This is a genomic window from Mesorhizobium qingshengii (assembly GCF_027563465.1).
Taxonomy (GTDB): Bacteria; Pseudomonadota; Alphaproteobacteria; order Rhizobiales; family Rhizobiaceae; genus Mesorhizobium; species Mesorhizobium qingshengii_A.
In genome coordinates, this window is record NZ_JAPFQA010000005.1 from 163357 (window position 1) to 217345 (window position 53989).

Annotated in this window: 61 protein-coding genes and 1 tRNA gene (2 of these 62 running past the window's edge); 30 read left to right on the forward strand and 32 right to left on the reverse strand. The window is 62.5% G+C overall.

Going from position 1 to position 53989, the window contains the following annotated elements; translation table 11 throughout:
* A protein-coding gene (locus OOJ09_RS14145) for an SH3 domain-containing protein (RefSeq protein ID WP_269905802.1) crosses the window boundary here: on the reverse strand, positions 1–11 show its beginning. The gene continues 307 nt to the left of window position 1, outside the view; 11 of the gene's 318 nt are visible here — the first part of the coding sequence; the start codon lies at positions 9–11; the stop codon falls past the left edge of the window.
* 130 nt (positions 12–141) lie between these two features.
* A complete protein-coding gene (locus OOJ09_RS14150) occupies positions 142–1245 on the reverse strand; it encodes an NADH:flavin oxidoreductase/NADH oxidase (protein WP_269905803.1) in 1104 nt (367 codons plus the stop codon).
* 154 nt (positions 1246–1399) lie between these two features.
* Here OOJ09_RS14150 and OOJ09_RS14155 point away from each other — a divergent pair, with 154 nt between their 5' ends.
* From OOJ09_RS14155 to OOJ09_RS14165, 3 genes are all read left to right on the forward strand, one after another.
* Complete coding sequence (locus OOJ09_RS14155) at positions 1400–1978, forward strand: NUDIX domain-containing protein (protein WP_269905804.1); 579 nt, start codon at positions 1400–1402, stop codon at positions 1976–1978.
* A gap of 116 nt (positions 1979–2094) precedes the next feature.
* Positions 2095–2463: a hypothetical protein gene (locus tag OOJ09_RS14160; RefSeq protein ID WP_269905805.1), complete on the forward strand. Its 369-nt coding sequence runs from the start codon at positions 2095–2097 to the stop codon at positions 2461–2463.
* A gap of 437 nt (positions 2464–2900) precedes the next feature.
* Positions 2901–2985 (forward strand) — tRNA-Leu (locus OOJ09_RS14165).
* Between the two features lie 51 nt (positions 2986–3036).
* On the opposite strand, the gene OOJ09_RS14170 is transcribed toward OOJ09_RS14165, so the two are convergent.
* The 3 genes from OOJ09_RS14170 to OOJ09_RS14180 form a co-directional block, all read right to left on the reverse strand.
* A complete protein-coding gene (locus tag OOJ09_RS14170) occupies positions 3037–3378 on the reverse strand; it encodes a hypothetical protein (protein ID WP_269905806.1) in 342 nt (113 codons plus the stop codon).
* 592 nt (positions 3379–3970) lie between these two features.
* Complete coding sequence (locus OOJ09_RS14175; protein ID WP_269905807.1) at positions 3971–4234, reverse strand: hypothetical protein; 264 nt, start codon at positions 4232–4234, stop codon at positions 3971–3973.
* Between the two features lie 323 nt (positions 4235–4557).
* The gene (locus OOJ09_RS14180) at positions 4558–5223 is read right to left on the reverse strand and encodes an outer membrane protein (RefSeq protein ID WP_269905808.1); all 666 of its coding nucleotides are present in this window, start codon (positions 5221–5223) and stop codon (positions 4558–4560) included.
* A 141-nt stretch (positions 5224–5364) separates the two neighbouring features.
* Here OOJ09_RS14180 and OOJ09_RS14185 point away from each other — a divergent pair, with 141 nt between their 5' ends.
* Positions 5365–5784, forward strand: coding sequence for a SecDF P1 head subdomain-containing protein (locus OOJ09_RS14185; protein WP_269905809.1), 420 nt, complete (start codon positions 5365–5367; stop codon positions 5782–5784).
* A gap of 140 nt (positions 5785–5924) precedes the next feature.
* Positions 5925–7742 (forward strand): adenine deaminase, encoded by a 1818-nt coding sequence (ade, locus tag OOJ09_RS14190; protein ID WP_269905810.1) that lies wholly within the window; start codon positions 5925–5927, stop codon positions 7740–7742.
* A 24-nt stretch (positions 7743–7766) separates the two neighbouring features.
* Here ade and OOJ09_RS14195 read toward each other — a convergent pair whose 3' ends face one another.
* The 3 genes from OOJ09_RS14195 to OOJ09_RS14205 form a co-directional block, all read right to left on the reverse strand.
* On the reverse strand, positions 7767–8930 hold the full coding sequence (locus tag OOJ09_RS14195) for an alpha/beta hydrolase (RefSeq protein WP_269905811.1): 1164 nt from the start codon (positions 8928–8930) through the stop codon (positions 7767–7769).
* A 143-nt stretch (positions 8931–9073) separates the two neighbouring features.
* Positions 9074–10147, reverse strand: coding sequence for an alpha/beta hydrolase (locus OOJ09_RS14200; protein ID WP_269905812.1), 1074 nt, complete (start codon positions 10145–10147; stop codon positions 9074–9076).
* 59 nt (positions 10148–10206) lie between these two features.
* The gene (locus tag OOJ09_RS14205; RefSeq protein ID WP_269905813.1) at positions 10207–10407 is read right to left on the reverse strand and encodes a hypothetical protein; all 201 of its coding nucleotides are present in this window, start codon (positions 10405–10407) and stop codon (positions 10207–10209) included.
* 203 nt (positions 10408–10610) lie between these two features.
* On the opposite strand from OOJ09_RS14205, the gene ilvA reads away from it, so the two are divergent.
* Both ilvA and OOJ09_RS14215 read left to right on the forward strand, forming a co-directional pair.
* Positions 10611–11867 (forward strand): threonine ammonia-lyase IlvA, encoded by a 1257-nt coding sequence (ilvA, locus tag OOJ09_RS14210; RefSeq protein WP_269905814.1) that lies wholly within the window; start codon positions 10611–10613, stop codon positions 11865–11867.
* A complete protein-coding gene (locus tag OOJ09_RS14215; RefSeq protein WP_269905815.1) occupies positions 11864–12424 on the forward strand; it encodes a DUF1697 domain-containing protein in 561 nt (186 codons plus the stop codon). The genes ilvA and OOJ09_RS14215 overlap by 4 nt, the downstream gene beginning before the upstream one ends.
* Positions 12425–12429: 5 nt before the next feature.
* Here OOJ09_RS14215 and OOJ09_RS14220 read toward each other — a convergent pair whose 3' ends face one another.
* Both OOJ09_RS14220 and gloA read right to left on the reverse strand, forming a co-directional pair.
* Positions 12430–12723, reverse strand: coding sequence for a DUF2218 domain-containing protein (locus OOJ09_RS14220; protein ID WP_269905816.1), 294 nt, complete (start codon positions 12721–12723; stop codon positions 12430–12432).
* A 148-nt stretch (positions 12724–12871) separates the two neighbouring features.
* Positions 12872–13312: a lactoylglutathione lyase gene (gloA, locus tag OOJ09_RS14225; RefSeq protein WP_269905817.1), complete on the reverse strand. Its 441-nt coding sequence runs from the start codon at positions 13310–13312 to the stop codon at positions 12872–12874.
* A gap of 217 nt (positions 13313–13529) precedes the next feature.
* On the opposite strand from gloA, the gene OOJ09_RS14230 reads away from it, so the two are divergent.
* Genes OOJ09_RS14230 through OOJ09_RS14240 form a run of 3 tightly spaced genes read left to right on the forward strand, consistent with a single transcriptional unit; the run spans position 13530 to position 15502 of the window.
* On the forward strand, positions 13530–14126 hold the full coding sequence (locus OOJ09_RS14230) for a cold-shock protein (protein WP_269905818.1): 597 nt from the start codon (positions 13530–13532) through the stop codon (positions 14124–14126).
* Between the two features lie 24 nt (positions 14127–14150).
* Positions 14151–14714 (forward strand): DUF192 domain-containing protein, encoded by a 564-nt coding sequence (locus tag OOJ09_RS14235; protein WP_269905819.1) that lies wholly within the window; start codon positions 14151–14153, stop codon positions 14712–14714.
* 20 nt (positions 14715–14734) lie between these two features.
* Positions 14735–15502: an alpha/beta fold hydrolase gene (locus tag OOJ09_RS14240; protein WP_269905820.1), complete on the forward strand. Its 768-nt coding sequence runs from the start codon at positions 14735–14737 to the stop codon at positions 15500–15502.
* 116 nt (positions 15503–15618) lie between these two features.
* On the opposite strand, the gene speB is transcribed toward OOJ09_RS14240, so the two are convergent.
* The 7 genes from speB to OOJ09_RS14275 all read right to left on the reverse strand — a co-directional run bounded on the left by speB (position 15619) and on the right by OOJ09_RS14275 (position 21490).
* Positions 15619–16584, reverse strand: a complete 966-nt coding sequence (gene speB / locus OOJ09_RS14245) for an agmatinase (protein WP_269905821.1) — start codon at positions 16582–16584, stop codon at positions 15619–15621.
* Between the two features lie 12 nt (positions 16585–16596).
* The gene (locus tag OOJ09_RS14250) at positions 16597–17367 is read right to left on the reverse strand and encodes a creatininase (protein WP_269905822.1); all 771 of its coding nucleotides are present in this window, start codon (positions 17365–17367) and stop codon (positions 16597–16599) included.
* 12 nt (positions 17368–17379) lie between these two features.
* Positions 17380–18087 carry an SDR family NAD(P)-dependent oxidoreductase gene (locus OOJ09_RS14255; RefSeq protein ID WP_269905823.1) on the reverse strand — a complete coding sequence of 236 codons (708 nt, stop codon included), beginning with the start codon at positions 18085–18087 and terminating at the stop codon, positions 17380–17382.
* Positions 18081–18836 (reverse strand): SDR family NAD(P)-dependent oxidoreductase, encoded by a 756-nt coding sequence (locus tag OOJ09_RS14260; RefSeq protein WP_269905824.1) that lies wholly within the window; start codon positions 18834–18836, stop codon positions 18081–18083. Before OOJ09_RS14260 ends, OOJ09_RS14255 begins: the two co-directional genes overlap by 7 nt.
* Positions 18833–19603: an ABC transporter ATP-binding protein gene (locus tag OOJ09_RS14265; RefSeq protein ID WP_269905825.1), complete on the reverse strand. Its 771-nt coding sequence runs from the start codon at positions 19601–19603 to the stop codon at positions 18833–18835. The genes OOJ09_RS14260 and OOJ09_RS14265 overlap by 4 nt, the downstream gene beginning before the upstream one ends.
* A gap of 11 nt (positions 19604–19614) precedes the next feature.
* Positions 19615–20397, reverse strand: a complete 783-nt coding sequence (locus OOJ09_RS14270) for an ABC transporter permease (RefSeq protein WP_269905826.1) — start codon at positions 20395–20397, stop codon at positions 19615–19617.
* A gap of 100 nt (positions 20398–20497) precedes the next feature.
* Positions 20498–21490, reverse strand: coding sequence for an ABC transporter substrate-binding protein (locus OOJ09_RS14275; protein WP_269905827.1), 993 nt, complete (start codon positions 21488–21490; stop codon positions 20498–20500).
* A gap of 122 nt (positions 21491–21612) precedes the next feature.
* Here OOJ09_RS14275 and OOJ09_RS14280 point away from each other — a divergent pair, with 122 nt between their 5' ends.
* Positions 21613–22518, forward strand: a complete 906-nt coding sequence (locus OOJ09_RS14280) for a LysR family transcriptional regulator (protein WP_269905828.1) — start codon at positions 21613–21615, stop codon at positions 22516–22518.
* A gap of 41 nt (positions 22519–22559) precedes the next feature.
* On the opposite strand, the gene OOJ09_RS14285 is transcribed toward OOJ09_RS14280, so the two are convergent.
* Complete coding sequence (locus tag OOJ09_RS14285) at positions 22560–23165, reverse strand: hypothetical protein (RefSeq protein WP_269905829.1); 606 nt, start codon at positions 23163–23165, stop codon at positions 22560–22562.
* 126 nt (positions 23166–23291) lie between these two features.
* Here OOJ09_RS14285 and cysE point away from each other — a divergent pair, with 126 nt between their 5' ends.
* Both cysE and OOJ09_RS14295 read left to right on the forward strand, forming a co-directional pair.
* Positions 23292–24140 (forward strand): serine O-acetyltransferase, encoded by an 849-nt coding sequence (gene cysE / locus OOJ09_RS14290; RefSeq protein ID WP_269905830.1) that lies wholly within the window; start codon positions 23292–23294, stop codon positions 24138–24140.
* A gap of 152 nt (positions 24141–24292) precedes the next feature.
* On the forward strand, positions 24293–24496 hold the full coding sequence (locus tag OOJ09_RS14295) for a DUF3126 family protein (protein WP_091578397.1): 204 nt from the start codon (positions 24293–24295) through the stop codon (positions 24494–24496).
* 62 nt (positions 24497–24558) lie between these two features.
* On the opposite strand, the gene OOJ09_RS14300 is transcribed toward OOJ09_RS14295, so the two are convergent.
* Complete coding sequence (locus tag OOJ09_RS14300; RefSeq protein ID WP_269905831.1) at positions 24559–25290, reverse strand: hypothetical protein; 732 nt, start codon at positions 25288–25290, stop codon at positions 24559–24561.
* Between the two features lie 122 nt (positions 25291–25412).
* On the opposite strand from OOJ09_RS14300, the gene OOJ09_RS14305 reads away from it, so the two are divergent.
* Both OOJ09_RS14305 and OOJ09_RS14310 read left to right on the forward strand, forming a co-directional pair.
* Positions 25413–25754 (forward strand): DUF6949 family protein, encoded by a 342-nt coding sequence (locus tag OOJ09_RS14305; RefSeq protein WP_269905832.1) that lies wholly within the window; start codon positions 25413–25415, stop codon positions 25752–25754.
* 18 nt (positions 25755–25772) lie between these two features.
* The gene (locus OOJ09_RS14310; RefSeq protein WP_269905833.1) at positions 25773–26300 is read left to right on the forward strand and encodes a gamma carbonic anhydrase family protein; all 528 of its coding nucleotides are present in this window, start codon (positions 25773–25775) and stop codon (positions 26298–26300) included.
* Between the two features lie 261 nt (positions 26301–26561).
* Here OOJ09_RS14310 and OOJ09_RS14315 read toward each other — a convergent pair whose 3' ends face one another.
* From OOJ09_RS14315 to OOJ09_RS14325, 3 genes are all read right to left on the reverse strand, one after another.
* The gene (locus OOJ09_RS14315) at positions 26562–27170 is read right to left on the reverse strand and encodes a transglutaminase-like cysteine peptidase (RefSeq protein ID WP_269905834.1); all 609 of its coding nucleotides are present in this window, start codon (positions 27168–27170) and stop codon (positions 26562–26564) included.
* Between the two features lie 267 nt (positions 27171–27437).
* Positions 27438–28055, reverse strand: a complete 618-nt coding sequence (locus OOJ09_RS14320; protein WP_269905835.1) for a PilZ domain-containing protein — start codon at positions 28053–28055, stop codon at positions 27438–27440.
* Positions 28056–28173: 118 nt separating this feature from the next.
* Positions 28174–28806: a PAS domain-containing protein gene (locus OOJ09_RS14325; protein WP_269905836.1), complete on the reverse strand. Its 633-nt coding sequence runs from the start codon at positions 28804–28806 to the stop codon at positions 28174–28176.
* Positions 28807–29197: 391 nt separating this feature from the next.
* Here OOJ09_RS14325 and OOJ09_RS14330 point away from each other — a divergent pair, with 391 nt between their 5' ends.
* Together OOJ09_RS14330 and OOJ09_RS14335 are read left to right on the forward strand one after the other, a co-directional pair.
* Complete coding sequence (locus OOJ09_RS14330; protein ID WP_269905837.1) at positions 29198–29944, forward strand: rhomboid family intramembrane serine protease; 747 nt, start codon at positions 29198–29200, stop codon at positions 29942–29944.
* A gap of 87 nt (positions 29945–30031) precedes the next feature.
* On the forward strand, positions 30032–30463 hold the full coding sequence (locus OOJ09_RS14335) for a CBS domain-containing protein (RefSeq protein WP_091578414.1): 432 nt from the start codon (positions 30032–30034) through the stop codon (positions 30461–30463).
* A gap of 49 nt (positions 30464–30512) precedes the next feature.
* On the opposite strand, the gene OOJ09_RS14340 is transcribed toward OOJ09_RS14335, so the two are convergent.
* Positions 30513–30770: a YjhX family toxin gene (locus tag OOJ09_RS14340; RefSeq protein WP_269905838.1), complete on the reverse strand. Its 258-nt coding sequence runs from the start codon at positions 30768–30770 to the stop codon at positions 30513–30515.
* A 281-nt stretch (positions 30771–31051) separates the two neighbouring features.
* On the opposite strand from OOJ09_RS14340, the gene gatB reads away from it, so the two are divergent.
* The 4 genes from gatB (at position 31052) to OOJ09_RS14360 (ending at position 34306) form a co-directional block, all read left to right on the forward strand.
* Positions 31052–32551 (forward strand): Asp-tRNA(Asn)/Glu-tRNA(Gln) amidotransferase subunit GatB, encoded by a 1500-nt coding sequence (gene gatB, locus OOJ09_RS14345; protein WP_269905839.1) that lies wholly within the window; start codon positions 31052–31054, stop codon positions 32549–32551.
* A gap of 4 nt (positions 32552–32555) precedes the next feature.
* Positions 32556–33044, forward strand: a complete 489-nt coding sequence (locus tag OOJ09_RS14350; protein WP_269905840.1) for a GNAT family N-acetyltransferase — start codon at positions 32556–32558, stop codon at positions 33042–33044.
* A 126-nt stretch (positions 33045–33170) separates the two neighbouring features.
* On the forward strand, positions 33171–33869 hold the full coding sequence (locus OOJ09_RS14355; RefSeq protein WP_269905841.1) for an AIM24 family protein: 699 nt from the start codon (positions 33171–33173) through the stop codon (positions 33867–33869).
* A 92-nt stretch (positions 33870–33961) separates the two neighbouring features.
* On the forward strand, positions 33962–34306 hold the full coding sequence (locus OOJ09_RS14360; protein WP_269905842.1) for a VanZ family protein: 345 nt from the start codon (positions 33962–33964) through the stop codon (positions 34304–34306).
* Between the two features lie 40 nt (positions 34307–34346).
* Here OOJ09_RS14360 and panC read toward each other — a convergent pair whose 3' ends face one another.
* The gene (panC, locus tag OOJ09_RS14365) at positions 34347–35198 is read right to left on the reverse strand and encodes a pantoate--beta-alanine ligase (RefSeq protein WP_269905843.1); all 852 of its coding nucleotides are present in this window, start codon (positions 35196–35198) and stop codon (positions 34347–34349) included.
* Positions 35195–36037 carry a 3-methyl-2-oxobutanoate hydroxymethyltransferase gene (gene panB / locus OOJ09_RS14370; RefSeq protein WP_269905844.1) on the reverse strand — a complete coding sequence of 281 codons (843 nt, stop codon included), beginning with the start codon at positions 36035–36037 and terminating at the stop codon, positions 35195–35197. Before panB ends, panC begins: the two co-directional genes overlap by 4 nt.
* A 228-nt stretch (positions 36038–36265) precedes the next feature.
* Between panB and OOJ09_RS14375 the strand changes: the two genes are divergently transcribed.
* From OOJ09_RS14375 to OOJ09_RS14385, 3 genes are all read left to right on the forward strand, one after another.
* On the forward strand, positions 36266–36664 hold the full coding sequence (locus tag OOJ09_RS14375) for an NADH:ubiquinone oxidoreductase subunit NDUFA12 (RefSeq protein WP_269905845.1): 399 nt from the start codon (positions 36266–36268) through the stop codon (positions 36662–36664).
* Positions 36665–36805: 141 nt separating this feature from the next.
* Positions 36806–37399, forward strand: a complete 594-nt coding sequence (locus OOJ09_RS14380; RefSeq protein ID WP_269905846.1) for a DUF2155 domain-containing protein — start codon at positions 36806–36808, stop codon at positions 37397–37399.
* A 76-nt stretch (positions 37400–37475) separates the two neighbouring features.
* Positions 37476–37862 (forward strand): hypothetical protein, encoded by a 387-nt coding sequence (locus OOJ09_RS14385; protein ID WP_269905847.1) that lies wholly within the window; start codon positions 37476–37478, stop codon positions 37860–37862.
* Positions 37863–37874: 12 nt separating this feature from the next.
* On the opposite strand, the gene aat is transcribed toward OOJ09_RS14385, so the two are convergent.
* From aat to OOJ09_RS14415, 6 genes are all read right to left on the reverse strand, one after another.
* Positions 37875–38492 carry a leucyl/phenylalanyl-tRNA--protein transferase gene (gene aat / locus OOJ09_RS14390; RefSeq protein ID WP_256750976.1) on the reverse strand — a complete coding sequence of 206 codons (618 nt, stop codon included), beginning with the start codon at positions 38490–38492 and terminating at the stop codon, positions 37875–37877.
* A 12-nt stretch (positions 38493–38504) separates the two neighbouring features.
* Entirely contained in the window at positions 38505–39848 is a 1344-nt protein-coding gene (gene accC, locus OOJ09_RS14395) for an acetyl-CoA carboxylase biotin carboxylase subunit (protein WP_269905848.1), read from the reverse strand.
* A gap of 10 nt (positions 39849–39858) precedes the next feature.
* On the reverse strand, positions 39859–40317 hold the full coding sequence (gene accB / locus OOJ09_RS14400) for an acetyl-CoA carboxylase biotin carboxyl carrier protein (protein WP_269905849.1): 459 nt from the start codon (positions 40315–40317) through the stop codon (positions 39859–39861).
* A gap of 26 nt (positions 40318–40343) precedes the next feature.
* On the reverse strand, positions 40344–40778 hold the full coding sequence (aroQ, locus tag OOJ09_RS14405; protein ID WP_269905850.1) for a type II 3-dehydroquinate dehydratase: 435 nt from the start codon (positions 40776–40778) through the stop codon (positions 40344–40346).
* Between the two features lie 150 nt (positions 40779–40928).
* Entirely contained in the window at positions 40929–41729 is an 801-nt protein-coding gene (locus OOJ09_RS14410) for a DsbA family protein (RefSeq protein ID WP_269905851.1), read from the reverse strand.
* Positions 41730–41801: 72 nt separating this feature from the next.
* Positions 41802–43196: a M48 family metalloprotease gene (locus tag OOJ09_RS14415; protein WP_269905852.1), complete on the reverse strand. Its 1395-nt coding sequence runs from the start codon at positions 43194–43196 to the stop codon at positions 41802–41804.
* A gap of 145 nt (positions 43197–43341) precedes the next feature.
* Here OOJ09_RS14415 and OOJ09_RS14420 point away from each other — a divergent pair, with 145 nt between their 5' ends.
* Positions 43342–44490, forward strand: a complete 1149-nt coding sequence (locus OOJ09_RS14420) for a pyridoxal phosphate-dependent aminotransferase (RefSeq protein ID WP_269905853.1) — start codon at positions 43342–43344, stop codon at positions 44488–44490.
* Positions 44491–44494: 4 nt separating this feature from the next.
* Complete coding sequence (locus OOJ09_RS14425) at positions 44495–45424, forward strand: glutaminase (protein ID WP_269905854.1); 930 nt, start codon at positions 44495–44497, stop codon at positions 45422–45424.
* A 105-nt stretch (positions 45425–45529) separates the two neighbouring features.
* On the opposite strand, the gene OOJ09_RS14430 is transcribed toward OOJ09_RS14425, so the two are convergent.
* Positions 45530–48439 (reverse strand): ribonuclease E/G, encoded by a 2910-nt coding sequence (locus tag OOJ09_RS14430; RefSeq protein WP_269905855.1) that lies wholly within the window; start codon positions 48437–48439, stop codon positions 45530–45532.
* Between the two features lie 651 nt (positions 48440–49090).
* On the opposite strand from OOJ09_RS14430, the gene OOJ09_RS14435 reads away from it, so the two are divergent.
* The 4 genes from OOJ09_RS14435 to prfB form a co-directional block, all read left to right on the forward strand.
* Entirely contained in the window at positions 49091–50353 is a 1263-nt protein-coding gene (locus tag OOJ09_RS14435; RefSeq protein WP_269905856.1) for an N-acetylmuramoyl-L-alanine amidase, read from the forward strand.
* A gap of 213 nt (positions 50354–50566) precedes the next feature.
* Positions 50567–53011, forward strand: coding sequence for a penicillin-binding protein 1A (locus tag OOJ09_RS14440; RefSeq protein ID WP_269905857.1), 2445 nt, complete (start codon positions 50567–50569; stop codon positions 53009–53011).
* 8 nt (positions 53012–53019) lie between these two features.
* Positions 53020–53205 carry a hypothetical protein gene (locus OOJ09_RS14445; RefSeq protein WP_269905980.1) on the forward strand — a complete coding sequence of 62 codons (186 nt, stop codon included), beginning with the start codon at positions 53020–53022 and terminating at the stop codon, positions 53203–53205.
* Positions 53134–53989, forward strand: a protein-coding gene (prfB, locus tag OOJ09_RS14450; RefSeq protein ID WP_269905858.1) for a peptide chain release factor 2 whose coding sequence is annotated in 2 segments (ribosomal slippage) — positions 53134–53199 and positions 53201–53989 — 1131 coding nt in all (it continues 276 nt past the right edge of the window). Because the reading frame shifts where the segments join, the coding sequence is not laid out codon by codon here. Before OOJ09_RS14445 ends, prfB begins: the two co-directional genes overlap by 72 nt.

Below are 53989 nucleotides of genomic sequence, written 5' to 3' on the forward strand. Positions count from 1 at the left end.
CTGAACGACATGATCTCCTCCCAAGCCTGGCCGCGCCCGCCGCGGCCTCACCCAACGTAACAGTTCGCGGACAAAATTGAAGCTGTGCAAACTATCCAGAACTGCGGGCAGGGCCGCGCTGGCGTCGGGAGGCCGGGCCGGTCAGCCCGCCGCCTTCATCCAGTGCTGCATCGTGGTCACCGAACGGGCTAGCTGCGGCGCCGGGTGGATTGTCTCGCTGAACGTGGCGGCCGCGCGCCATCCCCAGCGCGGGTCGGCCAGGAAGGCACGCGCCAGCCCCACCATGTCGGCGCGGCCTTCGGCGACGATTGCCTCGGCCTGCTTCGGGTCATCGATCAGGCCCACCGCGCGGGTCGGAATGCCCGCGCCCTTGCGCACGGCTTCCGCCAGATGCACCTGGTAGCCGGGGCCGGTGGGCAATTTCTGCAACGGCGAATTGCCGCCGCTCGAGCAACAGAGATAGGCGACGCCGACGGCCTTCAACGCCTTTGCCACCTCGATCGCGTCTTCGACGTCGAAGCCGCCGTCGACCCAATCCTTCACCGACAGCCGCGCGCCGAGCATCAGCTTTGGCGTTGCCTTCCTGACCGCTTTGGCGATCTCGACGACCAGGCGCATGCGGTTCTCCAGCGAACCGCCCCAGCGGTCGGTGCGCTGGTTGGACAGGGGCGACAGGAACTGGAAGATCAGGTAGCCATGCGCGGCGTGCAGTTCGATGAAGTCGAAGCCGGCGCGCTCGGCCCGCCTTGCCGCCTCGGCGAACCGTTCGATGAGCTGCAGGATTTCCTCGTCCTCCAGCGCGCGCGGCACATTCCAGCCGGTGTCGTAAGCGATGGCCGAGGCCGAGACGGTCTGCCAGGGATCCTCGTTCGGCTGCAGCGGCCCGCCGCCTTCCCACGGCTTGCGGTTCGAGGCCTTGCGGCCCGCATGGGCAAGCTGGGTGCCGAACCTTGTGCCGGGAGCAGCGACGCGCCTGGCCGCGTCCAGCGCCCGGCGGGCGCCCGCCTCGTTGTCCTCGGAGTAAAGGCCGAGGCAGCCATGCGTGATGCGTCCGCGCCGCTCGACGTCGGTCATCTCGACCGTGACCATGCCGGCGCCGGACATGGCAAGGTTCATCCAGTGGTAGAGGTGCCAGTCGCTGGCCGAGCCGTCCTCGGCGGAATACTGGCACATCGGCGCGACGGCGATGCGATTGGGGAAGGTGAGGCCGTCAAGGGTGATCGGCTGGAAGAGCGATGCTGTCATGAAGTGAGGCTCCGGGAGGGGTAAGCCGTTATCTAGGCAATGGATCGAAGGCGCGCCAGACACGAGACGGTGAGACGCCCTTTTTGGACCGATTGCCTGCATTGCGCAAATGCCGGTTCGCGGCTACGCCTCGGCCAACAGCATGGAGACCATGATGGAAGATCGCATTCGCATCCGTTCCGAGGAGGTTCTCTCCGACGACTGGGCCGTCCTGAAGAAAACCGTCCTCGACTATCGCCGGCGGGACGGGCAGTGGGAAACGCAGATTCGCCAGACCTATGATCGTGGCGACGGCGCGGTGATCCTGCCCTACGATCCGTCGCGGTCGACCGTGCTTCTGGTGCGCCAGTTCCGTTATCCCGCCTACGTCACTGGCCACCGTGAGCCGCTGATCGAGGCCTGTGCCGGCCTGTTGGACGAAAACGATCCGGAAACCTGCATCCGCAAGGAAGCGGAGGAAGAGCTGGGCTACCGGCTGAACAACGTCGAACGGTTGTTTTCGCCCTATATGAGCCCGGGCAGCGTCACCGAACGGCTGTGGTTCTTCGTTGCCCGCTATTCACCGGCCGACCGCATCTCGGCTGGCGGCGGTGCGCCGGAAGAGGGCGAGGACATCGAGGTGCTGGAAATGCCGCTCGACGAAGCGCTGGCCGGTATTGCCGACGGCCGCATCATCGATGCCAAGACCATCATCCTGATCCAGCATCTGAAGCTGAACCCGATCCCTGCCTGAATCCCCGGATTGTTCCACGCTCCCGGCTTTCGGCCCGTCGCCGACGATTTGACTTAGAGCAATGCAGCATCGGGTCGCCGGCCGTAGAGATTGGGTTCAACCGTAGGGACGTGGACATGATTTTTCATGCAACGACCAGAAGCGCCGCGCTCGGCACGGTCGTCTCCATTCCAGCCATGGGATCCGCTCCAGTGGAAAGGGCCTCTGCCGCAAACTTGAACGAAAGCCCGATCCTGGCCGGCTTTCGGCGCTGGGAAGCGCTCAGGAATTCGATCTCTTTTGGCATCTCCGACAGCGATCTGAAGCGTGTCCACAGGAGCATGTCCGAGATCGTGGAAACCATGTTCGCAACCCCGGCCACAACCACCCTTGAGTTCGCGGCGCAGTTCATGGTCGTTTGCAGCGGCGACGAGATCGAATACCGGCGGGCTGCCCGCGAGCTCCATGCTCACGCGCAAACCCTGGTCGGCATGCTGCCTCAGTGAGCGGGACCCCGCTGATTGAACGGCCATCGTGTCCGATGTCTTCGTGACCGGCGTTGCGCCCTTCCAACTCACGGAGCGCGCGGCAATCGCGCGCACACCCTGTTCGTGTCGCAATGCTCGACATGTGATGGCAGCGCCCAAAAACACCGTCGCTTCCAGGCTGCCTGAAAGTCGAACCGACATGTCGCAAATCGCAGCGGTGGTGCGGACGACGGGAATCGAACCCGTACGATCAGAGATCGAGGGATTTTAGGTCTATTGGTCGGCGGTTCCCCTCCGGGTCAAAAGCCCGGAAAGCTGGGCCTTCGACTAGTTATTGAAGACCGTTTTTTCACACATAGCTGGGAAATTCCCACGATATTCCCACACGATCTAGCGCGCCTGCATGTCCCATGCTCTTTGCAAAATCTCAAACCACACGTACATGTGCGTGCTCTGCGGGCGTGGTGAAATTGGTATACACACCGGACTTAAAATCCGGAGGCTTCGGCCATGCGGGTTCAAGTCCCGCCGCCCGCACCAATAGGTATCTGCTCTATGCGTTTTGAATTGTTCTTCTTGGGCCGGATACCATCAGGCAACAAAGGTGGCCCGCACCTGAACTTTGCCGTCGACTTCCGAACCCAAATGCACCACCAGCTTGTTCGCCTCTGGCAAACTAACCCCCTCCTTGATCACAAGCATTGGGTGTCTAAGCCGTACAACGAAAGCACGTGGGACGGCGTCGCGACCTTCGAGCGACACGGGCTGGACTTCGTGGTAGTGGCAAGTCAGCGCGCGTCGTTGTTCATCAGGATGGACGTCCATTTTTATGAACCCGCCGGCGTGTTGTCGGTGGCAAGCGACGTTGCCGATGTCGACAACAGGGTCAAAGTGCTGTTCGACCTTCTGAGAATACCCGATAACCCCAAACATATCCCTCCAGGGCTGCAGCCACACTACTGCCTCATGGAGGACGACCGGCTCATTTGGGAGCTAACGGTCAAGCGCCATAGGCTCCTTCGCACCTTGGAGGGAGTGGAGTACATGACACGACTTGATGTTAGCGTCCTTCCGTCTCGTGGAACGATGGGAAATTCGTCAATCGTGGACACTGCAGTCTATTAGCAGGCCGGTCGAACCCGTTGCCGGAGCCGAAAAGGAAAGCCGGCTCACATACTTCTCCCACACAATTCCCCACATGATCCCTTGCGCGCCGCAACAGTCGCTTGTGCGGGATCGTTGCACCACTGCATATAACAAACGTAGCAAAAACAGCGGGTTGACTGCACAACTTTAGGTGGCCGAAATTGCCGGCTCAACCGAGCGGTTTTGGAGCAACAATTTGGCACGTTAAGGTATTGATTTTATTGACGATGCGCCGGTCTATTTTTTAAGTCCCTTGCGTCTACCAATTCCGCCACGTCCGCAGACCACCGCTTTTCAGACGCCTGACAGAGGCCGTCAAGTCGTGATCTTGGCCGGTAGTGGGTCGCGACACCTATGGAAAGCGCGACGCTAGTGCTCGCTAGGGCCTGATCTCGTCGCCGCCTGCATATCTCGCCAAGTCTGCTACGGCTGCCTCGAAGGCTTCTCGTATCTCTGTCTGGCTAAAGTAATGATCCCATAACTCGGTCATCAGGTAATTCATGGCAAAAGGTAGCAAGGGAAGGTCAGGCCAAGGATTGCTGTCGTGCAGCTCACGTAAAACGATGCCGAAATCGCAGATGGTCGTCGAAACGCGCATCTGCCATGCGTCTTTTGGGTCGTCGGGATTCATCGGTATGGTCATGCTGCGTATCTCAGCAGCATTTCTCGCTTTTGCGCAACGAGCACTTAAGGCAACCGCAATAAATTCAAACTGACCCACTACCTCCTGGCCACGCCTGAACGCGCAAACCAGACCGGGTGGCGTGGTTATGCTGGCGTGATCACGGAATTACGCGCGCCGCAGGCACCGCTAAGATGTCGCTTGGCGGATCGGACCCGCCAAGGCCGGCGCTTCTCAGGCCCAACCCAATCCCCCCGCCCACTGGGGGCGTCGGCCGCTCCCTTCCGCCGAGATGGCCCATCGAGCCACGGCCGTGGCCGGTGGCGTCACGCTGCCGGTGAGGTTCAGAACTTGTAGCTCAGGTTGATGCCGACCGTGTTCAGCTTCACATTCTGATCGCGGTCGACGAAGGGATCCGGCGTGTCGTAATGCTCGGAGCCGAAATCGTAGTAGCGATATTGCGCGCCGACGACGAACTTGTCGGTCAGCGCGTAGTCGACGCCGGCGCCCACGGTCCAGCCGACATTCGTGCGTGTGCTGGAGAACGCCGAACCCACGGCTTGCGAGGTTTCGATACCGGCAAAGGCGATGCCGCCAATGCCATAGACCAGCAGCCGATCCATCGCGTATCCGGCCTTGGCGTTGACCGATCCGAACCATTTGATGTCGGTGCCGAAATTGTTTCCCGGGCTTATTTCGGCCGCGCCGTTGATCGACGAATAGTTGAGCTCTGCCTCGGCGCCGAGCACCGCCTGGTCGAACTGCCACAGGCCGGCGACATGGCCGCCGACGAAACCGCCGTCAATGTCGGGCGAGACGGAAAATGGCCCGCCATCTGTCCCTGATATATCGGATCGGCCCCAGCCATAACCGGCCTGCAGACCGGCGTAATAGCCGGTCCAGTCGAAGCCGGGCGCGGTCATCGGCACATCGACCGCCGGGTCCGCCGCGAAAGCCGGCACGGCCAGAGCGGCAAGAAAACCAGCACTTGCGACCATCAGGCGACGCATCGAACTCCCCGAAGGAAGAGTCTGAAAAATCCTTGCAAGGAAAGGTATCCCCATTTGTGATAAAACGGAATTCTATTTCTGACTCTGGTAAATATCACTCGCCGCGCCTGCATCGGCAAGGCGAGGACAGGTGGTGTTGTCGTGGCATCCGCGCCATGCAAGATCGGCGGCTTGCGGGAGGAAATCCAGATGCTGTTTCGCCTGATCGCCGCAGTAGCCATCGTGCTGCTTGCCCGCGGCCTCGCCATCGCCGAGCCGTTGACGCTCGCCATTGCCAGGGCCGTGGTCGTACCCGATCCAGCGCCAGGACAAGTGGCGCTCAACCTCCAGATGACGCCGGACAGCGCAAAGGCGTTCGCCACCTTGACCAAGGCGAATGTCGGGAAGCTGCTCGATCTCAGCGTGGGCGGCGCCGTGGTGATGTCGCCGCGGCTGGTCGAACCCATACTCGGCGGCGAGGTCATGGTCAGCGGCAGGTTCGCCGAGGGTGAACTCAGGCGTCTCGCGGAACGGATTTCGGCCGGAAAGGCGGAAGTCACGGTCGGCGTGAAGGCTGAATAGTCTTCGTGAAGGCTGATTGGCCTTCGTGAAGGCCGGGTGAGCTTTGTGGGATGAAGATGGAGTAGGCCTCAAGCGATCCACCGTTTGACGCTGGCCAAAACCACGCTGGCTTGGCACAGTCGGGCAAACAGGAGTCCTTCATGGCAAAGAAGCCGTCGGCGCATGCGACGAAACCCAAACCGTGGACCGAGATGGCGACGCATCTGGTCGACGTCGCCATGGGCCGGAAACCCGCCGATCTGGTCATCCGCAACGGGCGCTGGGTGAACGTTCATTCGGGTGAGGTCATCGCCGGCACCGACATCGCCATTGCCGGCGGTCGCTTCGCCTATTGCGGGCCGAACGCCAGCCACGCCATCGGCCAGGGCACCAAGGTGGTCGACGCTGGCGGCCGCTATCTGGTGCCCGGCCTCTGCGACGCGCATATGCATGTCGAGAGCGGCATGGTGACGGTGACCGAGTTCTGCCGTGCGGTCATTCCGCACGGCACCACCTCGATGTTCATCGATCCGCACGAGATTGCCAATGTGCTGGGCTTGCCTGGTGTGCGGCTGATGCATGACGAGGCCGTCGCCATGCCCATCAACGTGCATGTGCAGATGCCGTCCTGCGTGCCCTCGGCACCGGGGCTGGAACATGCCGGCGCCGAGCTGACGGTCGCCGATGTCGCGGAAGCGATGACCTGGGAGAACATCATCGGCCTCGGCGAAGTGATGAACTTCCCCGGCGTCGCCGCCAACGATCCGGTGATGTCGGGCGAGATCGCCGCCACGGTGAAAGCGGGCAAGACGGTTGGCGGTCACTACGCGTCGCGTGATCTCGGCCTGCCGTTCCATGGCTATGTCGCGGGTGGCCCGGAGGACGACCACGAAGGCACGCGCGCCGAGGACGCCATCGCTCGTGTGCGCCAGGGCATGAAGGCGATGCTGCGCCTGGGTTCGGCGTGGTACGACGTCGCCTCGCAAATCAAGGCGGTCACGGAAGGCGGCATCGATCCGCGCAACTTCATCCTGTGCACCGATGACAGCCATTCCGGCACGCTGGTCCACGAAGGCCATATGGACCGGGTGGTGCGCCACGCCATCCAACAGGGGTTGAAGCCGGTGACGGCGATCCAGATGGCGACACTCAACACCGCCCAGCATTTCAAGCTGGAGCGCGAGATCGGCTCGATCGCGCCGGGGCGGCTTGCCGACCTGCTGATCGTCTCGGATCTGGCCGCGATGGCCATCGACGAGGTCTATGCGCGTGGTGTCAGGCTGGCCAAGAGCGGCAAGCTCGAAATCGACATTCCGGCCTATGACTATCCCCGGACGGCGAAGAACACCGTCAAGCTCGGCAAGAGGCTAAAGGCCGGCGACTTCGACATCGTTGCCCCCAAGGGCGCCAACGAAGTGCGGGTGCGCGTCATCGGCGTCATCGAGAACCAGGCGCCAACGCGCGCGCTCGAGGCCGACCTTCCTGTCGAGGACGGGCTGGTCGCCATGGATCGCCGCAACGACGTCTGCCAGATCGCGCTGGTCGAACGCCACAGGGGCACGGGCGGCGTCACCAACGCCTTCGTGTCCGGTTTCGGCTACATGGGCGACTGCGCCATGGCCTCCAGCGTCGCGCATGACAGCCACCACATCATCGTCGTCGGCACCAACAAGCAGGACATGGCGTTGGCGGTCAACCGGCTGGGCGAGGTCGGTGGCGGTGTCGTGCTGTTCTCCAAGGGCAAGGAACTGGCGCTGGTCGAGATGCCGATCGCCGGGTTGATGTCGGACGAGCGCGCCGAAATCGTGGCGGCCAAGGCGGAGAAACTGACAGAGGCGATGCGCAAGATGGGCTGTTCACTGAACAACGCCTACATGCAGCACTCGCTGCTGGCGCTGGTCGTCATCCCGGAGCTGAGGATTTCCGATGTCGGCCTGATCGACGTGACGACTTTCCAGAAGGTCGATCTGTTCGTCTGAGATCGGCCGTCCGCGCTTCGTTGCTTACCCACCGGTGGCGATGGTCAGCACCTTGAATGGCGTGGTGATGACGATTTCGGCGACCGAGCCGACGGCCTTGCCGAGGCCCTGGCCAAGATTGTCGAGCCGCGCGGGCGGTGTCTCGTCCGAGGCAAGGCCGGCCGGCGTGCGCAGCCGGTCGCCGAGCAATTGCACCAGGATCGGATTGTCGGCGAATTTGGCATGATTCAGGCGATCACCGCCCTTGGCTTGGGAAAGGTCGACGACCGACACGCCATAACTGGCGAGATCAGCGGCATTGCCGTAGTCGCCGACACGCGGCTTGTCGCCTGAGATCAGGGAAGAGAGCTTGAGGGCCCGATCATCCGCGGAGAGCAGGATCGCAAACGGCTTATCGGGTTTGCCGTAGCGGATCATCTGCTTCTTGAACACGTCGACATCGATGTCGGGCGAGGCCAGGATGACATAGCCGAGCTTGCCGCCGAGATCGCGATCGCCGGTGATGGCGAGCTGGCGCAGCGCCTCCATCGTCACCCAGGTTCCCATCGAATGGGCGATGATGTCGATGCTCTTGACCCGGGTCTTGGCCAGCATCCTGAGCGTCGCTTCAAGGTCGTCGCGAGCGGCGTTGGCGCTTTCCTTGTCGTAGATATAGCCGGTCGTCTTGCCGCTGGACGCCCATGAGAACAGCACCGGTGTGCCGGGAAACTTGGTGTCGTGCGCGATCTGTGTCAGGCGGTAGATGCCGTCATCGAAACCATTGTTGAAGCCGTGCACGAAAACCAGCGCCCGGTCGCCGCGCATGGCGATGTCGGCGCCGACCGCCTTGGCGAATTGCGGCGCGCCGTCATAGAAGGTGACGTCCTTCGCCGTGAAATGCTTGGCCGGATTGCTGTTGGCGGATCCCTTGGCCCGCTCGATCGCTCCCACCTGGTGGGCTTTGGGAACAGTCACGTCGACGCGGGCGTAGCTGGTGGTCAGCGAGCGATCGCCGTCGAAGACCTGCCGCGGGTCCTTCGTTGCCTTGCGGCGTGTCGTGGCAACGAAAATCTCGTGCGTGGCCGCAATGTCCGAAGCAGGGACGGCGACCGTCGTCCTGTTGAGCAGGGCATGCGTGTTCTGACCGGCGCAGCCGGTGACAGCGAGCGCGAACACGACGATGACTAAGCTTTTCAGACGCACGGTCACACGCCGGCTCCCGCAAAGGGGGACGTCAAACGCATGACGTCGCTGGCTACTCCGATAAAGCCATAGGCCGGCGCGGTCCAGTTCAAAGTGCGCCGAGGCTTCCGCAATGGTGAACGGGCGGGGCGAAAGCCTCGCGAGTGCATCTATTGTCCGAGCAGGCCAATGCGATCGGTCACGTCACGGTCGCTGGCAAAGCCGTCATCCTCGCGCAGCCGCTGGCCGATCATCTTCACCAGTACCGGATTGTCGGCGAATTTCGTGTGGTTGAAGCTATCCGTTCCCTTGACCTTGGAGAGGTCGACGACCGTCACGCCGTAGGAGGCAAGATCGGCGGCATCCTTGTAGTCGCCGACGCGTGGCCGTGAGCCGGCGATCAGGCCGGAAAGCCTCAGCGCACGATCGTCATCCGACAACAGCAGGATGAACGGCTTGTCGGGCTTGCCGTAGCGCCGCATCTGGCTCTTGAACACGTCGACATCGATGTCGGGCGAGGCCAGCACGACGTCGCCAAGTTTGCCGCCGAGGTCGCGGTCGCCGGTGATGGCCAACTGGCGCAGCGTTTCCATGGTGACCCAGGTTCCAAGCGAATGCGCGACAATGTCGATGCGCCGCGCCCCGGACTGCTGCAGCATCCTCAACGTTACTTCCAACTGGTCGCGGGCCGCGCTGGCGCTTTCCTTGTCATACACATAGTCGGTTGTCTTGGCGCCCGATGCCCAGGAAAACAGCACCGGTGTACCCGGATAACCGGAATCATGGACGATCTGTGTCAGGCGATAGACTGCGTCGTCGAAGCCGGTGTTGTAGCCGTGCACGAAGACCATGACACGACCGCCGCGTGCCGCGATGTCGGCGTTGATCGCGCTGGAGAATTTCGGCTGTGTGTCGTAGCCGACGACCTCGGAAGCCATGAAATATTTGGCCGGGTCATCCGACTTGCCGCGCGAGCGCCGCTCTATCTGGCCAGTCTGATGGATTCCGGGCACGGTGACGCTGACGCGGGCGTAGTTCAGCGTGGCTGAGCGCTCGCCGTCGAAAACCTTGTTTGGATCGTCGGACTTCTTGCGTGTCGTGGCGATGAAGATGCTGTGATTGCCGGCAATCTCCGTCACCTGCGTCGCGACGACGGCACTGCCAAGCAATTCCTGTGTTTGCTGGCCGGCGCAGCCGGCAACGAGCAGGACAAGGACAACCGCAAAAATCTTCTTCAAAGGCACGTCTGAAATTCCACTCCGGCCAAAAGGCCTGTCTACCCCCGCGACACCTCCCGGACAGTTTAAGTGCGGCGGAAGTAAGTCATCTCCGGTCGAAATGTGATCAGCGCCTTGCGACGGCCATCGCACTGTTGCGTGAAAGCCGAACGGCGGGAGAAATGCCGGTATGCGGGCCTCGCGGTGGTTCGCTCAACCAGCGGCACCGTCGGCTCGCCGAATTCCAGCAGCGGCATGATTTTGAGGGCGACCGATGCAACAGGCATGAACAAACGCCGCCAAGTGCTTGCGAGGATTCTGCGAATACCGTTGCAGAGGGGCATGAATGGCCGGGCAATGGCGTCGAGGGGCCGGATATGCAATAGGCAGGATTGGCTGCACGAGGCGAGCGCGTGCAACAAACAGAGGGTGTGCGGCCTGATCGATGATAGAGGTCGGCACGAGACATGCGGTGCAAGGTGGTTTTCCGATGAACAGTTTTTCTGCCCGAGTCGCTGCCGCCGCCGCCGCGATCCGCCAGATCTTCCCGGAGACACCGCTGCAGGAGAACGACTATCTGTCGAAAAAGACCGGTGCGCGGGTGCTGTTGAAGCGCGAGGACCTGTCGCCGGTGCGCTCCTACAAGATCCGTGGCGCCTTCAATTTCTTTCGCAAGACGCTCGCGGCGGGCAACGAGGCCGAATTGTTCGTCTGCGCTTCCGCCGGCAACCATGCGCAGGGATTTGCTTTCGTCTGCCGCCATTTCGGCAAGAAGGGCGTGGTGTTCATGCCGGTGACGACGCCGCAGCAGAAGATCGACAAGACCAGGCTGTTCGGCGGCGATTTCGTCGAGATCAGGCTGGTCGGCGATTTCTTCGACGATTGCTATCGCGCCGCCTTCGAATTCACCGAAAGCTCGGGCGCCCACATGGTGCCGCCCTTCGACCACAAGGACATCATCGAGGGCCAGGCGACTGTTGCCTACGAGATATCAGGCCAGATGCCGGGCGCGCGCATGCCCGACATCATCATGCTGCCGGTCGGCGGTGGCGGACTTGCCGCCGGCGTCACGCATTATTTCGCTGATCAGGGCCGGGAAACCCGCTTTGTCTTCTGCGAGCCGGCCGGCGCGCCAAGCCTGCGCGAGAGTCTGGCTGCGGGAAAGCGGCTCAAGCTCGCCAAGGTCGACAATTTCGTCGATGGCGCGGCGGTGGCCGAGATCGGCCGCGAACCGCTGCGGCATCTCAAGGATTTTCCGGCCGACACCGTGCGGCTGATCCCGGAGAACCGGCTCTGCGCCACCATGATCGAAATGCTCAACGTCGAAGGCGTCGTGCTGGAGCCGGCCGGCGCCCTGGCGATCGATGCGTTGAAGGATTTTTCGAAGAAGGAGATCCGAGGCAAGACCATCGTTGCCGTGGTTTCGGGCGGCAATTTCGATTTCGAGCGGCTGCCGGACGTGAAGGAGCGGGCGCTGCGCTTCGAGGGGCTGAAGAAGTACTTCATCATCCGCTTCCCGCAGCGGCCGGGCGCACTGCGCGACTTCCTTGAAATGCTGGGGCCCGACGACGACATCGCCCGGTTCGAATATCTGAAGAAATCGGCGCGCAATTTCGGTTCCGTGCTGATCGGCATCGAAACCAAGGACCGTCGCAATTTCGACCTGCTCAAGGCGAATTTCGAGGCCGAGGGCGTCCAGTATCAGGACATCACCGACAACGAGACGTTGGCGGGGTTCATCATATGAGCGGTGCGGGAAAAGTCTTCATCGCGCTGTTTTCCGGCATCAATGTCGGCGGCAATCGCATCGTCAAGATGGCGGAGTTGAGGTCGTTCTTCGAGGATCTCGGCTTTGCCGATGTCGCCACCTATGTGCAGAGCGGCAACGCCGTGTTCCGGGCGAAGAAGGGCGACGCGGCCGCGTTGACGAAACAGATCGAAGCAGCCTTCGAGAAGAAATGGGGTTTCCATTCGCGCATCATGGTGCGTGATCTCGGCTGGTTCGAGCGGCTGGTGAGCGAAAATCCCTATCCGGACGTGGCAGCGGAGCACACGAAGCTGCACGCCTATGTGCTGGAGCGCGCGCCGACCGCCGACGAGGCGGCGAGGCTGGCTGAAAAGTGCACCGGCCCTGAGAGCTTCGAGATCAAGGGCGATGTGCTCTACCTGCATGCGCCGGATGGGCTTGGCAAATCGGTGTTTGCCGGGCTGATCCCGCGCACCCTGAAGGTGCCCGGCACCGCGCGCAACTGGCGCTCGGTGCTGGCGCTGCTGGAGATAGCCGGTCAGGCTGGCAGCAAGTAAGATACCTATGCCGCCGAGGCCGGTTTCCAGTCGAAGGTCAGCTCTTCGCGGAAAGCAAAGCGCTTGATGTGATCGGCGACGACGCCTTCAAGGCGCTCGAGCGATCCGGCTTCGTCGGTCGTCACCGCGATGTGGAGCGCGCTCGCATCGGCATCCAAGACAGTGCGGCCGAGCGAGAGATCGATGGTGCCATGGGTGGGATCGAACTCGACGGGGAATTTGTGCGCCCAGTGTTTGCAGAGCTGCTGCAGGTAGCGGCTGGCATGTTCGGTGGTGACGTCGGCATGGCTGGTCGGCATAAGTGAATTCTCCAGGGGAGGGACAGGCGCCCTTTTACATAACCATGGGCCGGCGCTGCGACGCCGGGCCGATGGCCTGACAGATAGGCGTCGTCTTGCCGAACGCCAAAGCCTGTTGGGCAATTTTCGCCCCGCGGCGGGTCGATGCCTACCAGCTTCCGGTATTCGCCATCGAAGCCCAGGGTTCGGCCTTGGCCTTCGCCGGGCCCTTCTGCAAAAGCTCGATCGAGATGCCGTCCGGCGACTTGATGAAGGCCATGTTGCCGTCGCGCGGCGGGCGATTGATGGTGACGCCGCTGTCCATCAGCCGCTGGCATGTGGCGTAGATATCGTCGACCTCATAGGCGAGGTGGCCGAAATTGCGCCCGCCCTTGTAGTCCTCCGGGTCCCAATTGTAGGTCAGCTCGACCAGGGGTGCCTTTTCGTTGACGCCACTCGCCTCGTCGTCCGGTGCGGCGAGGAAGATCAGCGTGAAGCGGCCTTGCTCGTTTTCGTAGCGGCGCACCTCCTTGAGACCGAGCTTGGCGCAGTAGAAATCGAGCGAGGCATCGACATCGGCGATGCGGACCATGGTGTGCAGATAGCGCATGTGATTTCCTCGACAGATTGCGTTGCGGCGCAACATAGGGTTGGCCCGGTCAAAGGGCAATCGCCCGGCGGCTGGCAATGCCGGCAAAGAACAAATCCGGTATTGCCGCAATGAACCGTGAAAAAAGGCACGGCAGGTCTTGCACACACCGGAAGCGGCGGTGTTAATCTGATGTCAAGAATCAGTTGCGGTGTTCTTGAACAAAGGGGGCATTCTTATGGGGGAAAAGGCCTCTTTGACGGGGCGGAACGGAACCCTTGGCGACGCCTTGACGCGCGACGAAGGCGGCGATGCCGCTGACCTGCTCGAAATAGCCGGCGCCATCAAGTGGTTCGATGTGGCCAAGGGCTATGGTTTCATCCTCCCGGATGATGGTATTTCGGGCGACATCCTCCTCCATGTGACATGTCTTCGAAAGGACGGCTTCCAGACGGCCCTGGAGGGCGCGCGCGTGGTCTGCCTCGTCAAGCATGGCGATCGCGGATTGCAGGCCTTTCGAGTGCTCTCCATGGATGTCACCACCGCGGTCCATCCGGCCGAGATGCAAGAGCAGCGCACCCATGTTTCGGTGACGCCGGAGAGTGGCCTCGAACGCGCTTTGGTGAAATGGTTCAACCGCACCAAGGGATTTGGTTTTCTCACCCGTGGCGAGGGCACCGAGGATATCTTCGTCCACATGGAAACCTTGCGCCGTTACGGCATCACCGAGCTTCGGCCCGGGCAGGTCGTGCTTGTTCGTTTCGGGCGCGGCGACAAAGGCCTTATGGCCGCCGAAATTCACCCCGATATGGGGACCTTGCCGGTCTCGCACTAGGGCGGTTCCGGGCGAGGACTTCATATGAATCACAGGAACTGGCTGACGGCGGGCGTGATGTGCGCCGTAGTTGCCGTTATCGTCGCCGCAGGCGCCTTCTTCCATTCCGCGGAGTCCAGCGCGGCCGATGGCCGGGCGATGATCCTTCCTGTCGACCCGACGCCGCTGGTCGCGGTGACGAAAGGCGGCGAACGCTCCTTCTCGATCGAAGTCGCGGATACCGAGGCCGAGCGCGAGGCCGGCCTGATGTTTCGCGAAGACATGGCGGGCGATCATGGCATGCTGTTCGTCTTCGAGGAGACACGCGACGTCAATTTCTGGATGAAGAATACGCCGATGCCGCTGGACCTGATATTCGTCGGCCAGGACGGCAGGATCCGCGCGATCAAGCCAGGCGAACCGCAATCCGAGGCGATCATCTCACCCGGTGTGCCGGTCCGCTTCGTGCTCGAACTCAAGGCCGGCACAGCTGCCAGGGATGGGATCGCCGATGACGATCTCTTGCGTCATCCGGCAATCGGCACAGCGTCATCTCCCGGCATGCCGCCGGCCGACAAGGGCGATTCGCCGAACGTCGATTCCGACTGAGCGCGAAGGATCGCCTTTCGATGCAGTTTTTTTCCCATGACGGTTTCGATCTTGCCTTCCTCGACCGCCAGCCGGCCTCGGGCGAGGGCGATCCTGTGCTCATGATCCACGGCTTCGCCTCCACCCATTATGTCAACTGGGTATCGCCCGGCTGGTTCAAGACGCTGAACGATGCTGGTTACCGCGCCATCGCCTTCGACAATCGCGGCCACGGTTCGTCGTCCAAGAGTTATGACGAGGCTGACTACACGCCGCTCAAGATGGCCTCGGATGCCGCAGCCTTGCTGGACCATCTCGGCATCCAGCGCGCCCATGTCATGGGCTATTCGATGGGAGCGCGCATAGCGGCGTTCCTGGCGCTGTCCGATCCGGACAAGGTGGCGACGCTCGTCTTTGGTGGCCTCGGCATCAGTATGATCGACGGTGTCGGCGATTGGGATCCGATCGCCGCGGCCCTGCTTGCCGATGATCCCGCCACGACCGGCCATCCGCGCGGCCGATCGTTTCGCGCCTTTGCCGACCAGACCCGCAGTGACCGCCGGGCGCTGGCCGCCTGCATAGTCGCCTCGCGGGAGCTGCTGAGCGAGGAAGAAGTTGCCCGTATCGCACAGCCGACGCTGATCGCTGTCGGCACAACGGACGACATTGGCGGCTCGCCCGGTGAACTGGCGGCCTTGATGCCGAACGCCAGGGCCTTTCCCATCGAGGGTCGCGACCATATGCTGGCCGTCGGGGACAAGACCTTCAAGCAGCGGGTGCTGGAGTTCTACGCCGAAAATCCGCTTTGAGCCGGCTCGGCGGCGGTTGACCTTCTTGTGACGCATGGAAATGCGCGACCCCAATCCAGCGCCGGCCCGGATCAAGCCGGTTTCGGCGCGACCTTCGACAGGCGGGTGGCTCGCGCTCAGTCCGAGGCTCTTGCTGCTTGAACCGACTTCGCCATCACGCACAGCAGCTCGAACATCATCGTTGCGCCGGCGAGCGCCGTCATGCCGGCAAGATCGAATGGCGGCGCCACCTCCACGACGTCGGCGCCGACAATGTTCAATCCGTCGAGCAGGCGGACCATCTCCTGCGCCTCGCGTGTGGTGAAGCCGCCGAGCTCGGGCGTGCCGGTGCCGGGGGCCATCGATGGGTCGATGCAGTCGATGTCGAAGGTCACATAAAGGGGGGCGTTTCCGACGATGGTGCGCGCCTCTTCCATGACGCTGGCCGCGCCTCGCCTGACGAACTCCTCCATGTAGATGATGCGGATGCCCTGGGCGACCGCCCAGTCATGTTCGCCTGGTTCGTAGATCGAGCCACGAATGCCGATCTGGACGATGCGCTTCGGATCGAGCAGGCCCTCTTCGATGGCGCGGCGGAAGGGTGTGCCATGCGTGTAGGGATTGTCGCCGAAATATCGGTCATTGGTGTCGGAATGCGCGTCGAAGTGGATCATGCCGACCGGCGCATTCCTCGCAATGGCGCGCAACACCGGCAACGTCGTCAGGTGATCGCCGCCAGCGGCCAGCGGAATGGCGCCCGCCGCGACGATCGCCGCGATGCCGTCCTCGATGCGCTTCAGCCCGTCGAGAAGGTTGATCGGATTGACCGACAGATCGCCGACATCGGCGACATTGGCGATGCTGAATGGCTCGGTTCCGGAGACGTGATGGGCACGCCGCATCAGGCTCGACTGGTTGCGGATCTCGCGCGGGCCGTGCCGCGCGCCGGCGCGGTTGGTCGTGCCGCCGTCCCATGGGATACCGACGAGCGCGATGTCGAGCCCCCTGGCGCTTGCCACGGCCGGCAGTCTCATGAAGGTCGAGAGCCCGGCGAAGCGAGGAACGGCGGAAGCGTCGATCGGCTGGAAGAAATTGCTGCTCATGGTATCGACACCTCAGGAGAATTCACGTTTGACAATATCCGCAATGCGGGTCTCGCAGTCGCCGAGCAACCATCGGCCTTTTTCCGCCGATGAGCCCTCGGTCAGCGATAGCACGCCGGACGGCGGTACTTCCTCGGTAGGCCTCGGATAGCGGTCATAGGGCTTGAACTGTGCGGGACCGTCATGCAGCGCCTTGCCCAGGTCGACGAGTTCCGGACGCAGCGCCAGCATCATCGAGGTCTCGATCACGCTAGCGTGCTCGAGCTCGATGCCGGGGTAACCGTGGGGGAACACTTTCGCCAGCGTTTCGGCGCGCACCATGTCCCAATGGTCGATGCGCAGGATCGTCAGATCCGTCGCACGCTCGCGGCCGATGGCGTCGAGCGCGAGTTCGATGCCCTCGATCGACGGGCCGATATTCTCATAGTGGCCATTGAGCACGACGATGCGCCGGACCTTCTGGCGATAGAGGTCGCAGATCACATCCTTGACCAGCAGCGAGAACGTATGCGCCGTGATATTGATCGTACCGGGAAAAGCCGGACCGCCGCCTGTCCTCGGCTGTGAGCGATTGCCGTAGGCGATGGTCGGCGCCACCAGACCGCCGACCTGCCTCGCCACCTTCTCGGCAATGGCGGTCGGGATGACGACGTCGACATTCATCGCCATGTGGTGGCCGTGCTGTTCGGTCGCGCCGAGCGGCAGGAAGACAGGAGCGCCGGCGGCGATCCGTTTCTCGGCTTCGGGCCACGGCAGTTCAGCGAGGAGAATGCGGTCTTTCATGAACATCTCATTTCAAAGCATCGCCGCGCCACCATTGGCGCCCAGGCATTGTCCGGTGAAGAAGGTGGCGCCGGGGCCAGCCAGGAAGACCACCGCGGAGGCGATTTCGTCCGGTCGGCCGATCCGCCCCAGCGGGTGTGTCGTTTCCAGCGCGCGCTGGCTCTCGCTCAGCGCCTCGAAGCCGAGAAGCGGCGTGTCGGTTGGCCCCGGCGCCACGGCATTGACCAGGATGCGAGGGGCAAGCTCGCGCGCCCAGGAGCGGGTCAGGCCGAGCAATGCTGCCTTCGTGGCGCAATAGACAGAGGCGCTCGCCCGGCCGAGATAGGCGAGTTCGGAGGCGATGTTGATGATGCGGCTGCCATCGGGAAGATATGGCAGGACTTCCCGCGCCACGATGATGGCGCCGCGCACATTGACGGCGAACATGCGGTCGACGTGGTCGACCGAAATCGCGCCAAGCGGCGCTTCCTGGAGAATGCCGGCATTGTTGACGAGGATGTCATAGCCGCCGATCCGCTCCGCGCCCTGCCTGACCGCGGCAATGATGTCGGCCTCGATGGAGAGGTCGCAGGCAAGGATCGGGATATCGCCGCCGGATGCCTTGAGATCGAAGCCGAGAACGCTGGCCCCCGCGTCTCGCAAAGCGAGCGCGGTGGCGCGGCCGATGCCGCTGGCCGCGCCGGTGACCAGCGCGCGTTTTCCCTGGAGCGGGGTTACCAAGGCACTTCTCCCCTGTCTACGCCGAGCGACTGCCCGGTGATGTCGGCCGCCAGGTCCGACGCCAGGAACAGATAGGTCCCGGCCATGTCGGCCGGCTCCATCAGGCCCGGCAGGGCCTGCGCGCCGACGATGCTCTCGAGCAGCGTCGCCTCGCTGACGGCGCCTTGCTCGGCCATGCGGCCAAGCGAGCGCATCGACGCCTGCGTGCGGACCCATCCGGGACAGACCGCGTTGACGCGGATGCCCTTGGATCCAAGTTCCTTGGCCCAGGTTTTGGTCAGGCCGATGATGGCGTGCTTGGAGGCGACATAGGCGCCGAACCGTGCTTCGGCGACGCGGCCCCAGATCGATGCGGTGTTTATGATCGACGCACCGGCCCGCATGCGCGGCAGCGCGCGCGCGGTGACCAGCGCCGTGCCGATGATGTTGATCTCGATGATGCGCCGGAAGGCGGCTTCCGTCTCATCGCTGCTGTCGGTGATCGGCGTCATCAGTTCGAGGCCGGCATTGTTGATGAGCACGTCGATGCGAGCGATCGGTTCGAGTGCCGCCGCGATAGCCGCACGATCGGCAATATCGGCCTCCGCGCTGCTGGCGCCCAGTTCACGCGCCCGTTCGTGCACGGCAGGGTCGTTCGCGATGAGGTGCAGGCTGGCGCCAGCCTGCGCGAAGCCCTTGGCGATGCCGAGCCCGATGCCGCGGCTGGCCCCGGTGATCACCACCGTCTTCCCGGAGAAGGAGAGGCTCATACGACCGCTCCGGTCTCATTGCGGATCAGATGCAGGACCTTGTTGCGGAGCTCGAAGAATTTCTGGGTTTCGCGGATCTCCAGCGGCCGGTCCGGCCCAAGCTCGGCCGCCACGTCGATGTCGGCGACGATCGAGGCCGGCCGGCGCGAGAACAGGATGATGCGGTCGGCAAGGAACACCGCCTCCTCGACATCATGGGTGACGAAGATGACGGTCTTCTCCTCGCGGATCTGGATCTGCCGCAGCTCGACCTGCAGGCGCTCGCGCGTCAACGCGTCGAGTGCGCCGAAGGGTTCGTCCATCAACAGCACATCCGAGCCGGCAGCCAGCGTGCGCGCTATGGCCACGCGTTGGCGCATGCCGCCCGAGATCCGGTTCGGATAGGAGCCGGCGAAGTCGGCAAGCCCGAACAGGTCGAGATAGTGACCGATACGCTCGGCCTTTTCCGCGCCGTCGAGATCCTTGCGATAGCGCATCCCGAAAGCGATGTTCTTCTCGACGGTCAGCCAGGGAAAAGACGAATAGGACTGGAACACCATGCCACGTCGCCGGTCCGGCCTGACGACCTTTTCGCCGCCAAGCAGGATCGAGCCCGAGCTCGGTTCGTCAAGCCCTCCGACCATGCGCATCAAGGTGGTCTTGCCGCAGCCCGATGGGCCGAGGAAGACGACCAGCGAATTGCGGTCCAGCCCAAGACTGGTCTTGCGCACGACATTGACAGGGCCGAAGGACTTTGCCGTGTCGACGAATTGAACATATCCGGTCATTGTCATGCCCCTCACAGATACCGGAACAGCCGGCGGTGAAGCAGGCGCAGAAGCTGGTCGGTGACCAGGCCGATCAAGCCAATGACGACGACGCCGGCCATGACCTCGGGCGTCTTGACGAAGCGACGAGCCGTCCAGATCACGTAGCCGATGCCGGAATCGGCGGCGACGATCTCGGCGATGATCAGGTAGGTCCAGCACCAGCCGAGCGTGATGCGGAGGTTGTCGAGCAGCGTCGGCCCCATCCAGCGCAAGGCGACGTCGATCATCACCTGCCTCGAATTGGCGCCGACGGTGCGGGCAACCTCGACGAATTCCTGCGGCACGCGCCGCATATCGTCGGCAACGAGCAGCACGAGCTGGAAGAATGTACCTAGCCAGAGCAGGAAGATCTTGGTCTCCTCTCCAACGCCGAACCAGATGATGGACAGCGGCACGAGTGCGGGGACCGGCAGGTAGCGGATGAAATCGATCATCGGCTCCAGGGCGGCGCCAACGATCCGGTAGCTGCTCATCATGATGCCGATCGGGATCGCCATCACGGCGGCGAGCAGGAAGGCGATCCAGACACGAGCGGTCGAAACCGCGACGTGCCAGAGCAGGTTCTGCTCGGTCAGCATCGTCCACAGGGCGATGACGACCCGGCTCGGCGACGGCAGGAACTGCGGCGCGATGATGCCCGCGCGCGCCGCCAACTCCCAGAGGGCAACGACAATCACGGCAGCCGCGACACTGACGGCGAACTCCACCATCGGCGACGCGCGGCCGCGGAAGACAAACAGGCTGCTGAACAAATCACTGTCCCCGGATGGCTGAACAACTACCGTCACCGACGGCGAGCCGGAATGACCGCCGGCAGCCGCCAGGAGGCTGCTGGTTCGGTCGGCGTGGCCGCTACTTTGCCGGGATCTTGCTGATCGCCGAATTGTCGATCTGGTCGGCCGCGACGAGCTTGTTGTCGGCGGCGCCATTCTCCAGATTGAGATCCATGACCGTGTCGAAGATCCCGTGCAGCGTGCCTTTTCCTCCCGGCTTGCCCATGTAGGCAAGAGATTCGGCGAGTGTCGTGTAGGACAGGCTGGAGTTGACGATGTCGGTCACTTCGGCAGGTGTCAGGCCGAAATGCTTGGAGGCCATGTCGGCGAATTTGTCCGGCTCGGCCTTGATGAAATCGACAGCATCATAGATGCAGCCGAGAAACCTGGTGTACTTGTCCGGGTTCGCCTTGAAGTCGTCGTTGCGGGCGATGATCGCGTCGATGATGATGCCGCGATGATCCTTCGAGGAGATCAGCATGCGGGCACCCGGACGGGTCGAGGCCTTGAGCGCCTGCGACATGAACGGTTCGTAGGTCGCGATCGCGGCAATGGACTCGTCGACGAACACCGCGCCCGTATCGGCCGTCGCGATGTCCTTGATCTGGAGATCCTTCAGCGAAAGGCCAGCCTGCTTGAGCTCCATCTGCAGCAGCAGGCGTGATGGAATGTTCGGCTCGGCCGCGACGACCTTGCCCTTGAGATCGGCCACCGACTTGATCTTGTCATCGGTGATGACGCCGTCGCCGCCAACGGATTCATCGATCGTGCCGATGATGATGCCAGGCGTCGAGGCGTCGCGCGGCCGGCCCTGATACTCGCCGACCGAGCGCATCTGCATCTCTATGTCGCCGCGCGCCATCGCTGCCATGACGTTGGTCAGGTCGTCCTCGAACTTGATGCTGACGTCCAGGCCCTTGGCGGCGAAGCAGCCAAGATCGCTGGCGATATGGACAGGCGCAAATCCCAGCCATGTCGGCGCGAGGATGCGGATCTGGTCGGCGCTGAGCGCCAACTGTGAACTGGCGAGCAAAAGAGCTGCGGACAACGCGGTGCCGAGTAACGGTTTCATGATTGTTCCCCAATTTTGTTCCGCGCAGGCTCGCGATTTCTGACATTGATGTAAATGAGTTTATTTAGAACGATACATCGAATAATATCGATGCATCGCTGTATCGACGATGGAGGAGTGGCATGCGCCGGCTGGACAATATCGATATCCGCCTGCTTCGCGTTTTCGTGGCACTGGCCGATTCAGGCGGTTTCGCCGCCGCGCAAATCACGCTCAACCTGTCGCAGCCGACGCTCAGTACGCATCTGGCGGAGTTGGAGAAACGCATCGGTACCCAGCTCTGCCATCGTGGGCGCAAACAATTCCGCCTGACCGAGGTCGGACAGGCGACCTATGATGCGGCGCAGAAGCTGTTCCGCGACCTTGACGATTTCGGACACCGCATCAACGCGGCCAGCGGCAGTCTGTCGGGTCGCTTGCGGGTCGGTACGTCGGATGGGGTCTTCACGAGCGGTGAACTGGGTATCCAGCACGCCCTCAGCCGCTTCATGGGGCCAGAATCCGATGTCTTCATTGACCTTTCGGTGGGCACGCCGTCCGAACTTGAGCAACAGGTCGCCGATGGTGGCCGCGACGTCGTCATCGGGCCGCTGTCGCAGAAGGCGCCCGGCGTCGTCTATCGGGATTACTGCGGCGAACCGCATCTTCTCTATTGCGGGCGCCAGCACCCGCTTTTTGCGGTCCCCGATTCAAGGATCGACCAGAGCGCCATCGACGCCGCGCGGTTCTCGGTGCGCAGCTATCGACATTTCGACGATCTCTACCTTGTCGGCCATCCGCGTGCGAGCGCGTCGGTCGTTCACATGGAGGCGCAGTTGATGCTGATCCTGTCGGGCAACTTTATCGGCTTTCTGCCGTGCCACTTCGCCGACCCCTGGGTCGTGGCTGGAGACATGCGGGCAATCAAGCCAAGGGCCTATGCCTTCAGTTCCATACACCGCGTCGCCTATCGCAAGACCGACGCCCAGCGCTCGCTTGTTCAGGCGTTTCTCGGAGCACTGTTCAATGCAGCGCCTGTGGCAGGGTAGGGTTGGACGCAAGCGCGCCGGGCTGCCGATCTCGGCCGAAATCACGAGAGGTTCTGCAGGGCCTCCAGCGACCGCGCCATGTTCAATCTGGCCTGCGGCTCGAAACGCTGGCGAAATTCCTCGCTGTGGAATATCTGGGGTCGGGCAAGGAAGTTCTTCAGCACCGCGCCGCGGCCGGCGCGCCACATTGGCTCTTCCACCCAATCGTATTCCCGGCGGATCGCGCGCTCATAAGCGTCGAAGGCAGCCGGCGCGGCGCCCAGGATCGACAGGTCCATGTCGAGGAAAAGACTGGCGTCCCGTGTCGCCGTCGCGTCGTCGAAACGTGGCGGCTGGTGCGTGGCGGTAGCGACGATCATCGCCTTGATGCGGTCGAGGCGTGCAGGACCGGCGCGGCCGGCCAGCTTCTTCTCGGCAAGCGCAGCACTTTGCGCCTCGTTGTCCTTCGCCTTGCTGTCATAGACGGCATCGTGGAACCAGATCGCCGCTTCGACGGCTTCGCAATCGCCGAGCAAACCTCGATACTCGCCGGCCAGCGCCAGCATCGCCTCGATATGGGCAAGGTTGTGGTAGTGGCGGCCCTCGGCGCTGTAGAGCGCTGAAAGCGCGCTTTTCAGCGCGTTGTCGATCAAGGGTTCGTTTTCCATGGCGGCTTGAATTCCCGCGAACCAAATCCATTTGACAATGCACTAAGGAAAATTGAGTTCAATCGTGCTACGTTCTGGCTTATATGTGCGGCCGGATACTAGGCAAGCCGGCAGGACGAGACGTCGATGAACAGCATCAGCATTTCCCGACACAGCGCGTTGCAGCCGGTCGATCCGATCTGGCGCTCTATCCGCGACGAAGCGATGGAAGCGGTCAACCGCGACCCGCTGCTCGCCGCCTTCCTCTATTCGACGATCCTCAACCAGGACAGCCTGGAGGAGGCGGTCATTCACCGGATCGCGGAACGGCTTGCCCATCAGGATATCGGCTCCGATCTCATCCGCCAGACCTTCAAGACCATGCTGGCCGACGACAAGGACTGGCCGACGACCGTGCGTGTCGACATCCAGGCCTATTACGACCGTGATCCGGCCTGCGACCGTTTCATCATGCCGGTGCTCTATTTCAAGGGTTTCCACGCCATCCAGACCCATCGGCTGGCGCATTGGCTGTGGAACCAGGGTCGCAAGGATTTCGCGCTCTACCTTCAAAGCCGTTCATCCTCGGTCTTCCAGACCGATATCAATCCGGCCGCCCGCATCGGCAAGGGCATCTTCATCGATCATGCCACCGGGCTTGTGGTCGGCGAGACGGCGGTGATCGAGGACGACGTGTCGATCCTGCACGGCGTGACGCTGGGCGGCACCGGCAAGGCCGGTGGCGACCGTCACCCCAAGATCCGCTATGGCGTGCTGATCGGTGCCGGCGCCAAGATCCTCGGCAACATCGAAATCGGTCATTGCTCGAAGATCGCGGCCGGCTCGGTGGTGCTGTCGCCAGTACCGCACAACAAGACGGTTGCCGGCGTTCCGGCCCGGGTGGTCGGCGAAACCGGCTGCGATCAGCCGTCGCGTCAGATGGACCAGCTTCTGCCTTCGCAGACGATGGATCAGGTCGTCAGCTTCGACATCTGATTTTCACGTACCCGCGGGCCGCGGCCGGATTCCGGCCGTGGGTATGAGTGGGCGGTTGTTCTCGTCTTATCAGGCCGCTTGCCTTTACATCGCCATTGTCGACGTGCCAGAAGCGCGTTCGAACGAGCAAGCCCGATGATCGGAGAAGACTGTTGAAGCCGGACGAAATCAGAAAGCTGGACGCCTATTTCAAGCGCGTCTTCCAGAACCCCAAGATCGAGGTCAAGGCACGGCCGCGCAAGGAAGATTCGGCCGAGGTCTATGTCGGTGACGAGTTCCTCGGCATCGTCTTCAAGGACGAGGACGACGGCGACTACAATTTCTCGATGGCGATCCTCGACATCGACCTGGCTTGAGCCTGCAGGGCCAAGGCTGGCCACGCCGCACGGACGGCGGCCGGCCTTGCCACCCTGATCTTTCAATGTCCCGTTTTCAGCATGCGCGCGGCTTCGGCGGCGACCGACACGTCAAGCGCCTGCCAATCGCCCAGAAACTCCCTGGGGAAGCGATAGGTGAGGCTGAGCTCGTCGCCAACCCGGATATCACGCTCGCAAGGCGCCAGCGATTCGTCGGCACTCGGACCGCTCAGGCAGCGGGCCACGAAGGGGTCCTTGCCGGGACGCTTGCCGACAACCAGCACCTCGTTCAGATAGCCTGATTTTTCGTTGAAGCCGTACACCGTCGTGCCGCCAGGTCCCGCAATGCCGGGCTGCGTGATCAACGCGCTGTAGATCGGCGCGAAACGGCCGCTCATGTCACGCGACATCATCTGTTGCTCGAAGGACAGGAAGATGATGTTCCCGCTCGCCCCCGTGTGGTTGAAATCGTCGCGCGCGGCCTCGCTGTAGCCGTCCATCTGGGGGTAGCGCAGATAGAGGTCGAGACGCGAGGCGATGCCGTCGCGACGGGCCTGGGCGAAACGGATGACGTTGGCCGGCACGGCGATGACATTGTTACCGATCACCACCTCGTGGATCGTTGCATCGTCGGTATATCCGGCCATCGCGATCGAACGGCCGAACCATTTGCCGCCTAGGCTGATCGCTATCGACAGCAGGGCCAACGCCGCGAACACGTAGAACACCCGCTTCATCAGCGTGGAATCGACCACGGTGAGTTCGGGGCCGTCGGCAATCGCTGCCTGCTTCATCTCAGTTCCTCGGCTGCCTCTGCTGTGCCCCTGGGTGTCCTTGGGCGGCACACATCGCGCGGCATGGCTTTTGCAGCGCGCTACGCACGACTGTGCGATTTCATGGTAAATGGAAAGTAAAGATGGGCCAGCTGGAACTCACTCTGTTCGCTTTTGTCGTCGGGCTCACGACCTGCGGGCTGGTCGGATCTGCGATGGAGCTGGTTTATGGGCGCAAGGTCGCCTTCACCGAGCCCTACGTGTCGCCGTCGCATGTGCTGCGCTCGCTGGTCGCTGCTGCTTGTGCCGGGCCCTTCATGTTGGTCAACGACGCCCTCGATGCCCGGCGCGAGCGCCGCATTTCGACAGTGGCGCTGATGTCCTGCGGCTGCGCGGCGGTTGCCTGGGCGTTGGCGCTGGGCGTCGTCGTGCTTGCCATTGCCTCGTGGACGGCCGGTCTCCTAGGGTCCGGCATTCCAGCCTGAGACGATTCGGAGACCGAAATGCCGCTTTATGCGATTGATGGAAGAGAACCCGCTTTCGCGGATGCGGACTCGAACTGGATCGCGCCCGATGCGACACTGATCGGCGATGTGCGCGTCGGCCGCAATGCTGGCTTCTGGTTCGGTGTCGTCATCCGCGGCGACAATGAGCCCATCGTCATCGGCGCCGACACCAATGTGCAGGAACACACGGTCATGCACACCGATCCCGGCTTCCCGCTGACGATCGGGCAGGGCTGCACGATCGGCCACCGCGCCTTGCTGCATGGCTGCACGATCGGTGACAACAGCCTGATCGGCATGGGCGCCATCGTGCTGAACGGTGCGAGGATCGGCAAGAACTCGCTGGTCGGCGCCGGTGCTCTGGTCACCGAAGGCAAGGAGTTTCCGGACAATTCGCTGATCGTCGGCTCGCCGGCCAAGGTGATCAGGGTGCTGGACGATGCTGCCGTGGAAAGATTGCGCGGCTCGGCGGCGCACTACGTCGCCAACGGAAAGCGCTTCAAGGCGGGGTTGAAGAAGGTCTGAGCTTCGCCCTGGTTCATTCGTCGCATCAGGGTCGGGTGTCGTCCTCGCGCAACGCAACAATGACGCACCGCCAGAATTGGCGGAGCCGGCCCGGGGACGGGGCCGGCTCCTTTGACCCGGTCGTTGGGGACGGGGAGGGTGGGGACTCGACCGGGTTTCTCCTTGAGCCCGCTGCATTCACGCGACGGGACTGACCTCTGTTCTTTGCATGTCGTTATCCCAAAACCGCCTCGCGCTTTTGGGTGACATGCGTCGGCGTCCTTAGCGGACGCTGGCGACCGCGTCGGAGCGGCCGTCGTTGATCGTCACCCAAACGCCCGAATTCTGGTCTGACTGGCGCTTGAGGTAGGTGTAGTCGGTGTCCGTCCAGGACAGCACCTTGGTGTCCAGATTGTCGAGGATGAATTCTCCCAGGCTGGTGCGCACGGTCAGCACCGCGTGGCCGTCGCCATTCGGCTGGCGCGCAACCGTCATCAGCAAATTGCCGGCCGGCACGCCCGCATCCATCAGTTCGCGACGCTTTTCCAGCGCGTAGTCCTCGCAATCGCCATAGCCATTGTCGGGATAGGCCCAGTATTCCTCGACACCGTAGTTCTCCATGTCGGTGCGCGGCTTGATTCGTGTGTTGACCGAATTGTTGATGTTGACGATCGCCGCCCATAATTTGCGGGTCAGTTCGACCGGCGCCCCACCGGGGGTCCTTTCACTGCATTCGCCAGGCATGCGCTGGCAGAATTCATAGTGGCCAACAGGTTGTGTGGTGCGTCCGCCGGTGTGCATGAATGCGGGTCCCGCCGCATATGCCGATCCCCAAGCGGAAAGCTGCATCGCCATTGCCACCAGCAACAGCCTGCCCCTCGTTCTTGTCATTGTCGTAGTCTCCCCGTTCGAGGGAGACATTGCCACAAGTGGATTTATTTGCCGCAAAAGCGCGAAGTAGATTTTAAGTAAAACGCCTGTAGAATAAACATAAAATTTGATTCATTTGAGTATTGAATTGTTTGGAATTTCCGGAAGGGTCGATCCTTCCGAGCCTCGATGTCGGACCTTGCCGGAGCATCTCGATCGCCGATGCCGTGAACGAAAAAAACCGGCAGCAAGCGGCCGGTTTCGTTCGCGTGCTTCTGTCGGGTCTTGTCAGGCGCGCGGCGTATTGAATTCGGAATCGAGCGTTTCCGGGCGCTGGATGACGGCGAATTCGATGGCGACACCATCCTCGAAATGGCGAACGATCTGCCCGCGCATGGTGCCAAGCATGACCTGAACGCCGATCGCCGGCTTGACGTCGATTTCGATCGCCGCGCCGGAAAGCGACAGGTCGATGATCCGGCATTGATACTGGCGGCCATCGGTGAGTTGCAGCACGCTGGTTGGGTTGCGTGGCGCGACGCGCTCGTGCCTACGGTCTTCGGGCAGGTCGAGCTCGTGCTTGTTGGCAAGCCAGGTCAATTGCGCCGCGAGCTTGTCCTTCTTGCGGTCCGACGCGATGACGGTCATCGCGAAACCGTCCTGCAAGGTGCGCGTAACGATACCTTCGATGCGGCCGATATGGTCGATGTAGGCGATGACCTTTTCGCCGGGCATGCCGACGCGGTCGGTGCGAAGCGCTACGTTGCCGGGTGACATGTCGACCACCTGGCAGGGGTGTTCGGTGCGGTCTTCCAGCATGAAGCGCCCGTATATCTTGACCCGGACGCGCTGAAAGTTACGCCTTTCAGCTTGGGACGGCGCGTAGTCGACCGCCGCTGACCTCATAACTGCCTACACCCCGTTTGGCATCCCACGCGTCGATGCGAGGAACTTCATCGCAGAAGTACAACAAAACGGGTTAACAAAGGGGAAAAGCGGGCGCTCCACGCCGCCAGATTGCGGACTATTCCTCGCGCCCGCCGTCGAAGACGACGAGATGACGGATACGACGAACCCGGCCGAGCGCCGAAATCGTCTCGGGTGCCTCGAGTTCGTCGGGAACGAGCGAAGGAACATTGATCGCCGGACGGTTGTTCAGCAACTCCTTCTCCGGATCGACGACGCGGATGGAATCGATCAATGCGTCGGTGATCGGGTCGGCGCCCAGCCAGAAGGGCTTTTCCACGGCACTGATCACGCCGAGGCAGCGCGGACTTTCGACACCGCCGTCAAGCGGCAAGGCAAGCAGTTCGAACCTGTTGGAGCGGCCACTACGGCTGAAACCCTCAAAGGCAATGAGGACAACGGATTTCTGGTCGAAAACGCCGTGGATAAGCTGCGAGACGAGCCGCTGGTCCTTCTCGCGCCACAGCGATGGAAAGGAAAAGCCCTTCAGCTCGCGGCCATAATAAGCGCAAAGCCTGGTACCAGCCAACCGGAATACGGCTTGCCCGCGAGTGTCCCTTTCCAGGATGAACGTATCGGCCAAAAGCGACTTGATGTCGGCCGGCTCGACCTCCGAACGCTTCGGAGCGGGGCGTCCGTCACGCAGGCGATTCCAATATTGGAACAGCGTGATCGATCCGTTCTGGTTCATGCTATGCTGCTCCGCGCAATCTGTCGTCTGATGTCCCATCGGTGAACAGAAGGGCGCCCTCCGATGACTTACATGCGTTGCGGAGCAGGAAGCGTGCCAGCGTCGTTAACACTTGTTCACGGGTCGGGGCCGTTAAGGTTAACAAGTGGTTTACGTTGCGCCGAGGCGGGCCCCATGGCACATAAAAACCACTCCAGAAGCGGTCGTTTCGCAACGATCGGCAGCACTTCAGTCAAGAGTTTTAGGGGAGCAGGGGGCTCGACCAACCGTTCAAGGGAAACCTTGAACGGTTTTTTTTGATTCGCGCCGGGGCGATTCGCCGTTTGTGAGTCGGCGGGCGGTGGTCTAGATGCTCAGCTGATTCAAAACCCTGGACTGAGTGCTAGCACCCATGAACGAGCCCGTAAGCCCACCGGAAATGGAACAGCCGGAGCCGCGTCGAGAGCCGGTGTTCAACCTGCCGCCGGTCGTGCTGGCGATAATCGGAATCTGCGTCGTGGTCTATCTGCTGCAGCAGTATGTGCTGACCGAAACGCAACAGCTGGCCCTGCTGTACGATGGGGCATTCATCCCCGTTCTCTACACCGGGCAATATGGCTTCGACTGGTTCCTGTTCTCTCGCCCCTTCACCTATGCCTTCATGCATGGCGGTTTTGCCCATATCGCCATCAACATGGTGTGGCTCGCAGCCTTTGGCTCGCCGTTGGCCAACCGTCTCGGCGCGCTCTGGTTCGCGCTGTTTTTCGCCCTGACCGGGTTGGCTTCGGTTGCGCTTTTCTGGGCCATGCATCCGTACGGAGAGGCGCCTCTGGTTGGTGCATCGGGCGCTATTTCTGGCATGATGGGCGCTGCCGCGCGTTTCGGCTTCCGCACCGACCGCTCGGCCGGCAAGGCTGCCTTCGCTGGCCCTGTGCTGCCGATCGCAACGGTACTGCGCTCGCGCGGCGTGGTGATCTTTCTCGCCATGTGGATGATCATCAACCTCGCCACAGGCCTTCTCGGCTTTGCCTCGGGAACAGACGGGCAGATCGCCTGGGAGGCCCATATTGGCGGCTTCGTCGCCGGCTTCTTCGGCCTGCGCTGGTTCGACAGGCGATGGCAGGCGCCTGAGTGGGAGACCACCGACCGCCGCACTTGAAATGCAACCGATCACGGCGCACGATGTTCGCTCTTATGTGAAAGCCGGTCAGGGCAGGAACCGGCAGGCAAAGCAGAGGAGGACGCCATGACGGTTAAGGCAATTCTCGAAAGAAAAGGCCATGACGTGTTGACGCTCGGGCCGAACGAAAAACTGAGCGAAGCGATCCGTATCCTGGCCGAACACAAGATCGGCGCGCTGGTCATCACCAATGGCGATCGCAAGATCGTCGGCATTCTGTCGGAACGCGACATCGTGCGGGTCGTCGCCAAGGAAGGCGCGGCGGCGCTCGATATCGCCGTGCGTTCGGCGATGACGCCGAAAGTGAAGATCTGCAACGAGAACCATACGGTCAACGAGGTCATGGAAATCATGACCAGGCACCGTTTCCGCCATCTGCCGGTGGAAAAGGACGGCATGCTCGATGGCATCATCTCCATCGGCGACGTGGTCAAGCGCCGCATCGAGGACGTCGAGCGCGAGGCCGACGAGATCAGGGCCTACATCGCCACCGCTTGAGCGGCGAAAAAGGAACCGCCGGCCGGAGCGCCGACCGGCGGAGCATGGGCTACCGGTTGTCGAGTTCGGAGCGGACGAGTTCGAGGCCGCGCCGGGTGATGCGGTAAGGTCCGCCACCTGACGACGAAACCGCCTTCTTGCGTTTCAGCTTTCGAAGCAGGTCGAGATCGACTCCCGGATAGTGCCAGCCGTCTCGGGTCAGGCACTTGACGGAGGCGATCCGCTTTTTCTCGTTCTTTTCGATTTCAATGCGTCCGCCCTGCCCAAGCAGGTGCAGGATGCGCTGTTCTATTCGCGAAATATCCATGGGAGAGTTTCCGGGAAAACAAAAAAATGCCGCCGCCGCGAAGGTTCGCGGCACGGGGTTTCAGGTTTTCTGCCCTGCCTCGCTAGGAGGTCAGGGCCTTACCGGGACTGAGCGTAAGTGGACATCCACTCTCCATTGGGAAGAGCGTCCTATAGGCGAAAGCGGCTGAAAAGGCCAGTCCGCGGCTTTGCGCTTGTCTCGCGAAGCGGTTTGCAATAGCGAAGGCCAACACCCAAATTCGCGAAAATCGCAATGTTCGCGAGCCAGAAGCGCAGGCTGCCATGACCCTCATCGACACCCGTACCCCCGACGCGAAACGCCTGATCCCGGGTGCCACCGGCGACTGGGAGATCATCATCGGTCTCGAGGTGCATGCGCAGGTGACGTCGGAGGCAAAGCTGTTTTCCGGCGCCTCGACCGCCTTCGGCGCCGCACCCAACGCCAATGTCAGCCTGGTCGATGCGGCAATGCCGGGCATGCTGCCGGTCATCAACGAGGAATGCGTCAAGCAGGCGATCCGCACCGGCCTCGGACTGAAGGCGCAGATCAACCACAAGTCCGTCTTCGATCGGAAGAATTACTTCTATCCCGACCTGCCTCAGGGCTACCAGATATCGCAGTTCAAGCAGCCGATCGTCGGCGAGGGCACCGTGATCGTCTCGGTCGGCCCCGACCGTCAGGGAGAATTCGAGGACATCGAGGTCGGCATCGAGCGGCTGCATCTGGAGCAGGATGCCGGCAAGTCGATGCACGACCAGCATCCTACGATGTCCTATGTCGACCTCAACCGCTCCGGCGTAGCGCTGATGGAGATCGTCTCGAAACCCGACATGCGCTCAGCCGATGAGGCCAAGGCCTATGTCACCAAGCTGCGCACCATCGTGCGCTATCTCGGCACCTGCGACGGCAACATGGACGAAGGCTCTATGCGCGCCGACGTCAACGTCTCGGTGCGCAAGCCCGGCGGCGAGTTCGGCACACGCTGCGAGATCAAGAACGTCAACTCGATCCGCTTCATCGGCCAGGCCATCGACTACGAGGCCCGCCGGCAGATCGCCATTCTGGAGGATGGCGGCAAGATCGACCAGGAAACGCGGCTGTTCGACGCCGTCAAGGGCGAGACACGCTCGATGCGCTCCAAGGAAGAGGCGCACGACTACCGCTATTTCCCCGATCCCGACCTCTTGCCGCTGGAATTCGACCAGGCCTATGTCGACGCATTGGCGAAGGAATTGCCGGAACTGCCCGACGACAAGAAGGCGCGGCTGATCTCCTCGCTCGGCCTGTCGACCTATGATGCGTCGATCCTGGTGTCGGAAAAGCCGATCGCCGACTATTTCGAAAAGGTGGCCGCCGGCCGCGACGGCAAGCTCGCCGCCAACTGGGTCATCAACGATCTGCTCGGGCAATTGAACAAGGCCGGCAAGGATATTGAAAATGCTCCGGTTTCGCCCGACCAGCTCGGCGCGGTCATCGATCTGATCAAGGATGGCACCATCTCCGGCAAGATCGCCAAGGATCTGTTCGAGATCGTCTGGAACGAGGGCGGCGATCCACGCCAGCTGGTCGAGAGCCGCGGCATGAAGCAGGTCACCGACACCGGCGCCATCGAGAAGGCTGTCGACGAAGTGATCGCCGCCAACCCGGACAAGGTCGAGCAGGCACGCGCCAAGCCGAGCATGGCGGGCTGGTTCGTTGGCCAGGTGATGAAGGCGACCGGTGGCAAGGCCAACCCGCAAGCGGTCAATGACCTGGTCAAGGCCAAGCTGGGCATCGAGTAAGGCGGTGTTCGTCCGCACCGCCGGGGAGCGCGATCTTGTTGCCGTGCGGGCGCTGCTGGTCGAAACCCGGCATGCGACCTGCGACGCTGTCTATGGCGCTGCCAACGTCACCGGGATCACCGACGACTGGCACTCGATTGTCTCGCTCCGGTCGTGGCTGACACGGCCGAACTCGGAATTCCTGGTGGCCGATGATGGCACGCGGATCGGCGGCATGGCTTTCGCGGCCGCTGCCGCCGATGGCAAGGTCATCATGTTGAACCAGCTCTACGTTCATCCGGACTGCCAGCGGCGAGGGATCGGGCAAGCGCTGCTGGACGAGATCGAGGCCAGTTTCCCGGAAGCGCGAACGCTGCGCGTCGAGGTCGAGGAGGCCAACCGCGGCGCCATTGCTTTCTATCGGGCGAGCGGGTTTTTGCCTTCCGGCAGTGTTGCCGGCGCCCGTGACGTCGCAAGGCCGGCGACACTGAGTCTCGAAAAGCCGCTCGGATAGATCGTCGCCGGTATACACGGCCAGCAATTGTCTCGCGTTTTTGATTTGACCGGCCCCCACGGCCGTATCAACGCTGCCTCGGCCTGCGCCCGTATCCAATGACGCGCCGGCGCGAGGGGGGAATTCATGCCGAGCTTACCGGAACTGCTGCCGACACAGGTGTCGGACGAAACCTTTGGTGGCGTCACCTATCATATCGCGGGCGAACTGGTGCCGGTGCTTTCAGTCGATGTGACGCGGATGCCAGTCTATTTCGAGCACCACATCCTGCTGTGGAAGAACTCCACCATCACCATCGGCCTGAAATCGCTGAAGGGCGCGCTGAAGCGCATGATGGCCGGCATGCAGATATTCGTCACCGAGGCGTCGGGAGCAGGCATCATTGCCTTCAGCCGCGATGGGCCCGGCCATATCGTGCCGATCCACCTCAGGCGCGGCGACGAGATCCAGGTGCGTGAGCACCAGTTTCTCGCCGCCACCGGCAACGTCGATTACACCTTCGAGCGCGTGCGCGGCCTGGCGACGATGCTGTTCGGCCAAAGCGGCTTTTTCATCGACCGTTTTCGCGGCGATGCCGGCGACGGCATCGTCTGGCTGCATGGTTACGGCAACGTCTTTGAAAAGACGCTCGCCGCGGGCGAGACCATCGACATCGAGCCGGGCGGATGGCTGTTCAAGGATACCTCGGTCAAGATGGAAACGAAGATCGACCGCCTGTCGAGCGGCTTCTTCGGCGCCAACATGAATTTCATCGTCAACCGGTTCACTGGGCCGGGACGTGTCGGCATCCAGTCGATGTATCTGCATATGCCGACCGAGGAATAGGTGCCGATGCGCCAGGTCGCGCCCCGTTGTCGCAAGCGGCCATGCGTCATCCTCGCGTTTGCTGTGCCGGCTCACGACGGATATGCAAGGGCATGACCAAACTGTCCCGCATTACAGCGCTGGCGCTGCTCGCTATCATCATTTTCGCGACCTTGTCGCCGATCCAGATGCGGCCCCACATAGCCGAGGCGAACGTCGAACGCGCCCTGGCCTATGTGCTGTTGGGCTTCGCCCTGGCGCTCGGCTTCCCCAGCCGCTTGTATCAAGCCTTGGTCTTTGTTGTCGTGACCGCCGGCATGCTGGAACTGCTTCAGGTCATTGATCCCGGCCGCCACGCGCACCTTGCCGACGCACTCGTGAAAGCGTCAGCCGGGGTTATCGGGATCGTCGTGGGGCAACTGTTCCTCAGGACCAGTGTACGAAAAGGACCAAGGTAGGCCCGGCAGGAAGCGAAATGCGACTGATCGAGGCTGCGTCCTAGATGGAGGGGACTTCCACATTGTCGATCAGCCTGGTCTTGCCGAGCCAGGTCGCCGCGAGCAGGCGTCCTTCACGGTCGCGACGCCATGGCGCAAGCGTCAGGCTTTCGCGCGCCTCGACATAGTCGACCTCCGTGAAACCGGCCGCGATGAGCGCACGGCTGGCTTCCGCGGTGGCGTCTTTTTGGTCGGCGCCGGCCGCCATCTCCGCTGCCGCCTTTCGCAGGATTGCGTTCAATTGGCGGGCGATGTTGAGTTCGGCTTCGCCGAGATAGGCGTTGCGTGACGACATGGCGAGGCCGTGCGGATCGCGGATCGTCGGTGCGCCGATGATTTCGACAGGCAGGTCCAGGTCGCGGCAGAGCTGCCTGACGACGCAAAGCTGCTGATAGTCCTTCTCGCCAAAGACCGCGCAGTCGGGCGTTGCCTGCAGGAAGAGCTTTGCCACCACTGTGGCGACGCCATCGAAAAAGGTCGGCCGAAAGTCCGATTCGAGCCCGGCGGCGGGGCCGCCGACGGAGACTTTGGTGGCAAAGCCGGCGGGATACATCTCGCCGACCGTTGGTGTGAAGGCAAGGTCGGCCCGAGCCAGTCCCAGCCGGTCGAGGTCGCGGGCGAGCTGGCGCGGGTATTTGTCGAGATCTTCGGACGGTGCGAACTGTGTCGGATTGACGAAGATGGACACGACGCAGCGTTCAGCTTTCTCGAGCGCGATCCTGATCAGCGAGATGTGCCCGTCATGCAACGCGCCCATGGTCGGCACCATGGCGATGCGAAGGCCATCGCGCCGCCAGCCATGAACCTGCGCGCGGAGTGCGGCAACGCTGTCGACGACGACGGGCCGGCTCATGCGTCATCCCTACGGTTTGTGGCCGAAAAGACATGGCCAAGGCCGGGGAATGCCCGGCTTCGCACCTCCGATGCATAGCTTGCCGCGGCATGCGAGATAACGCTGCGCAGATCGGCATATTCCTTGACGAATTTCGGCACCCGGTCGACGGTCAGCCCCACCATGTCGTCGATCACCAGGATCTGGCCGTCGCAATCGCGGCTGGCGCCGATGCCTATGGTTGGAATGGCGATGCGGTGGGTAATGTCGGCCGCAACCGTCTCGACCGTGCCTTCGATAACCACCGAGAACGCACCGGCTTCCTCGACAGCGAGCGCGTCGCGAACCAATGCCGCCACGTTCTCCTCGGTGCGGCCCTTGATCTTGTAGCCGCCATCCTTCTCGACCGATTGCGGCAGCAGGCCGATATGCCCCATGACCGCAATGCCGGCGGCGACGATCGCCGCGATCTGCCGGGCCATGTCGACGCCGCCTTCGAGTTTCACCGCTTGGCAGCCGGTTTCGTCGACCACCCGCCGCGCCGAGGCAACCGCCTGCGCTGCCGAATCCTCATAGGTGCCGGCCGGCAGGTCGACGACGACGCAGGCTCTGGCCGAACCGCGCATCACCGCTTGCCCATGCGCGATCATCATCTCGAGCGAGGCACCCAGCGTCGTCTGGTGGCCATGCAGGACCATGGCGACGCTGTCGCCGACCAGAAGCAGATCGACATGCTCGTCGAGCAAACGGGCAAAGGGATAGGTATAAGCGGTCAGGCAGACGATCGGCGTGCCACCCTTGCGGCGGCGAATCAGATCGGCGCTGATGCGAATGTCGGTGGTCGGCAGTTCCGGGGCCAATCGTCACCTCCTTCGGCCGCTGCCGGGTCTGGATACCCGCACGGGCGCGCAGAGCTTTAGAAAGACCGCAAAGGCTTGGCAAGCGCGCATCCTGCGAAGGACAAGATCACGGGCTTTTGTCGGGTCTCCGGCGAGCCATTTGTGCGCTCCCTGTGGCAAAAGCCTTGCCTTCCCGAAGGCCTGACGCCATAAGCAGGAAACAGGCGCCGTCGGCGCGAGGGTTCTGAGATGAAGACTTTCCTTACGCAGTTTTTCACCTGGTGGAACAGCCAGACGCTGGGAACGCGCCTGCACACCTGGCGGCATGGCAGGAAGGTCGGCCAGGACGAGACGGGCAACGTCTATTACGAGGGCGGCATCGATTCGGAAGGCCGCACGCGCCGCTGGGTCATCTATCGCAACTATTCGGAAGCTTCGGCCATTCCGCCCGGCTGGCACGGCTGGATTCATCATCGTGTCGATGTCGCGCCGCCGAGCGAGGACTACAAGCCACGCGACTGGCAGAAGCCCCATAAGCCCAATTTGACCGGCAGCCCGGCGGCCTATCGGCCGAAGGGCTCGGTGCTGACCAATCAGCATCGCCCGCAGGTCACTGGCGACTACGACGCCTGGACGCCCGGATCGTAACGGCCCCGGCTTGTAACTGTGCAAAGCGCAGGCCGGTCCTTTATCGCCACAATTGGTGTTTAGCTGCTTGCTGATCAGAAAACGGCGACTAGCCTTGGCGATCGACAGAATCACCCGGGCGCGAACCACCGGTATCCCTATATGAGCTTTTTCAGCCTGACATCGATGGGCGGCCTGACGGTAGCCGCCGCCCTTGCCGTCAGCACCGCGGCCTTTGCCGCTTCGCCCACGCCCGCCGCGCCCGCGCCGGCGGTGCCCGCGCCAGCGGTGCCCGCGGGATCGGATCGCATCACCAATCCGGTTGCCGAATTCGCGGGCATCGACAAGATCACCGGCCGCATCATCACTTTCGATGTATACATCGACGAGACGGTGCAGTTCGGTGCTTTGCAGGTGACGCCGCGCGTCTGCTATTCGCGGCCGCAGACCGAGGAGCCGAAGACCGATTCCTTCGTCGAGGTGGACGAGATCACGCTCGACCGCAAGATTCGCCGCATCTTCACCGGCTGGATGTTCGCCGAAAGCCCCGGCCTCAACGCCGTCGAACATGCCGTCTATGACGTCTGGCTGAAGGCCTGCAAGCAGAAGTCGGATGTACCCGCGCCAGACGCCGCCAAGGCCGACGGGACCAAAGCAGACGCCACCAAGCCCGCTGCTGCCAAGCCGGAGACTGCAGCCACTCCGGATGTAGCGCAGCCCGACCCCCCACAGCCGGACACCACCGACGCCAACTGATCCTCCGGAACCGTCGCCGCCATCATGCGTTGGGGCCACGAACGTCGGCGCATCAATGCGCCTGGAGGATTTTCCCATGTCAGACCACAAGCGGATCACCGCCAGCAAGAAAGAACTGCTCGAACTCGAAAAGGGGTTCTGGACGGGCGATGCGGCCTACTACGCGGCCAATGCCGACACCGAATGCCTGGTTGCCTTTCCGCGGATGGCAAAGGCGATGGACAATGCCGATCTCGCCAAGACCGCGACCAAGCCCAACCGCTGGCGTGACCTCGATATTGAGCTCAAGGGAATAATCGAACCGGGCAGCGATATCATCATGCTGACCTACGAGGCCCGTGCGACACGCGAGAACGGAGAACCCTACGCGGCGTTGGTCAGCACCGGCTATGTCCATCGCGTCAACGGCTGGAAGATGATGTTCCATTCGCAGACACCGTTGGAAACCGCGACCGGGAAGTGAGAGGCTTGATCGTCAGGGAAAAAAGATCGCCTCACCTTTCAGCGCTTCGGCCAGCATCTTCTCATACTTGCCGCGCGGCACGTCGACCGCGCCGAAGCGCTTCAGGTGCTCGGTGGTGAACTGCGTATCGAGCAACGCGAAGCCCCGTTCCTTCAACCGCTCGACCAGATAAAACAGGCAGGTTTTGGAGGCGTCCGTCTCCCTGGCGAACATGCTCTCCCCAAAGAACACACGGCCGAGGGACACGCCATAGAGGCCGCCGACCAGCCGATCCTCGCGCCAGGCCTCGACCGAATGGCAGTGGCCCAACCGGTGCAGTTGCACATAGGCTTCGCGGATTGGCGCATTGATCCAGGTCGACCGGCGCTCCTCGCGCTTTTCGGCGCAGCCGTCGATCGTCGCTTCGAAATCGAAATCGAAACGGATGTCGAACGGGTGCTTTCGGATCGTCTTCTTCAAGCTCTTTGGCGTGTGAAAACCTTCGAGCGGGATGATTCCGCGCGTTTCCGGCCGCACCCAGAACACTTCGGGATCGCTGGCGCTTTCGGCCATCGGAAAGACGCCCGAAGCATAGGCCTTGAGCAGCAGGTCGGTGGGGATGCGATAGCCTGGCGCGTAGGGACGGGTCATCGCGTTCCCGCGCTATTCGCCTTTGGCCAGGTATTTTTCCAGCCAGTGGATGTCGTAGTCGCCATTGGCGATGTCCGCATTGCCGACGAGATCGCGAAACAGCGGCAGCGTCGTCTTGATGCCGTCGACGACGAACTCATCCAGGGCCCGCCGCAGCCGCATCATGCACTCGACGCGGTTGCGCCCGTGCACGATCAGCTTGCCGATCAGGCTGTCGTAGTAGGGCGGGATCTTGTAGCCGGAATAGACGCCGGAATCGACGCGGATGCCGAGGCCGCCAGGCGTGTGGAAGTGGGTGATGGTGCCGGGCGAGGGGGTGAAGGTGCGCGGGTCCTCTGCATTGATGCGGCATTCGATGGCGTGGCCGTTGAACTTGATGTCTTCCTGTTTCACCGAGAGGCCGCCGCCGGAAGCGACGCGGATCTGTTCATGCACCAGATCGATACCGGTGATCGCTTCCGTCACCGGATGTTCGACCTGCAGGCGCGTGTTCATCTCAATGAAATAGAACTCGCCATTCTCGTAGAGAAACTCGATCGTGCCGGCGCCGGAATAGCCAAGGTCGGCAATGGCCTTGGCGCAGATGTCACCGATGCGGGCGCGCTCCTCGGCATTGAGTGCCGGCGAGGGCGCCTCCTCCCAGACTTTCTGGTGGCGGCGCTGCAGCGAGCAGTCTCGCTCGCCGAAATGGACGCCGCGACCGAAACCGTCACCGAACACCTGCACCTCGATATGGCGTGGCTTTTCCAGGTATTTCTCGATGTAGACGGCATCGTCGCCGAAGGCGGCGCCCGCTTCCGTACGTGCCGTCTGCAGCGCGACTTCGAGATCGGCCTCCGTGTGCGCCACCTTCATACCGCGTCCGCCGCCGCCGGCCGATGCCTTGATGATCACGGGATAGCCGATCTCGGCGGCAATGCGCCTGGCTTCCTTTTCCTCGGTGACCGCGCCGTCGGAGCCGGGTACCACCGGAATGCCGAGGCGCTTTGCGGTGCGCTTGGCCTCGATCTTGTCGCCCATGATGCGGATATGGTCGCCGGAGGGACCGATGAAGGTGATGTTGTGGGCGGCCAGGATGTCGGCGAACTTGGCGTTCTCCGACAGGAAGCCGTATCCCGGATGCACGGCGTCGGCCCCGGTGATCTCGCAGGCCGCGACGATCTGATGGATGTTGAGATAGCTGTCGCGCGATGGCGGTGGCCCGATGCAAACGCTCTCGTCGGCCAGCCGCACATGCATGGCGTCGGCGTCGGCGGTCGAATGCACGACCACCGTCTGGATGCCGAGTTCCTTGCAGGCGCGCAGCACCCGAAGCGCGATTTCGCCGCGATTGGCGATGAGAATCTTCTGAAACATCCGGCCCGCTCTACTCGATCACGACGAGCGGCATGCCGTACTCGACCGGCTGCGCGTCCTCGAACAGGATCGCCGTCACCGTGCCGGCGCGGGGCGAGGGGATCTGGTTCATCGTCTTCATAGCCTCGATGATCAGCAGTGTCTGGCCTTCCTTGACCTTCTGGCCGACTTCGATGAACGCTTTGGCGTCGGGCGACGGCGCCAGATAGGCGGTGCCGACCATCGGCGAGGCCACCGCGTTCTTCGACACGTCGATCGTTGCCGGGCCGGCCGCGGCGGTGGGCTGGGCTGCTGCCGGCGCATAGGCTGGTGGCGGCGCCGCGATCGCATGGACGGCAGGTGCTTGCCGCGAGACGCGCACCTTCAGGTCGCCCAGTTCAACCTCGATCTCGGTCAGGTTGGTGTCGTTCAGTATGCCCGCCAGATCGCGGATCAGTTGCTGGTCAACACCGGTCTTCTTTATCGACATTTTCGAGCCTTCTGTTTGTTGGCCGGTCATAGGCGTGCGGCCAGCGCCTGCAGCGCCAGCGTGTAGCCGAGCGGCCCAAAGCCACAGATCATGCCGACGGCAACCGGCGCGACCATGGAGACGTGGCGAAATGATTCCCGCGCATGGATGTTGGAAAGATGAACTTCGGCGACCGGCAGCGGCGCGACGGCGCGGATGGCGTCGTGGATCGCGATCGAGGTGTGGCTGTAGGCGCCCGGATTGATGACGATGCCGACCGCCTTGTCTCCGGCTTCCTGAATCCAGTCGACCAGGTCGCCCTCGTGGTTCGACTGACGGAAATCGATCTCGAAGCCAAGCGAAGCGCCAGCCTGTTTGCAGTCGTCGGCGATCGCGGCAAGCGTCTTGCCGCCATAGATGCTTGGCTCGCGCTTGCCGAGCGCGTTGAGATTGGGACCGTTCAGGACGAAAACCGTTTTCAAAAAAGCCGACCTTCTTCGGCGCCGACATCAAGCCGGCGCGCTGGGCCCTCTATAATGGGCATAGACGTCCGCGAAAAGAGCGCAAGTGCGTTCTTTCACTGTCCACAACAGGCGGAAATGTGCCCGTGAGAAATGTGCTCGCGAGCAAAATCAGAGTGCGGCTTTCGCCGCCTCGATCTTTTCAGCCAGCACTTCCTGTCCGAGCGCCCCGAACACGACCTCGTTGCCGACCACATAGGACGGCGTGCCGGTGATCGCCAGCTTGTTGGCAAGATCATAGGTCTTGGAGAAAGCCTCGGGGATCGACGGGTCCTTCATTTTCTCGCGCAGCGTTGCCTCGTCAGCGCCGAGCGAAAGCGCGATCTTGATGGCCGCTGCCTCCGTGGCGCGTCCCTGACCGCCGAGCAGCGCGTTGTGGAATTCGCCGTACTTCTCCGGCATCATCAAGTGGAACGCCATCGAGACGACGCTCGCTTTCTGCGAATCCGGTCCGAGGATGGGAAATTCCTTGAGCACGAAGCGCAGGTCCGGATCGGCCTTGGTCAGCGCCCGCATGTCGTCGATGGCGCGTTTGCAGAAGCCGCAATTGTAGTCGTAGAACTCGACGATGGTGACCTTGCCGTTCGGGTTGCCGACGACGCCGTCGAAAGCCGAGTTGAAAATCTGGTCCTTCGCGTTCTTGATCACGCCCAGATGGGCGATGCGCTGCTCTTCCTTCTGCTTGGCCTCAAGCGCGTCCTGAACCTCCAGAAGCACTTCAGGGTTCTTCAAAAGGTAGTCGCGGATGATGCCTTCGACCTCGGCGCGGTCGATCTTGGTGTCGCCCGCCATCTGGACAGGCTGCGCCGTGCCGGCCTTTGCGATCTGTGGGCTGCCGGCCACGAATCCGAAAGCCAGCACGGCAAGGGCGACCGCAATCCCCGTGGTGCCCAGCAGCAGTGCTTTTGTCATCGTTCCTGTTTCCTTCTGCTTGTTGTTCCGGCCCAGTATGCCTGGCTATGTCGCAGCGCGTGGCCGGAAGGTTCACTTGATCTTGTTTGACGGTGTGTAGTTTATGATGTCCTGAGCGCGCAGCCAGCGCGGCTCGCCGCGCTTCATCTGCTGCTGCGCCCGCATAGCGAAAATCTTCGCTTCCTTGTAGTTGCCGGAATAGAAGTGACCTTCGGCGGTGGCAAGTTCGGCGCCCGGGATGTCACCCAGTTCGCCATAGGCCTGTGCCAGGTAACGGTATCCGGCGGAATTTTCCTTGTCGCGCCCCAGACCATTGTTGATCTGCACCACTGCCTTTTTCAGGGATTCTGGCGTGCCGATGGCCATCAGCGCCTGGCCCCAGGAAACCGGCAGCAGGCCTGACCGCGCGGGATCGAGGCTGACCGCCTTGGCATAGGCGTCGGCGGCATCCTTGGGCCTGTTCGCCTTCATCAGGATATCGCCACGCAATTCCTGGAAATAGGCGTTCTTCGGTTGGGTCTTGATCAGTGCATTGGTCTTGGCGAGCGCGGTGGCGATGTCGCCGAACAGGTAGGTCGCCTGGGCATCGCCATATTGCGCGGCAGGGCTGCCTGGCATCTTGCGTATCAGCCGCGACGCGGCCGCCTGGCCGTCCATGTAGACGGCGATCTTCACACGCATCATGTCGTGCCGCTGCTGCAGCGCCGGCGGATCGATCTTGTCGACGTAAGGGCTCTGCTTCACCAGCACTTCGAGATTGGCGATACGATCCTGCGGCATCGGATGACTGATCCGGTAGGGATCGACCTGTGCGCCCGATAGCGACAGCGCCGTCTGGAAACGGTGGAACGTCTTCAGCATGCCCATGCCGGACTGGCCTGTGGCGTTGAGATAGGTGATCGCCGAGCGGTCGGCGGTCATTTCCTCGGTGCGCTGATAGGCGAGGATGCTGCGCTGTGCCATCTCGCCGCCGCCGGCCGCCACGCCCATGCCAGCGCCGGCAAGGCCGCGGCTGTTGGTGGCGGCGCCGGCAGCGATGGCGCCGGCGCCAAGCAATGTGGCGATGATTGCCATCGTCTTGGCGCGTTCGAGCTGGTCGCGCAGTTTCTGCTGGTGGCCGCCGGCGATATGGCCGGCTTCGTGCGCGATGACGCCGATGATCTCGTTGGGTGTTTCGGCCGTCATCAGCGCGCCGGTGTTGATGAACAACCGGCGTCCGGTGACGAAGGCATTGAAGCTCTGATCGTTGACCAGGACAATGTCGATCCCGTCATTCGCCAGTCCCGCCGCCTTGAAGATCGGCCGCGCATAGTCGCGCACCAGCGCCTCGATCTCGGCATCGCGTATCACGGGCACGTTCTGGGCGAAGGCGCTGACCGAACTCGTCACCGCAACGACAGCCCCGAGCGAAAGCGTCGCGAACACGCGCGCTGCCTGGGCAATCGTCGATCTGGGTCGGCTCAACATGACGTGTCCACTGGTAGACGAGCGGGCGAAGGATGAAAAGTCGGCACCGGAAACTTCCTCAACTTGTGATCCTCACATCAATCGGGCATTTGTGCGGCGCATGCGCCAGAAGTTGGCGCTCTCAGCCATCGGGAATATTGGTTAAATGGTCGTTTCGCTCTCACGCCGTGGCAATGTCGAGCCGTTCCACGCGATGGACATCCTGGCCGAGGCAAACCGGCTGAAGGCCCAGGGCGTGCCGGTTGTCTCCATGGCCGTCGGACAGCCCTCCGATCCGGCACCTGCCCGTGTTCGCGCGGCGGCGAGCAAGGCCTTGCAGGACGGACGCATCGGCTACACCGACACGCTTGGCCTCGCCGCGCTGCGCAAGGCGGTCGCCGAACACTATGCCGATCACTATGGCCTCGATGTTCCACCCAGCCGGATCGCGGTGACCACCGGATCGTCGGCCGCTTTCAACCTCGCCTTTCTGGCAATGTTCGATCCTGGCGACCGCGTCGCCATCGCAGCGCCCGGCTATCCCGCCTATCGCAACATCATGGCGGCGCTCGGCATCGAGGTGGTCGAGATCGAGCTTGGCGAAGAGGCCTACCTGCATGCCGGCCATCTCGAGACCGCGCATCGCGAGAAACCGCTGAAAGGCGTGCTGTTTGCAAGCCCGGCCAATCCAACCGGTGCCGTCATTCCCGCCGCCGAACTGTCCGCGTTGGTGAAGACGGCGGAAGATCTCGGCATCGCGGTGATCTCCGACGAGATCTACCATCGGCTGGCCTACGCTGCCCCCGACACCACCGCTCTCGCCTATGGAAGCAGCGTGACGGTGATCAACTCCTTCTCGAAATACTATTGCATGACCGGCTGGCGCATCGGCTGGATGGTGCTGCCGGAAGAGTTGGTGCGGCCTGTCGAGCGCATCGCCCAGAGCCTCTACATCTCGCCGCCGGAGCTGTCGCAGATCGCCGCGATCGAGGCCTTCGCCGCAACCGAGGAGCTGGAGGCGGTCAAGGGCCGCTACGCATGGAATCGCGAACTCCTGATGAAACGTCTGCCTGAACTCGGCTTTCCGCTGGCAGCACCCATGGATGGCGCCTTCTATGCCTTTTGCGATGTCACCAGGCACACCAATGACAGCATGGTCTTCGCGCGAAAGATGCTGGCGGAAGCGCATGTGGCGGCAACGCCCGGTCGCGACTTCGACACCCGGGCGGGGCATCGCACCATGCGTTTCTCCTATGCCGGCAGCCACGACGACATGGTCGAGGCGATGGCGCGCATCGAACGCTGGTTGAGGTAGCGTCATGCCGGAACTCGAGCAGGCGCTGGCCGAAGTCGCCGCCGAAATGGCCGAGCGCACCGATCGTGGCGATGTCGCCACCTACATTCCACAACTGGGCAAGGTCGATCCTAGGAAGTTCGGCATCGCGGCCGTCACCAATGACGGCCGCGTGCTGATGGCGGGCGATGCCGACGAGGCCTTTTCTATCCAGAGCATCTCGAAAGTGTTCACGCTGACTTTGGCGCTCGGCAATGTCGGCGACGCGTTATGGCAGCGGGTCGGACGCGAGCCGTCGGGCAATCCGTTCAACTCGATCGTGCAGCTCGAGCAGGAGAACGGCATTCCGCGCAATCCGTTCATCAATGCCGGCGCCATTGTCGTTTCCGACATCCTGCTTGCCGGCCACCAGCCGCGCGAGGCGATCGGCGAAATCCTCCGCTTCATCCAGTTTCTGGCCGATGACGAGACTGTTATCATCGACCGCGAGGTCGCCGCTTCCGAAAGGGCTACCGGCTATCGCAATTTTGCGCTCGCCAACTATATGAAATCCTTCGGTAATCTCCATCACGAGCCGGAATTGGCGCTGGGCGTCTATTTCCATCACTGCGCCATTGCCATGAGCTGCCGGCAACTGGCGCTCGCCGGCCGTTTCCTCGCCAATAGCGGCAAGAACCCGGCGACCGGGCATTCGGTGGTGTCGGCCGAGCGCGCGCGCCGCATTGGCGCGATGATGCTGACCTGCGGCCACTATGACGGCTCCGGCGATTTCGCCTTCCGCGTCGGCATTCCCGGCAAGAGCGGCGTCGGCGGCGGCATACTGGGCATCGTGCCGGGCGTCGCCTCGCTCGCCGTCTGGTCGCCTGGCCTCAACGCCAACGGCAATTCCAAGCTGGGTTCGATCGCGCTGGAAAAACTGGCCAGGATGATGAACTGGTCGATCTTCGCGCCATAGCATATCGCCGCCTGTCAGAACGCCAGATATGAAAAATCCCGCGCCGTTTTTCGAACGGCGCGGGATTCTCTTTTGTCAAAAAATCAAGTCAAGCGACTGAAAGGCTTAGAAAAAGCCCTTCCGCTGCCACCAGCCTGCGCGCTTCGGCTTGTCCTCGGTTTTGGCTTCCGGCTCGTCCACAACGATCGAAGACACCACCGGCACGACCGGCGCATCGACGACCGCCGGCTTGCGCCGCGACGGCCGGGCCTTCGAGGGCTTTTCCTCGACGGCCGCGACCACTGTTTCGTCCGCAACCGCCACCGCAACCGGAGCCTCGATAGGTGCTTCCTCCGCGGCTTCGATAGAAGTCGCCTCGGCGACGGCCGCGGCCGCTGCTTTCTTCGGCTTGGCTGCACGACGCGGCTTCTTGGGCTTCTCGGCGCTCGGCACCTCGTCGCTCACCGCAGCCACTGGCTCTTCGACGGGCGCGGCGATTGCCGGCTCGATCGATGCAGCCTCGCTTTCGGAAGCGTCACCTTCGGAAGGTTCGGTCGTTTCGCCGGCACTTGCCTCGGTCTCGCCTTCACCGTCTTCACGGCGGTTGCGCTTGCCGCCTCGCTTGCCGCGCCGGCGCTTCTTGCCCTGGCCCTCATCCGAAGCCTGGACCGTTTCGTCCGTTTCGGCGGTGCCGAGCGGAGCAGTGTCGCCGGTTTCGGTGTCGTCGCCTGTCGGGTTCGCCGATTCAGAGAAATCGCCCGCCGGAGCGGAGACAGAAGCACCGTCCGTAGCGGCGCCATGTTCGCGATCGCGATCCTTGCCGCCGCGCCGCCTGCGGCGTTTGCGACGCTTGCGGTCGCGGCCTTCGCCTTCTTCTCCGTTGGCAGGACGCGGCTGTTGTTGCTGCGGCTGCTGGCGGGGCTGCTCGGCCTGCGCCGGTGCCTCGTCGTCTTCCTCCACGACGACAATCTCGTCCTCGGGCTCGTCCGGCTCGACATAGGCCGGGAAGCTCCGCGCCTCGACAAAGCCTTCCGGCTTTTCAGCCAGCGCGCCGCGGAAGATCGCATAGTGCTGCGCACCGACCGAATCATCGGCCTCGATGGTGATGGTCAGGCCGAAGCGGCTTTCGAGTTCCACCAATGTACCGCGCTTGTGGTTGAGCACGTAGAGCGCAGTGGCCGCCGGTGTCCGCACGGTGATGTGGCTGCGCGAATCCTTGAGCAGGAATTCCTCGATCGCCCGCACCACCATCAGCGCGACGGACGAATCGGAACGCACATGGCCGGTGCCGCCGCAATGCGGGCAGGGCTTCATGGTCGATTCCAGCACGCTGGCGCGGATGCGCTGGCGCGACATCTCCATCAGGCCGAAATGCGAGATGCGGCCGACCTGGATGCGCGCGCGGTCGTTCTTGAGGTGGTCCTTCAACCGCTTCTCGACGGAGCGGTTGTTGCGGTTCTCCTCCATGTCGATGAAGTCGATGACGATCAGGCCGGCGAGATCGCGCAGTCTGAGCTGGCGGGCGACTTCCTCCGCCGCTTCCAGATTGGTGTGAAGCGCCGTGTCCTCGATCGAGTGCTCCTTGGTGGAGCGGCCCGAATTGACGTCGATGGCGACCAGCGCCTCGGTCTGGTTGATGATGATGTAGCCGCCACTTTTCAGCGTCACTTGCGGCTGCAGCATGCGGTCGAGCTGTGCCTCGATGCCGCTGCGCACGAAGATCGGCGTCGTGTCGCGGAATGGCTGGACGACCTTGGCATGGCTGGGCATCAGCATGCGCATGAAGTCCTTGGCCTCGCGGTAGCCTTCCTCGCCGGAGACGAGGATCTCGTCGATATCCTTGTTGTAGAGGTCGCGCACCGAACGCTTGATCAGGCTGCCTTCCTCATAGACCAGGGCAGGGGCAGTGGACTGAAGCGTGAGACTGCGCACGTTCTCCCAAAGCCGCATCAGGTATTCGTAGTCGCGCTTGATCTCGGCCTTGGTGCGGCTCTCGCCGGCGGTGCGCAGGATGACGCCCATGCCCTGCGGCACTTCGAGATCGGCAACCACCTCCTTGAGGCGCTTGCGGTCGACCGCGCTGGTGATCTTGCGTGAAATGCCGCCGCCGCGCGCCGTGTTCGGCATCAGCACCGAATAGCGGCCGGCCAGCGACAGGTAGGTGGTCAGTGCGGCGCCCTTGTTGCCGCGTTCTTCCTTGACCACCTGCACCAGCAGGATCTGCCGGCGCTTGATCACTTCCTGGATCTTGTACTGGCGGCGCACCGGCTTGCGGCGGTTGCGCACTTCCTCCAGCGCGTCCTCGGCGCCGACCGATTCGATCTCATGATCATCCGGATGCGATGACTGCACCTCCTCCAGCATGCCGCGATCGTTGTCGCCGGACGTCGCTTCGCTTCCCGATTCGGCTTGCGGGACGGCTTCGGAAATCACATCGGCTTCGACCGAGGCCGCGATCGACGTGGGGCCGCCTTCATGGGTTTCGGTTTCGTCCTGATCGGCGGGACCCTCATCATGCTCGGACGTGTCGGCCGCTTGCTCGATAGTCTCGGAGGTGTGGGAGGAGGCGTCTTCGGCAACCGCGTCTGCATTGTTGTCTTCGCCTGCCTCGCCGGAATCGGCTGCGCCCGCATCGCGCTTGTGTTCACCGCGGTCGCGGCTCTTGCCGCCACGCCGGCGCCCGCGCCGTCCGCGATCGCGGCTCTGGCGATCGTCGCCTTCGCCGTCCTCGTCCTCCTCGTCCTCAGCCTCCTGCGCTTCCGCGCGCAGCAGCGCCTGACGGTCGGCGACCGGAATCTGGTAGTAGTCGGGGTGTATTTCACTGAAGGCGAGGAAACCGTGACGGTTGCCGCCATATTCGACAAAAGCTGCCTGAAGGGAGGGTTCGACGCGCGTTACGCGTGCGAGGTAGATATTTCCTTTGAGCTGCTTCTTGTCCTGGGATTCAAAGTCGAATTCTTCGATACGGTTACCGCGTACGACGACAACTCGTGTTTCCTCCGGGTGGGAGGCGTCTATCAGCATCTTGTTGGGCATTATTTCGTTTCCCCCCGGCAGCCATCAGCCGCAGCTTGCGAGGCAAAGCCTGCTGCTGCGTGTCTGGAGTGTGGGTGCCGGATGTCTGAATGTCCGCCGGCCGCCGCTTGAGCGCCATGGCGGTGCCGCCCGCAGCCATAATGGCGCGGTTTGATGCGGACCTTTCCATGATTGCGCTTGAAGCCATCGTCACCAGCAGAACCTTTTGAACCAAAGCCCGGCAAACCGGACCAGCTTGTTTGCTCATACAGAGCCGGCGCGGGAACAAACCCGGCCGTTTTCCTCACGCAGGCGATTCCCCCGCCACGGGCGCACACCTGCGAAATTCGTCGCGATCACCTGAAGCCTTTTCGCGTGAAGCGAAAGGAGCCGCCCTTCGTCTGACCCTGTAGCAGGAAGCTGCGGAGGAGGGCGGTTCCAGGATTGCAGTGATCCACCATCGCTTTTATGATTTGGCGGGGTGGAAGGCAACCCCGATTTCCGATGCCGGCAAAAAGCGGTTCCGCAACGTAAGAACAGGTACATATCCTTGCACGAAAAGGCTTGGTTAACCTTCTCTGGATACCAATCGTTAATCGAGTTCGCGGCCTAACCGGCACTTCGACGAAATGATCGGGCGCCTGCGCCAAACCGGGGAGCGACTGGAAAGAGATGGGACTGGCGGACTTCACAGACAAGGGATGTCGTGTTGGCGGCCAGATTCTCGGCGTCTTTTGTCTTCTGCTGCTCGTGGCGATCGCTTCCGCTTTTTCCGCCATTGCCAATGCCGCCGACGCACCGCTCGTGGCAACCGGCTACAAGATGGCGGGCGATGCAACCAAGATGCGCATCGTCATGGATTTCGATCGCGAGCCTGATGTCAAATGGTTCCTGCTGCGCGGTCCCAACCGCCTTGTCATCGATCTTGCGAATACGCGATTTGCAATCGGCGCCAAGGACCTGAAGGCGCGCGGCCTGGTCAGGGGCGTGCGCCTGGGCGCGCTCGGCGAGGGCGTTTCGCGGCTGATTCTCACCGGCAAGGGACCGTTCGCCGTCGACAAGCTCGATGTGCTCAAGAACGAGGATGGGACTGGCTACCGCATCGCCATCGACATGTCGGCGGCCTCCGAACGGGAGTTTGATGCTGCCCTTGCCAATCAGGCGCTGACCACGGGCTCGACGGTTTCGAGCGACAAGGGGGGGCGGGTCGGCACCGGGCCGGTCTCCAATCCGGGTCACCGCTTCACCGTCGTCATCGATCCCGGCCATGGCGGCATCGACGGCGGCGCCGAGGGCCTGAACGGCACTATCGAGAAGAATGTCACGCTCGCCTTCGCCACGGAGTTGCGGGACAAGCTCGCGGCCGTCGACAAATACGATGTCTTCATGACGCGCGATACCGACGAGTACCTGCGCCTGGACGACCGCGTGCGCATCGCCAGGCAGCACGAGGCCGATCTGCTCATTTCCATCCATGCCGACACCATCAGCGTCAAGGGCATCCGCGGCGCCACCGTCTACACCATCTCCGACAAGGCTTCGGATCCCGAGGCTCAGGCGCTCGCCGACCGCGAAAACCTCTCCGACCAGTTCGCCGGCATGGAAATCAAGAACGACAACAAGGAAGTGACCGACATCCTGATCGACCTGATCCGGCGCGAAACGCACAATTTCTCGATGAGTTTCGCCCACACGCTGGTCGGACAGCTTTCGACCAGTGTCGGCCTCATCAACAATCCGCAGCGTTCCGCGGGATTCAAGGTGCTGAAAGCGCCGGACGTGCCATCCGTTCTGGTCGAACTCGGTTATCTCTCCAACGCCAAGGACGAGGCGCAGTTGCTCGACGCCGATTGGCGCGGCAAGGCGGCTCAAAGCATCACCAACGCCGTTGCATTGTTCGCCTCCGCCCGCACCGCAGCGGGTGCCGGAGGCTGACATGCCCGGCGGCGCCTGCAACCAGAGGCGGCGTTGCGCGACGACAACACCTGGTGCCTTTATTTCCGCCTTGCGGTCACGAAATCGGGCATTGCCGTATTTTGTCCACATGGTGGCGACATGGGTTTTCGATTGCGGTTTGGGACCGGTTCGAAAGCTTGCGCGAAAGGCGGCTTCGTTTAGGGAATTCCCGAACCAAGGACTGGAGCGGGTATGATTCGTCTCATTGGCTATTTTTTCGGCATCGGCACGACGCTGGCCCTTCTGGTCGCGGCTGGCGTTGCGCTTTACATCAGCCATGTAGCAAAGGATCTGCCTGACTACGAAGTGCTGGCCAAGTACGAGCCGCCGGTGACCACCCGCATCCATGCCTCGGATGGCTCGCTGATGGCGGAGTATGCGCGCGAACGGCGCCTGTATCTGCCGATTCAGGCGATCCCGGATCGCGTCAAGGCGGCCTTTTTGTCCGCCGAGGACAAGAACTTCTATACCCACCCTGGCGTGGACATAACGGGATTGGGCCGGGCCATGCTCACTTACGTTTCGGGGGGGCCGATGCAGGGTGGTTCGACCATCACCCAACAGGTTGCCAAGAACTTCCTTCTCACCAACGAGCGCTCCCTGGAACGCAAGGCCAAGGAGGCCATCCTTTCGTTCCGCATCGAACAGGCCTATTCCAAGGATCGTATACTTGAGCTCTATCTCAATGAGATTTTCTTTGGCTTCAACGCCTATGGTGTCGCCGGCGCCGCACTGACCTATTTCGACAAATCGGTGAACGAACTGACCGTGGCCGAGGCCGCCTATCTGGCTTCGCTGCCGAAGGGTCCGGCCAACTACAATCCCTTCAAACACGCCGATCGTGCGCTTGAGCGGCGAAACTGGGTCATCGGCCAGATGGTCGAGAACGGTTACGTGACCCCCGAAGAGGGTGCGAAGGCGAAGGCCGAGCCGCTTGGTGTCGTCCCGCGCCGCACTGGCTCCTATCTTTTTGCCGGCGAGTATTTCACCGAAGAGGTTCGTCGCCAGATCATCGCCCGTTATGGCGAGAATGCGCTTTATGAGGGCGGCCTTTCCATTCGCACGACCCTTGACCCGAAGGTTCAGCTCATCGCCCGCAAGGCGATGCAGAACGGCCTGACGAAATACGACACGCTGCGCGGCTATCGCGGGCCGGTGACATCAATCGACGTGTCCGGCGACTGGGGCGCTCCATTGGGCGCCGTCAAGGGACTGGAAGACGTTCCCGAATGGTCGCTCGCGGTCGTGCTCGACAGTTCGGCGTCCGGTCTGTTGATTGGCCTGCAGCCCGCGCGCCAGGCGTCGGGCGAGATCGTCAAGGAACGCGTCGAAGGCACCGTCAGCAAGGACGACATGGGCTTCGCCATGCGCCATGTGGTCGACGGCAAGACCGTCAAGGCCAAGTCGCCGGCGGACGTGTTGAAACCGGGCGATGTCATCTTTGTGCAGAAGAACGACGGCGCCGACGGCGCTTACAGCCTGCGCCAGGTTCCCGAGGTGGAAGGCGGCCTGATCGCCATGGATCCTCATACCGGTCGCGTGCTGGCCATGGTCGGCGGCTTCTCCTACGCACAGTCGGAATTCAATCGTGCGACGCAAGCCATGCGTCAGCCGGGTTCTTCGTTCAAGCCGATCGTTTATTCGGCCGCGCTCGACAATGGCTATACGCCGGCCTCGGTCATCATGGACGGGCCGATCACCATCCAGAGCGGCAACACCACCTGGACGCCCAAGAACTACGACGGCACGGTGGCGGGCCCGGCAACCCTGCGCTCCGGCATCGAGAAGTCGCGCAACCTGATGACGGTGCGGCTTGCCAATGACATGGGCATGAAGCTGGTGGTGGAATACGCCGAGCGCTTCGGTGTCTACGACCACCTGGCACCGTATCTGCCGATGGCGCTGGGCTCCGGCGAAACGACCGTGATGCGCATGGTGTCAGCCTACTCGATCATGGCCAATGGCGGCAAGTCGATCAAGCCGTCGCTGATCGACCGCATCCAGGATCGCTACGGCAAGACGGTGTTCAAGCAGGACGAACGCGGCTGCGAAGGCTGCAACGCGCCCGAGTGGCAGAACCAGCCTGAGCCGGAACTGGTGGACAATTCCGAGCAGGTGCTCGATCCGATGACGGCCTATCAGATAACCTCGATGATGGAAGGTGTGGTCCAGCGCGGCACCGGCGCCACCATCGGCGAACTTGGCCGCCACATCGCGGGCAAGACCGGAACGACGAACGACGAAAAAGACGCCTGGTTTATCGGTTACACGCCCAACCTCGTCGTCGGTCTCTACATGGGTTACGACACGCCGCGTGGCCTTGGCCATGGCGCCACCGGTGGTGGTCTCGCCGCGCCGATCTTCAAGGACTTCATGCGGGTGGCGCTGGACGGCACACCCAATGTCGACTTCAAGGTTCCGGATGGCATGAATCTGGTCGCCATCAATCGCAAGACCGGCATGCGTGCCGCGTCGGGCGATCCAGGCACCATCATCGAAGCCTTCAAGCCGGGTACCGGTCCCGCCGACAGCTATTGGGTGATCGGCATGGGCGCCGACGGCTCCAATGGTTCCGGCGGCGCGCTGTCGCCGCAGGCCAACCAGGCCATCCAGGACGGCGGCGGCGGCCTTTACTGACGATTTTCATGAGCGGATGGGCTGGTCTTGCGCCAGCCCATTTTGCTTTACAGCCGGCGGCGGCCTGCCTATGTATCGCGCCGACCGATCGCCATTTCAGCAAACAGGACGAACAGCCAACCATGCGCGCGGAAACGCAAAACATCGTCGACGAAATCAGGCAGGCGATAACCCTGCTGAGGAGGCATCTTTGACTGGGATCAGGCCATAAAGCGGCTTGAATACCTCAATGTGCGCGCCGAGGACGCCAGCCTCTGGAACGAACCTCTGGAAGCGCAGAAACTGATGCGCGAACGCCAGGGCCTCGAGGAAGGCATCGCGTCGGTGAAGGGGCTGACGCAGGCGCTGGAAGACAATATCGGCCTGATTGAGCTCGGTGAGGAAGAGCACGACGAAGGCGTCATCGCCGAGGCCGAAGCCGCGATCCGTTCGATGCGCGGCGAGGCAAAGGCCCGCCAGATCGAGACGCTGCTGTCGGGTGAGGCCGACGCCAACGACACCTATCTCGAAGTCCATGCAGGCGCTGGCGGCACCGAGAGCCAGGACTGGGCCTCGATGCTGCTGCGCATGTACACGCGCTGGGCCGAGCGCCGCCGCTTCAAGGTCGAGATTCTGGAAGTGCATGACGGCGAAGAAGCCGGCATCAAGTCCGCCACGCTGCTGATCAAGGGCCACAATGCCTATGGCTGGCTGAAGACGGAATCAGGCGTCCATCGCCTGGTGCGCATTTCGCCTTACGACAGCAATGCACGCCGCCACACCTCATTTGCCAGCATCTGGGTCTATCCGGTCATCGACGACACGATCGAGATCGATGTTTCGGAATCCGATGTCCGCATCGACACCTATCGCTCGTCCGGCTCGGGCGGCCAGCACGTCAACACCACCGATTCGGCGGTGCGCATCACCCATCTCGCCACCGGCATCGCGGTCGCTTGCCAGGCCGAACGCTCGCAGCACAAGAACAAGGCCAAGGCC

What these genes read in the sequence shown, in the direction of transcription:
- gloA (WP_269905817.1), bottom strand. Translation starts at nt 13,312, where the DNA reads ATGCGCTATCTGCACACCATGGTCCGCATCGCCGATGTCGATGCCTCG.
- OOJ09_RS14415 (WP_269905852.1), bottom strand. Translation starts at nt 43,196, where the DNA reads ATGTTGAGCCGACCCAGATCGACGATTGCCCAGGCAGCGCGCGTGTTC.
- OOJ09_RS14230 (WP_269905818.1), top strand. Translation starts at nt 13,530, where the DNA reads ATGGGGGAAAAGGCCTCTTTGACGGGGCGGAACGGAACCCTTGGCGAC.
- OOJ09_RS14275 (WP_269905827.1), bottom strand. Translation starts at nt 21,490, where the DNA reads ATGAAACCGTTACTCGGCACCGCGTTGTCCGCAGCTCTTTTGCTCGCC.
- OOJ09_RS14325 (WP_269905836.1), bottom strand. Translation starts at nt 28,806, where the DNA reads ATGAACCAGAACGGATCGATCACGCTGTTCCAATATTGGAATCGCCTG.
- OOJ09_RS14170 (WP_269905806.1), bottom strand. Translation starts at nt 3,378, where the DNA reads ATGTTTGGGGTTATCGGGTATTCTCAGAAGGTCGAACAGCACTTTGAC.
- OOJ09_RS14265 (WP_269905825.1), bottom strand. Translation starts at nt 19,603, where the DNA reads ATGACCGGATATGTTCAATTCGTCGACACGGCAAAGTCCTTCGGCCCT.
- ilvA (WP_269905814.1), top strand. Translation starts at nt 10,611, where the DNA reads ATGAACAGTTTTTCTGCCCGAGTCGCTGCCGCCGCCGCCGCGATCCGC.
- OOJ09_RS14315 (WP_269905834.1), bottom strand. Translation starts at nt 27,170, where the DNA reads ATGACAAGAACGAGGGGCAGGCTGTTGCTGGTGGCAATGGCGATGCAG.
- OOJ09_RS14180 (WP_269905808.1), bottom strand. Translation starts at nt 5,223, where the DNA reads ATGCGTCGCCTGATGGTCGCAAGTGCTGGTTTTCTTGCCGCTCTGGCC.
- OOJ09_RS14215 (WP_269905815.1), top strand. Translation starts at nt 11,864, where the DNA reads ATGAGCGGTGCGGGAAAAGTCTTCATCGCGCTGTTTTCCGGCATCAAT.
- OOJ09_RS14430 (WP_269905855.1), bottom strand. Translation starts at nt 48,439, where the DNA reads ATGCCCAACAAGATGCTGATAGACGCCTCCCACCCGGAGGAAACACGA.
- OOJ09_RS14360 (WP_269905842.1), top strand. Translation starts at nt 33,962, where the DNA reads ATGACCAAACTGTCCCGCATTACAGCGCTGGCGCTGCTCGCTATCATC.
- OOJ09_RS14280 (WP_269905828.1), top strand. Translation starts at nt 21,613, where the DNA reads ATGCGCCGGCTGGACAATATCGATATCCGCCTGCTTCGCGTTTTCGTG.
- OOJ09_RS14240 (WP_269905820.1), top strand. Translation starts at nt 14,735, where the DNA reads ATGCAGTTTTTTTCCCATGACGGTTTCGATCTTGCCTTCCTCGACCGC.
- OOJ09_RS14250 (WP_269905822.1), bottom strand. Translation starts at nt 17,367, where the DNA reads ATGAAAGACCGCATTCTCCTCGCTGAACTGCCGTGGCCCGAAGCCGAG.
- accC (WP_269905848.1), bottom strand. Translation starts at nt 39,848, where the DNA reads ATGTTTCAGAAGATTCTCATCGCCAATCGCGGCGAAATCGCGCTTCGG.
- OOJ09_RS14375 (WP_269905845.1), top strand. Translation starts at nt 36,266, where the DNA reads ATGAAGACTTTCCTTACGCAGTTTTTCACCTGGTGGAACAGCCAGACG.
- OOJ09_RS14445 (WP_269905980.1), top strand. Translation starts at nt 53,020, where the DNA reads ATGAGCGGATGGGCTGGTCTTGCGCCAGCCCATTTTGCTTTACAGCCG.
- OOJ09_RS14340 (WP_269905838.1), bottom strand. Translation starts at nt 30,770, where the DNA reads ATGGATATTTCGCGAATAGAACAGCGCATCCTGCACCTGCTTGGGCAG.
- speB (WP_269905821.1), bottom strand. Translation starts at nt 16,584, where the DNA reads ATGAGCAGCAATTTCTTCCAGCCGATCGACGCTTCCGCCGTTCCTCGC.
- OOJ09_RS14155 (WP_269905804.1), top strand. Translation starts at nt 1,400, where the DNA reads ATGGAAGATCGCATTCGCATCCGTTCCGAGGAGGTTCTCTCCGACGAC.
- OOJ09_RS14440 (WP_269905857.1), top strand. Translation starts at nt 50,567, where the DNA reads ATGATTCGTCTCATTGGCTATTTTTTCGGCATCGGCACGACGCTGGCC.
- OOJ09_RS14220 (WP_269905816.1), bottom strand. Translation starts at nt 12,723, where the DNA reads ATGCCGACCAGCCATGCCGACGTCACCACCGAACATGCCAGCCGCTAC.
- OOJ09_RS14310 (WP_269905833.1), top strand. Translation starts at nt 25,773, where the DNA reads ATGCCGCTTTATGCGATTGATGGAAGAGAACCCGCTTTCGCGGATGCG.
- OOJ09_RS14380 (WP_269905846.1), top strand. Translation starts at nt 36,806, where the DNA reads ATGAGCTTTTTCAGCCTGACATCGATGGGCGGCCTGACGGTAGCCGCC.
- OOJ09_RS14160 (WP_269905805.1), top strand. Translation starts at nt 2,095, where the DNA reads ATGATTTTTCATGCAACGACCAGAAGCGCCGCGCTCGGCACGGTCGTC.
- OOJ09_RS14420 (WP_269905853.1), top strand. Translation starts at nt 43,342, where the DNA reads ATGGTCGTTTCGCTCTCACGCCGTGGCAATGTCGAGCCGTTCCACGCG.
- OOJ09_RS14260 (WP_269905824.1), bottom strand. Translation starts at nt 18,836, where the DNA reads ATGAGCCTCTCCTTCTCCGGGAAGACGGTGGTGATCACCGGGGCCAGC.
- OOJ09_RS14285 (WP_269905829.1), bottom strand. Translation starts at nt 23,165, where the DNA reads ATGGAAAACGAACCCTTGATCGACAACGCGCTGAAAAGCGCGCTTTCA.
- OOJ09_RS14235 (WP_269905819.1), top strand. Translation starts at nt 14,151, where the DNA reads ATGAATCACAGGAACTGGCTGACGGCGGGCGTGATGTGCGCCGTAGTT.
- OOJ09_RS14385 (WP_269905847.1), top strand. Translation starts at nt 37,476, where the DNA reads ATGTCAGACCACAAGCGGATCACCGCCAGCAAGAAAGAACTGCTCGAA.
- ade (WP_269905810.1), top strand. Translation starts at nt 5,925, where the DNA reads ATGGCAAAGAAGCCGTCGGCGCATGCGACGAAACCCAAACCGTGGACC.
- OOJ09_RS14410 (WP_269905851.1), bottom strand. Translation starts at nt 41,729, where the DNA reads ATGACAAAAGCACTGCTGCTGGGCACCACGGGGATTGCGGTCGCCCTT.
- OOJ09_RS14335 (WP_091578414.1), top strand. Translation starts at nt 30,032, where the DNA reads ATGACGGTTAAGGCAATTCTCGAAAGAAAAGGCCATGACGTGTTGACG.
- OOJ09_RS14320 (WP_269905835.1), bottom strand. Translation starts at nt 28,055, where the DNA reads ATGAGGTCAGCGGCGGTCGACTACGCGCCGTCCCAAGCTGAAAGGCGT.
- OOJ09_RS14435 (WP_269905856.1), top strand. Translation starts at nt 49,091, where the DNA reads ATGGGACTGGCGGACTTCACAGACAAGGGATGTCGTGTTGGCGGCCAG.
- OOJ09_RS14305 (WP_269905832.1), top strand. Translation starts at nt 25,413, where the DNA reads ATGGGCCAGCTGGAACTCACTCTGTTCGCTTTTGTCGTCGGGCTCACG.
- OOJ09_RS14205 (WP_269905813.1), bottom strand. Translation starts at nt 10,407, where the DNA reads ATGCCTGTTGCATCGGTCGCCCTCAAAATCATGCCGCTGCTGGAATTC.
- OOJ09_RS14425 (WP_269905854.1), top strand. Translation starts at nt 44,495, where the DNA reads ATGCCGGAACTCGAGCAGGCGCTGGCCGAAGTCGCCGCCGAAATGGCC.
- OOJ09_RS14330 (WP_269905837.1), top strand. Translation starts at nt 29,198, where the DNA reads ATGAACGAGCCCGTAAGCCCACCGGAAATGGAACAGCCGGAGCCGCGT.
- OOJ09_RS14300 (WP_269905831.1), bottom strand. Translation starts at nt 25,290, where the DNA reads ATGAAGCAGGCAGCGATTGCCGACGGCCCCGAACTCACCGTGGTCGAT.
- cysE (WP_269905830.1), top strand. Translation starts at nt 23,292, where the DNA reads ATGAACAGCATCAGCATTTCCCGACACAGCGCGTTGCAGCCGGTCGAT.
- gatB (WP_269905839.1), top strand. Translation starts at nt 31,052, where the DNA reads ATGACCCTCATCGACACCCGTACCCCCGACGCGAAACGCCTGATCCCG.
- OOJ09_RS14150 (WP_269905803.1), bottom strand. Translation starts at nt 1,245, where the DNA reads ATGACAGCATCGCTCTTCCAGCCGATCACCCTTGACGGCCTCACCTTC.
- OOJ09_RS14175 (WP_269905807.1), bottom strand. Translation starts at nt 4,234, where the DNA reads ATGACCATACCGATGAATCCCGACGACCCAAAAGACGCATGGCAGATG.
- panC (WP_269905843.1), bottom strand. Translation starts at nt 35,198, where the DNA reads ATGAGCCGGCCCGTCGTCGTCGACAGCGTTGCCGCACTCCGCGCGCAG.
- accB (WP_269905849.1), bottom strand. Translation starts at nt 40,317, where the DNA reads ATGTCGATAAAGAAGACCGGTGTTGACCAGCAACTGATCCGCGATCTG.
- aat (WP_256750976.1), bottom strand. Translation starts at nt 38,492, where the DNA reads ATGACCCGTCCCTACGCGCCAGGCTATCGCATCCCCACCGACCTGCTG.
- OOJ09_RS14355 (WP_269905841.1), top strand. Translation starts at nt 33,171, where the DNA reads ATGCCGAGCTTACCGGAACTGCTGCCGACACAGGTGTCGGACGAAACC.